The sequence below is a fragment of the Streptomyces sp. NPDC058375 genome (genome assembly GCF_042723425.1).
GTDB lineage: Bacteria > Actinomycetota > Actinomycetes > Streptomycetales > Streptomycetaceae > Streptomyces > Streptomyces durocortorensis.
In genome coordinates, this window is the sequence record NZ_JBHXJG010000024.1 from 1 (window position 1) to 45,942 (window position 45,942).

Sequence of the window (45,942 nt, forward strand, 5' to 3'; positions counted from 1 at the left end):
GGTCCTTGATCTCGCAGATCAGGGCGCCGGAGGAGACCGAGGCGCCGACCTCGGCGGTGAGGCCCTTGACGGTGCCGGAGCGGTGCGCGTTGAGCGGCTGCTCCATCTTCATGGCCTCCAGGACGACGACGAGGTCGCCCTCCTTGACCTCCTGGCCCTCCTCCACCGCGATCTTGACGATGGTGCCCTGCATGGGCGAGGCGAGGGAGTCGCCGGAGGCGGCGGAGCCCGCCTTCTTGGCCGCGCGGCGCTTCGGCTTGGCACCGGCCGCGAGGCCCGTACGGGCCAGGCTCATGCCCAGCGAGGACGGCAGCGAGACCTCCAGGCGCTTGCCGCCGACCTCGACGACGACGGTCTCCCGTCCGGCCTCGTCCTCCGCGTCCGCGTCGGCGGGCGCGGCGAAGGGCTTGATGTCGTTGACGAACTCGGTCTCGATCCACCGGGTGTGCACGGTGAACGGGTCCGCGGTGAAGGCGGGGTCGGCGACGACGGCCCGGTGGAACGGGATCGCGGTGGCCATGCCCTCGACCTGGAACTCCGCCAGCGCGCGGGCGGCCCGCTGGAGCGCCTGCTCGCGGGTCGCGCCGGTGACGATCAGCTTGGCCAGGAGGGAGTCCCAGGCCGGGCCGATGACCGAGCCGGACTCGACGCCCGCGTCCAGGCGGACGCCCGGGCCGGTGGGCGGGGCGAACAGCGTCACCGTGCCGGGGGCGGGCAGGAAGCCGCGGCCCGGGTCCTCGCCGTTGATCCGGAACTCGAACGAGTGACCGCGCACGGCCGGGTCGCCGTAGCCGAGCTCCTCGCCGTCGGCGATGCGGAACATCTCGCGTACGAGGTCGATGCCCGTGACCTCTTCGGTGACGGGGTGCTCGACCTGGAGGCGGGTGTTGACCTCCAGGAAGGAGATCGTGCCGTCGACGCCGACCAGGAACTCGACCGTGCCCGCGCCGACGTAGCCGGCTTCCTTCAGGATCGCCTTGGACGCCGCGTACAGCTCGTCGTTCTGCGCCTGTGTCAGGAAGGGGGCCGGTGCCTCCTCCACCAGCTTCTGGTGGCGGCGCTGGAGCGAGCAGTCACGGGTGGAGACGACGACCACGTTGCCGTGCTGGTCGGCCAGGCACTGCGTCTCCACGTGGCGCGGCTTGTCGAGGTAGCGCTCGACGAAGCACTCGCCCCGGCCGAACGCCGCGACCGCCTCGCGGACCGCGGAGTCGTACAGCTCCGGGATCTCCTCCAGCGTGCGGGCCACCTTCAGACCGCGCCCGCCCCCGCCGAAGGCGGCCTTGATCGCGATCGGGAGGCCGTTCTGCTCGGCGAACGCGACGACCTCGTCGGAGCCGGAGACCGGGTCCGGGGTGCCCGCCACGAGCGGGGCGCCCGCGCGCTGCGCGATGTGCCGGGCGGCGACTTTGTCGCCGAGGTCGCGGATGGCGGCCGGCGGCGGGCCGATCCAGGTCAGCCCGGCGTCCAGGACGGCCTGGGCGAACTCCGCGTTCTCCGACAGGAATCCGTAACCGGGGTGGATCGCGTCCGCCCCGGAGTCCGCGGCGGCCCGCAGCACCTTGGCCATGTCCAGATAGCTGGCGGCCGGGGTGTCACCGCCCAGGGCGAACGCCTCGTCAGCGGCCCGGACATGCAGCGCGTCCCGGTCCGGCTCGGCGTAGACCGCGACGCTCGCGATCCCCGCGTCCCGGCACGCCCGAGCAACGCGGACAGCGATTTCGCCACGGTTGGCGATGAGCACCTTGCGCACGATGACTCCCTCCTCGAAACAAGCTGAGTTTAGGGACTACCGACACGGCCGTACGACCCGTCCCCAATGGTGAGCTTGCCCACACGGAGTGTGATCCGAGGCTTGCCCCAGTAGTGAAATCCCTTGTGGCACCACGGTACGCCGGGATCCTCAACCGCACAGTAACCACCCGGTGTGGTCCAGGTCTCTGTCTCTAGGGTCAACGCCTCACGGCGTTTCTTTGTGGACTCCCTACGAACGGCCGGTGGATTCTTTGCCCGGCGCCCGGGCCCGTCCAACCCCTTGTCCCGAGGAATACCCATGAGTAGGGTCCGCGCTACGCACGTACCAGAGGTAACAGGGGTGGGACGCTGATGCGCAGACCGGTGGCGATGGTGACCGGGCTCGTGCTGTTCGGGGAGGCGGTGGGCATCGTGCTCATCAACGCCGTCCTGGCCACGGTCGCCGAGAACCAGCACATGTCGCTCGCCGGCATGGACCCGGACGCCATGTCCACCGGGACCTGGGTGATGGGCGGTGTCTCCGGGCTGCTGCTGGTCCTGTGCGGGCTGATAGCCCTGACCGCCGGGATACGCGACCGCGCCCCGGGCCGCGTCGGACGGATCGTCCTGATCGGCTGCGCGGTCGTGCACGGCGTCCTCGGCGCGGTCACCGTCGGCCTGGTGGGCTGGGCCGCCTTCGCGTTCATGATGGCCGTGCTGGCCCTGCTGGTGCTCACCCTGCTGTCGTACGGGCCCGAGGTCCGGCCTCAGGCCCAGCGGCCCGAACTCACACCCACAGCTCCGTGACCGACACGTCCAGCTCGCCCAGCAGCCGGCGCAGCAGCGGCAGCGACAGGCCGATGACATTGCCGTGGTCGCCCTCGATCGAGTCGACGAACGGGGCCGACCTGCCGTCCAGCGTGAACGCCCCCGCCACGTGCAGCGGCTCGCCCGAGGCCACATAGGCGGCGACCTCGGCGTCGCTCGGCTCGCCGAACCGTACGACCGTGGACGCCGTCGCCGACGCCGTACGGCCCGTGGCGGTGTCGATGACGCTGTGGCCGGTCTGCAGGATGCCGGACCGGCCGCGCATCGACTTCCAGCGGGCGGTGGCCTCCTCGGCGTCGGCGGGCTTGCCGAGCGCCTCTCCGTCCAGCTCCAGCACCGAGTCGCACCCGATGACCAGGGCGCCCGCCGCCTCGGGGCGCTCCGCGACGGCCGCCGCCTTGGCCCGGGCCAGGACGAGCGCCAGCTCGGCGGGGGTCGGTGCGCTCAGGGCGTCCTCGTCCACCCCGCTGACGATCACCTCGGGGGCGAATCCGGCCTGGCGCAGCAGACCGAGACGGGCGGGGGAGGCGGAGGCGAGCACGAGACGGCGCTGATCAGTCATGCACGCCATCGTAGAAGGGCCGCCGGGCCCCGCGGCAGCGGATGCCGAGTACGCCGCGGACGCCGGGGCCGGGGGTCCTGGGGCGCCCGTTCAGTGGATGCCGAGCACGAACATCGCCACCAGCATCGCCAGCGCCAGCAGGACGCCCGCTCTGCGCATCATCGCCTGGGCGTCGCGCAGTTCCTTCGGCGGCTTGTTCTCGGGGTCGGACCACAGCATGGTTCCGATCCTGCTGCGCCGGGCGCCGCCGCGCCTGAGTACGGGTACTCAACAGGCGGCGGCGCCCGGTTCCGGCTCAGGCCGGCCAGTACGTCCGGGCCCAGGCCCGGGGGCCCGGCTGCGGGCGGCCGGTGCGGGCGATGCGGCCCGGGTCGGACCACTGCTCGGGCGGCAGCGGCGCGCCGGAGGACACGGCGGACGCGGCGGCGGCGCGCGCCTGGACCACCGCCACGGCGGCGGCCAGCTCCTCCGGGGTGGGGTTGCCCCGTACGACCTTGATCATGGGCAGGCCTCTCTGGAAAGTGCCGACGGCTAGAGCGGGATGTTGCCGTGCTTCTTCGGAGGGAGGGATTCCCGCTTCGTGCGGAGCTGACGCAGGCCCTTGACGATGTGGGCCCGGGTGTCGGACGGCATGATCACCGCGTCGACGTAGCCGCGCTCGGCCGCCACGTACGGGTTGAGCAGCGCGTCCTCGTAGTCCGCCATCAGCTCGGCGCGCGTGGCGTCCGGGTCCTCGGCGGCGGCGATGGTCCGGCGGTGCAGGATGTTCACCGCTCCCTGCGCCCCCATGACGGCGATCTGCGCGGTCGGCCAGGCCAGGTTCAGGTCCGCGCCCAGGTGCTTGGAGCCCATCACGTCGTACGCGCCGCCGAAGGCCTTGCGGGTGATGACGGTGATCAGCGGGACCGTCGCCTCCGCATAGGCGTAGATCAGCTTCGCGCCGCGCCGGATGATGCCGCCGTACTCCTGGTCGACGCCCGGCAGGAAGCCCGGCACGTCCACGAAGGTGATGACGGGCACGTTGAACGCGTCGCAGGTGCGGACGAAGCGGGCCGCCTTCTCACTCGCGTCGATGTCCAGGCAACCGGCGAACTGCATCGGCTGGTTGGCGACGATGCCGACCGGGTGGCCCTCGACCCGCCCGAAGCCGGTGATGATGTTCGGCGCGAACAGGGCCTGGGTCTCCAGGAATTCGGCGTCGTCCAGGACGTGCTCGATCGCGGTGTGCATGTCGTACGGCTGGTTCGCCGAGTCCGGGATGAGCGTGTCCAGCTCGCGGTCCTCGTCGGTGGTGGCGAGGTCCGCCTCCTCCGGGAACGCCGGGGCCTCGGAGAGGTTGTTCGAAGGGAGGTAGGACAGCAGCGACTTGACGTACTCGATGGCGTCCTTCTCGTCGCCCGCCATGTGGTGCGCCACCCCGGAGGTGGTGTTGTGCGTACGGGCTCCGCCCAGCTCCTCGAAGCCGACGTCCTCGCCGGTGACCGTCTTGATGACGTCGGGTCCGGTGATGAACATGTGCGAGGTCTGGTCGACCATCACCGTGAAGTCGGTGATCGCGGGGGAGTAGACCGCACCGCCCGCGCACGGGCCGACGATCAGCGAGATCTGCGGGATCACCCCGGAGGCGTGCACGTTGCGGCGGAAGATCTCGGCGAACAGGCCGAGGGCCGCCACGCCTTCCTGGATCCGCGCGCCGCCGCCGTCGTTGATGCCGATGACCGGACAGCCGGTCTTCAGCGCGAAGTCCATGACCTTGACGATCTTCTCGCCGTAGACCTCGCCGAGCGAACCGCCGAAGATGGTGAAGTCCTGCGAGTACACGCAGACCGGGCGGCCGTCGACCGTGCCGTAACCGGTGACGACACCGTCCCCGTACGGGCGGTTCTTCTCGATGCCGAAGTTGGTGGAGCGGTGCCGGGCGAACTCGTCGAGCTCCACGAAGGAGCCCTCGTCCAGGAGCAGCTCGACCCGCTCACGGGCCGTCAGCTTGCCCTTCGCGTGCTGCTTCTCGACCGCGCGGGCCGAACCCGCGTGCGTCGCTTCGTCGATGCGGCGGCTCAGGTCCGCGAGCTTGCCCGCGGTGGTGTGGATGTCGCTCTGCGGCTCGGACATCGGGGGGCGGCTCCCTGCCTGGTCACGGGGACGACGACCGGTGGCGGTCACGGGGGGACGGGCGGTCGTCTGTCCGGCTCTGCGGCTACTGACTCGTAACGCGGTTGTGTGGCTCTGCTTCGTCACGCAGCGACGCTGTGGCTTCCGCAGCGCCGCGGCTACTGACTCGTAGGGTATCGGCGCGCCTCCGGAAAGGCAGTGCGTCCTTTGCCACACCTAGGCTGGGTTGCATGACACCACCGGATGCGTCACACAACCGCTGGTCGGACCTCGGCCGGCCGCCCCTCAACGAGACCGCGCTGCGCCGCGGACTGCTGCGGCCCGACGCGCTGTGGACGTCGCTGGAGGTCGTGGAGTCCACCGGGTCCACCAACACCGACCTCGCCGGACGGGCCCGCAGCGGGGCGGCGGGCGAGGGCACGGTGCTGGTCGCCGAGGAGCAGACCGCGGGGCGCGGACGGCTGGAGCGGAGCTGGACCGCACCGCCCCGCTCCGGGCTGTTCTTCTCGGTCTACCTGGAGCCGGGGGACATCCCGGTGGAGCGGTGGGGATGGGTGCCGCTGCTGGCCGGGGTCGCCGCCGCGACCGGGCTCGCCAAGGCGGCCGGTGTCGACATGTCGCTGAAGTGGCCCAACGACCTGCTCGTCTCCGTGGAGGGCGTGGAGCGCAAGGCGGGCGGCATCCTCGGCGAGTTCGCCGGGGACGGCATCGTCGTCGGCCTCGGCATCAACGTCTCGCTCCGCGCCGACGAACTGCCCGCCCCCACCGCGGGCTCCCTCGCCCTCGCCGGAGCGGTCTCGACCGACCGGGAGACCCTGCTGCGGGCCGTCCTGCGCTCGCTGGAGCACTGGTACGGGGAGTGGAAGGCGGCCGACGGCGACGCGGCCGCGAGCGGGCTCCAGGCCGCCTACGCGGCGGGCTGCGCGACGCTGGACCGGACCGTGCGGGCCGAGCTGCCGGGGGGTGCGTCCCTGGTCGGCGAGGCGGTCGCGATCGACGGGGACGGCCGACTGGTCCTCTCCACCGAGGACGGGCTCCAGCAACCGGTGTCCGCCGGAGACATCGTCCACCTGCGCGGCGCGGCGGGCGGCCTGACCTGAGAGCCTGTCGGGTGACCTGGGATCGGGCGGCCGCGTTCCCGATGGGCGTACGGGCGGATACCGCGTATGCCTGGGATGTCACGCGCGACGCACCGAGGACGGGCGACCAAGGACGTGAGCCAGAGCACACCTGCCGTATTGTTGAGGCGATCCAGCGACAGATCACTGTTGGGGCGATCAGCGACAGATCGGCAGGCAGTGCGCAGGGAACGGGCAGGAGGCGGCTGGTGACCGTCGGCGACACGTCGTCCGGCGCGGGTGAGGAGCCCGGGGCGGACTCCTCGGTCCACGCCACACCCCACCACGAGGTCGACCACACCGTGGAACCGACCGACGACCCCCTCGCCATCCGCCTCGAAGCGCTGATCCTGGGGGCCGACCGGCGCTACACGCCCTTCCAGGCGGCCCGCACCGCCGGGGTCTCGATGGATCTGGCCTCCCGGTTCTGGCGGGCCATGGGCTTCGCCGACATCGGCCAGGCCAAGGCGCTCACCGAGGCCGACGTCCTCGCCCTGCGGCGGCTCGCCGGTCTCGTCGAGGCGGGGCTGCTCAGCGAGCCGATGGCGATCCAGGTCGCCCGCTCCACCGGGCAGACCACCGCCCGGCTGGCCGAGTGGCAGATCGACTCGTTCCTGGAGGGCCTGACCGAGCCGCCCGAGCCCGGCATGACCCGCACCGAGGTCACGTACCCGCTGGTCGAGCTGCTCCTCCCGGAGCTCCAGGAGTTCCTCGTCTATGTGTGGCGGCGCCAGCTGGCCGCCGCCACCGGGCGGGTCGTGCAGGCCGCGGACGACGAGGAGATGGTCGACCGGCGGCTCGCCGTCGGCTTCGCGGACCTGGTCGGCTTCACCCGGCTGACCCGGCGCCTGGAGGAGGAGGAGCTCGGCGAGCTGGTCGAGTCCTTCGAGACGACCGCCGCCGACCTGGTCGCCGCGCATGGCGGCCGGCTCATCAAGACCCTCGGCGACGAGGTCCTCTTCGCCGCCGACGACGCGGGCACGGCCGCGGAGATAGCGCTCCGGCTGATCGAGGCGATGTCCCAGGACGAGACGATGCCCGCCCTGCGCGTCGGCATCGCCTTCGGCACGGTCACCACCCGGATGGGCGATGTCTTCGGCACCACGGTGAACCTCGCCAGCCGGCTCACCTCGATAGCTCCGAAGGACGCCGTCCTGGTCGACGGGGCGTTCGCCAAGGAGCTGGTCCGCCACGGCGACGCCCCGGAGTCCGAGGCGCAGGCCGCCGAGGCCGTCGCGGCCGCCGCCGAACGGGCCCGGCTCGCCGAGAAGGAGGGCCGCCAGCCCGACGACGAGCCGCCGCTGCCGACGTACCGCTTCGGGCTCCAGCCGATGTGGCAGCGCCCGGTGCGCGGGCTCGGCGTGGTGGAGCCGTGGCTGCTGGCCCGCCGGGGGAAGACGGGCTCCTGAGCGGTTACGGCTTCGCCCTGTCGGCGGTCCGGCGGTCCTGTCTAGGATTCCTGCCGGGTAACGCTCGTTAACGGCAACGGGCGTCTTGCCGCAGCTGTCGTCAACCGACAGCGCCGTCAACCGACAGGGGTGCAGCCATGACCGTCACGTCCGAGCAGCGGTTCGGGGAGTTCGTCGTCGTACGGCGGCACGAGGGGCAGGACCACGTCGCCGAGCTGGTCCTCGACCGGCCCAAGGCGATGAACGCCGTCTCCACCGACATGGCGCGCTCGATCGCCGCCGCCTGCGACGCGCTCGGCGCGGACCGGGACGTCCGGGCCACCGTCCTCACCTCCAGCCACGAGCGGGCGTTCTGCGTGGGCGCGGACCTCAAGGAGCGCAACTCCTTCTCCGACGCCGACCTCGTACGTCAGCGGCCCACCGCCCGGGCCGCCTACACCGGGGTCCTGGAGCTGCCGATGCCGGTGATCGCCGCCGTGCACGGCTTCGCCCTCGGCGGCGGCTTCGAACTCGCCCTCGCCTGCGATGTGATCGTCGCCGACGCCACCGCCGTGGTCGGGCTGCCCGAGGTGTCCGTGGGCGTCATCCCGGGCGGCGGCGGTACGCAGCTGCTGCCGCGTCGGGTGGGTGCGGCCCGCGCCGCCGAGCTGGTGTTCAGCGCCCGCCGCGTCGAGGCCGCCGAGGCGCGCGAACTGGGGCTGGTCGACGAGCTGGTCGCGGCGGGCCGGGACCGCGAGGAGGCCCTCGCGCTGGGCGGCCGGATCGCCGCCAACTCGCCGGTCGGGCTGCGCGCGGCCAAGAAGGCGCTCAGGCTGGGGCAGGGGCTCGACCTGCGGGCGGGCCTGGAGGTGGAGGACGCGGCCTGGCGGTCGGTGGCCTTCTCCGGGGACCGGGCGGAGGGCGTGGCCGCGTTCAACGAGAAGCGGCGCCCCGACTGGCCCGGCGAGTGACGACGCGTACGTCACACAGGGTGATCTCCGGCGCGGAAATAGTTGAAATCAGTTGCGCATCAAACTGATCAAAAGGGGACAAATCTACATAGGCTGTAGAAATGGGTGGTGACGATGTGCGGCTGCGGGCCGTGGTTTCGCTGGCGCAGACCATGGCCGCGGCCTACACGCCGCGCGAATCGTGGCGGGCGGCGGCGCTGGGCGCCTGCGAGGCGCTGAGCGGCAGTTTCGCCGCGCTCTCCGTGTGGGAGCGGGATCGGGGCAGGCTGCGGGTGCTGGTGAACGCGGGGCAACGGGCCGAGGGGGAAGAGGAGTTCCCCGAGGAGGAGGCCTACCCGGTCCACGAGTTCCCGGAGATCACCGAGTTCCTGCACGAGCGCTGGGCCGGCGGCGGCGAACCCGACGCCTGGGTGGAGACCGCCGACGGGCGGCCCGGCGCGGGTGCTCCGGCGCGCGGCGCCCGCCCGTACTGCCACCAGCGGGTGGCCGCGCTGCGGCGGCGCGGCCGGGGCTGCTGCGTGGTCGCGCCGATCGTGCTGCACGGCCGGGCGTGGGGCGAGCTGTACGTGGCGCGGCCGGCCGGGCAGCCCGTGTTCGACCGGTCCGACGCCGACTTCGCGACCGTGCTCGCCGCCGTCGTGGCCTCCGGGATCGCCCAGACCGAACGCCTGGAGGAGGTCCGCAAGCTGGCCTTCACCGACCCGCTGACCGGACTGGCCAACCGCCGCGCGGTCGACATCCGCCTCGACGAGGCCGTGGAGCGGCACCGCGTCGACGACACGGTCGTCAGCCTCGTCGTCTGCGACCTGAACGGTCTCAAGGCGGTGAACGACACCCATGGCCACGCCGTCGGCGACCGTCTGCTGGAACGTTTCGGCTCGGTGCTGTCGCTGTGCGGGGCGATGCTGCCGGAGGCGCTGGCGGCCCGGCTGGGCGGCGACGAGTTCTGCCTGCTCGCGGCGGGCCCCCCGGCCGACGCGGTGGTCGGCGTCGCGACCGAGCTGTGCGACCGGGCGGCGGTGATCGAGCTGGGCGAGGGGGTCGCCTGCGGGGTCGCGTCGACGGGCGACCCGATCGGCCCGGTGCGCTCGGCACGGCGGCTGTTCCGGCTCGCGGACGCCGCCCAGTACCGGGCCAAGGCGGCCCGCTCGCAGGGTCCGGTGGTGGCCGGGCGGGACGGCGAGGTCCTCCGGCTCGCGGACTCGCCGCCGAAGTCCGCACACGACCGGCGCAGGCTGCGGGGCAATCGGCCGTGAGGGTGTGCGGCAACCGGCCGTGCGGGGTGTGGCGGCCGACTGCGGGGCGGTGCGGCCGCCCGGCTGTGAGACGGTGGCCGCCGTCTGTGAGGCCGCGCGGGAGCGACCGGGCGTGAGGTCGCGCGGCAACCGGCCGTGCGGGGTGTGGGGCCCCGGCCCCGGACCGCCGTGCGGGGTGTGAGCCTCCGGCCCCGGACCGCCGTGCGGGGTGTGAGCCTCCGGCCCCGGACCGCCGTGCGGGGTGTGAGCCCCCGGCCCCGGACCGCCGTGCGGGGCGGCGTGCCGCCTCAGTGCGGGGGTGGCATCCGGATCAGGGCGTTGCCGATGCCGCAGCCGCCCTCCCCGGGCATCCGCTCCATCCGGGACGGCACCCACACCTCGGTGGCGCCTGGGCTCACCCGGGCGAGCAGGCAGTCCTGCGGGTCGTAGCCGTTGCCCTCGACCGCCAGGAGGACGCCGACCCTGCCGTTGTCGTCCGCCTTCACCTCCACGTCGATCGCCCGGTCCATGTCCAGCGCGGCGACCCTGCGCCGTACCTCGGCCTCGTCCACCCCGCCGCCCTCCGGCACCCGCGGAAGCTTCGCCTCCAGCTCCTCGTACGGCGGCTCGGGCGGAGGCGGCGGCGGGGCGAAGGTCAGCCGGGGGCCGTCCGGGCAGTCCACGGACCGGGGGTTCTCCCGCCACTCGGACCGGGGTGACACCCGCACCGCGAAGCAGCGCGCCACGGTGACCGGTTCGGGGTCGAACGTGTCGTCGTACGCCGAGCCGGTGGTGCGGACGGTCGCCTCGACGCCGTCCCCCTCGTGGGTCGAGGCGCCCTTCAGCCGCAGCGCCTCCACCCCGTCGAGCCCGGCCGCGGTGCGGCCGACGGTGAACAGCAACAGCGGTGCGAGCAGCAGGAGCCGGCGCATGCGCGCAGCCTCCACGCACCGCGGGCAGCGGCAAGTGGCAGGGGAGCGGCAGGCGGGCTGCCGGCGCCCTCGGCCGGTCCCGTAAGGGGCCCTGCGTGGCATCACTAGTGACATGGAGGGTTTCAGTCCGTACGCTGCTGAATATGGATATGCACACTGTCGTGGTGGGGACGTCCGGAACCACCGCCGAGGACGTCGTCGCCGTGGCCCGCCACGGCGCCCGGGTCGAGCTCTCCGCCGCCGCCGTGGAAGCCCTCGCCGCCGCCCGTCTCATCGTGGACGCGCTCGCCGCCAAGCCCGAGCCGGTCTACGGCGTCTCCACCGGCTTCGGCGCGCTCGCCAGCCGTCACATCAGCCCCGAACTGCGGGCGCAGCTCCAGCGCAACATCGTCCGCTCGCACGCGGCCGGCATGGGCCCGCGCGTCGAGCGCGAGGTCGTCCGCGCGCTGATGTTCCTCCGGCTCAAGACCGTCGCCTCCGGGCACACCGGCGTACGCCCCGAGGTCGCGCAGGCCATGGCCGACCTGCTGAACGCGGGCATCACGCCCGTCGTCCACGAGTACGGCTCGCTCGGCTGCTCCGGCGACCTCGCCCCGCTCTCGCACTGCGCGCTCACCCTGATGGGCGAGGGCGACGCGGAGGGCCCCGACGGCACGGTCCGCCCCGCCGGCGAGCTGCTCGCCGCGCACGGCATCGCCCCGGTCGAGCTGCGCGAGAAGGAGGGCCTGGCCCTCCTCAACGGCACCGACGGCATGCTCGGCATGCTGGTCATGGCCCTCGCCGATCTGAAGAACCTCTACACCTCGGCCGACATCACCGCCGCCCTCTCCCTGGAGGCGCTGCTCGGCACGGACAAGGTGCTCGCCCCCGAGCTGCACGCCATCCGCCCGCACCCCGGCCAGGGCGTCAGCGCGGACAACATGCTGCGGGTGCTGGCGGGTTCGGGGCTGACAGGTCATCACCAGGACGACGCGCCCCGGGTGCAGGACGCCTACTCCGTACGCTGCGCCCCCCAGGTCAACGGGGCGGGCCGCGACACCCTCGACTACGCGGCCGTGGTCGCCGGGCGCGAACTGGCCTCCTCCGTCGACAACCCGGTGGTCCTGCCCGATGGGCGCGTCGAGTCCAACGGCAACTTCCACGGCGCGCCCGTCGCGTACGTCCTGGACTTCCTCGCGATCGTCGCCGCCGACCTCGGCTCGATCTGCGAACGCCGCACGGACCGGCTGCTGGACAAGAACCGCTCGCACGGCCTGCCGCCGTTCCTCGCGGACGACGCCGGGGTCGACTCGGGCCTGATGATCGCCCAGTACACCCAGGCCGCCCTGGTCAGCGAGATGAAGCGGCTCGCCGTTCCCGCCTCCGCCGACTCCATCCCGTCCTCCGCGATGCAGGAGGACCACGTCTCCATGGGCTGGTCCGCCGCGCGCAAACTCCGTACCGCCGTGGACAATCTGGCCCGGATCGTCGCCGTCGAGCTGTACGCGGCGACCCGCGCGGTGGAGCTTCGCGCCGCCCGGGGGCTCACCCCCGCCCCCGCCTCGCAGGCTGCCGTGGACGCCCTGCGGGCAGCCGGCGCCGAGGGCCCGGGCCCGGACCGCTTCCTCGCGCCGGACCTGGCCGCAGCCGACACGTTCGTACGGGAAGGGCGCCTGGTCGCGGCCGTGGAGCCGGTCACCGGGCCGCTGGCCTGAACCGGACCCGTACGCGTACGGAACTGGTCTGAGCCGGACCCGTACCCATACACGTACGGAGGAAGGTCCCCGCGCCGGGGGGTGCGGGGACCTCTTCGTACCCGTACCGGGTCAGTAGGCCGAGCGCTCCCCGGAGCGGCGTACCGAGTAGGTGACGAAGCCCGCGCCGATGCCCAACAGGGCGGTGCCGCCGATGAGATACGGCGTGGTGTCCAGGCCCGGCCCGGTGTCGGCGAGGCGCGCCCCGGAGGCGTCGTCGGCCTGCCCGGCGGCCCGGTCGGACGCGGCGGGCGGGGTGCCCTGCGCGGCGTGCTCACCGGTCGCGTTGGCCGACGGGACGAACCAGAGAGCGGCCAGCAGCGTGCCTGCGGCGGTGGCGGTCAGCAGTGTGCGACGAGCGACGGACACAGATTCGATCCCCTTGCGACAACCATGAGTTAGCCCCGTGGGCCGATGCTAAGCAAAGCAGCGGGTCGGTGGAAAGTCGTGGCCCCGCAGGGCCTTACGCTCCGGCCATGAGCACAGATGAGACATCCAGGTTTGTTCGACTTCGCGTGGAGATGGTGCTGGAGGTCACCGACCTCGACGCCCTGACCGGCACCGCGCTCGAATCCATCGCCGCCGAGTACGGGGAGCCCGTCGCGGCCGTCGCCGGGAGCGACACCGCCGAGGAGCGGATGCATGCCGAAGCCACGGTCCGGGCAGACGGTGCAGAGGCCCTCGCCTCGTTGGTCGACCCCTTCGACTTGGTCAGCGAGGTGCCCGGGGTCGAGCTGGCCCAGGCTTCCTGGAGCAGCGAGTCCATTGAGTACGACCCCGACGCGGAGGGCTGGGACGAGGCGGACGACGGCGACGAGGACCTGTTCCTGCCGCGGGACGGGGACGACGAGGAGGGGTACGGCGACACGGTCGCGCACAATGGGGAGAACGACGGCGAGGACGGTGACCCCGCGCAGCGGGTGTGACGTGTGAGAACACCGGCCCCGGCCCCGCTCACCGGCGGACCGGGGCCGCGCCGTGCGGCGACGGAAACCGGGGCCCGAACGCGGGAACCACCGCCGCCGGGGCAGCGTCGATGAGTGGTGTTCCCCACATCTGTCGTGGATGCGGAACGGAGCGCCCTTTCCGGGTGTTCTTGGAACATTGACGGGGAATGCCGCCTGGCGGTCCCGTCCGGGGATTTTGGGGAAATCGGCAACGATGGAGAAGCGTGTGATGACGGACAGCAAGCGGCGCAAGGGCCTCATGGCCGCGTCCGCACTGCTCGGCGGCGTGCTGGTGCTTTCGGCCTGTACCGACGACGGCGACAAGGGCGGCAAGACGAGCGCCGGGAGTTCGGAGTCGTCGCAGCAGGAGGTCGACAAGGCGGCAGCCGCGGACGCCTCCGAGGCGCAGATAGCGATCAAGCCGAAGAACGGTGCGACCAACGCGAGCATCAACAACGCGGCCCAGGTCACCGTCGCCAAGGGCAAGCTGACCGAGGTCGTCATGACCACGGCGGACGGCACCCCGGTCGAGGGCACCCTGGCGGCCGACGGGTCCAGCTGGAAGCCCGCGGGCCAGCTGGAGCGGTCCACCACGTACAAGATCGACGCCACGGCGGCCGACTCGAAGGGCCGCGAGGCCCACGAGAACAGCTCCTTCACCACCGTCTCGCCCGACAACAGCTTCATCGGGAACTTCACCCCCGAGGACGGCTCCACGGTCGGCGTCGGGATGCCCGTCTCGATCAACTTCAACAAGGCGATCACGGACAAGAAGGCCGTCCAGGACGGCATCACCGTGACCTCCAGCAGCGGCCAGGAGGTCGTGGGCCACTGGTTCAACGGCCAGCGCCTGGACTTCCGCCCGGAGGACTACTGGCAGGGCGGCTCCACCGTCACCCTGAAGCTGGCGCTCGACGGCGTCGAAGGTGCGGACGGCGTCTTCGGCGTCCAGCAGAAGACCGTGACCTTCAAGGTCGGCCGCAACCAGGTCTCCACCGTCGACGCGAAGACCAAGCAGATGACGATCACCCGCGACGGCAAGACGATCAAGACGATCCCGATCTCCGCGGGCTCCCCCGACAACCCCACGTACAACGGTCAGATGGTGATCTCCGAGAAGCACAAGGAGACCCGGATGAACGGCGCCACCGTCGGCTTCACCGATGACGACGGCAAGGGTGAGTACGACATCAAGGACGTGCCGCACGCCATGCGGCTGTCCACGTCGGGCACGTTCATCCACGGCAACTACTGGGGCAAGGGCATCTTCGGCACCGCCAACACCAGCCACGGCTGCGTGGGCCTCGCCGACGTGAAGGGCGCGAACGACCCCAACGCCCCCGGCGCCTGGTTCTACGACAACTCGATGGTCGGCGACGTGGTCATCGTCAAGAACTCCCCGGACAAGACGATCACCCCGGACAACGGCCTCAACGGCTGGAACATGAGCTGGGCCGAGTGGACGGCCGGCTCCCAGGGCTGATCCACCCGTCCCGCTCTCCCGCTTCACCCCCGTCCCCGCCCGAAGGCGGCGGCTCCGGAGGACTCCGGTGCCGCCGCCTTCGGCGTGTGTCCGGGCACCTCCGAGGCCGTATACCTCCTCATGCCTCATGCCTCATGCCCTCCGCACACCTCCGCGGCCCGGCCATGACCCCGGAGGTAATCGACGCCCTCCGCCCGGCCCGGCAGCATCGTGGGTGCCCCGGAGAGTCACCCCGGAGCACCACCCCGACCGCACGGAGGACCCGGACCATGACCGCATACGCCATCGCCCGCCTGCGCCCCACCGACGCCCCCGTCGAGGACGAGGTGCTGAGCTACATCGAGCGGATCCAGGCCACCATGGAGCCCTACGGAGGCCGCTTCCTGGTGCACGGCGCCGAGGCGGAGGTGGTGGAGGGAGCCTGGCCGGACGCGTTGGTCATGATCGGCTTTCCCGGGGTGGAGGAGGCCCACGCCTGGTACGCGTCCCCGGCCTACCAGGAGATCCTGCCGCTGCGCACCCGGCATCTGGACGGTGACGTGATCATCGTCCCGGGTGTCGGTCCGGAGTACGACGCGTCGGCCACGGCGGCGGCGATGCGGGCGGCGCGGGAGCGGGCGGCAGGGTAGGCCGAGGAGCAGGCTCAGCCCGTACGGTCCTCCACCGCCGCCCGGTAGTTCCGCAGGTCGCAGCGTCGGACCTGGCGTATCCCCGCGAGGTCCTCGTGCGGCTCGTTGGGGCAGCCCGCGGGGCGCTCCGGGCGGGTGAGTGCGGTGGCAGGGCCCCGGAGCCGGTGCCAGGGCTGGAGCGGGAGCCAGAGGAGCCCGTACAGCCAGCGCAGCACCAGCCTGCGGAAGCCCGGGCGGCCCGCGTCGGGCAGGCGGATCACCCGGACGCCCATGATCAGCTTTCCGGCGCTCGCCCGGACGGCCATCGTCAGCAGCACCTGGTTGGCGAAGGACAGCGCGATCAGCTGGACCACCAGCAGGGCGATCGCGCGCCCCGTCCCGCCGGCGTTCAGGCAGGACCGCACCAGCAGTCCGACGGCCAGCAGGCACAGATAGGCGTCGAGCCCGACCGCGAGATAGCGCCGCATGTCGCCCGTGCCCTTGGGGATGCGCGGCTGCGCCCGGGGGCCGCGGGCGGGATACGCCGAGGGGCGGGCGTACGCCGGACAGGCCGCCCGCGGAAGCGCGTGCCCGTACGGCGGCTGGGGCGCGGGCGGTGCGGGGGGCGGGTCCGGACGGGACCGGGCGGTGTCGCTCCCGGCCCTGCGCACTCCGTACAGCGCCCGTAATGCGTCAGGAGGCTGCCCTCTCCGATGCCCCCGTGGCTTCGTCATGGGGGCATCATGACTGATCGTCAGGCGGGGTGTCCCTGTTCCTGACGGGTAACTCCCGGGCCCCGGCGTTGTTTCACCGGACCCTTACGATTGTCGGCCCCCGGCCCCCGGCCCCCGGCCCCCGGCCCCCGCCCGCATGCACGCACCGTCGCCGGGGGCGGGCTCGGCTGCCGCGCGCACCGCGCGAGAGCCGATCCGGAATGTGACCTTCGCCACTCGGGGTGGCACGTGGGGGTCCGTGACCGGAAGGCGGTTCCGGGCCGTGCGGGCCGCCCGGAACAGCGGATCGGGGGCCGGTGGGGGGCTCGGCGCGACCGTCCGGGCGCCGATCAAAACGGCTGATCATGGCCAATATATGGATGGTCCTCGAAGATCATCGGGTCGCACTGGAGAATCGGCCCCACGACGGTCCTGAGCATCGCCCGGCCGGGCGACGGCCGCGCGGTCCTCCCGCAGAACGGGAGTCGGCGGGGCTCCGGCGGGGGAGGCGGACCGGTGGCGCTCTCCGGGACGGGGGCGCCGACGCGCACGAGCCGACCACGGAAGGTCTTGATCAGATGCCGGTCATCCCCGACTCGCCCGACTCCGCCCGCACGGACGCCGCGGCCCGCCTCATCGAGCCGCTCTACGCCGAGATCCTCCGGCGCAACCAGGGCGAGCAGGAGTTCCACCAGGCGGTCCGCGAGGTCCTGGAGACGCTCGGGCCGGTGCTGACCCGGCGACCCGAGTTCGTCGACGCGCGCATCATCGAGCGCATATGCGAGCCCGAGCGCCAGCTGATCTTCCGGGTTCCGTGGTCGGACGACTCCGGTGACATCCACGTCAACCGCGGTTTCCGGGTGGAGTTCTCCAGCTCGCTCGGCCCCTACAAGGGCGGGCTGCGCTTCCACCCCTCGGTCAACCTCGGCATCGTGAAGTTCCTCGGCTTCGAGCAGATCTTCAAGAACGCCCTCACCGGTATGCCCATCGGCGGCGGCAAGGGCGGCTCGGACTTCGACCCCAAGGGCCGGTCCGACGCCGAGATCATGCGGTTCTGCCAGTCGTTCATGACCGAACTCCACCGCCACCTGGGCGAGTACACCGACGTGCCCGCCGGTGACATCGGCGTCGGCGGCCGCGAGATCGGTTACCTCTTCGGCCAGTACAAGCGGATCACCAACCGTTACGAGTCCGGCGTCCTCACCGGCAAGGGCCTCGGCTGGGGCGGTGCGCAGGCCCGTACGGAGGCCACCGGCTACGGCACGGTCCTGTTCACCGCCGAGATGCTGCGCAGCCGGGGCGAGTCGCTGGAGGGCCAGACCGTCGCGGTCTCCGGCTCCGGCAACGTGGCCATCTACGCCGTCGAGAAGGCCCAGCAGCTCGGCGCGACCGTCATCACCTGCTCGGACTCCGGCGGCTATGTCATCGACGAGAAGGGCATCGACCTCGCCCTCCTCAAGGAGATCAAGGAAGAGGGTCGTGGCCGGGTCTCCGAGTACGCCGAACGACGCGGCGCCCACGCCCGGTTCGTGCCCGGTACGGGCGTGTGGTCGGTCCCCGCCGACGTCGCCCTGCCCTGCGCCACGCAGAACGAACTGCACGAGGCCGACGCGCTGGACCTCGTACGCAACGGGGTCAAGGCGGTCGCGGAGGGCGCCAACATGCCCACCACCCCGGAGGCGGTCCGGGTGTTCCAGGAGGCGGGCGTCGCCTTCGCCCCCGGCAAGGCGGCCAACGCGGGCGGGGTCGCGACGAGCGCGCTGGAGATGCAGCAGAACGCGTCCCGGGACTCGTGGACCTTCGCCCACACCGAGGAGCGGCTCGCCGAGATCATGCGACACATCCACGACTCCTGCTACACGACGGCGGAACGCTACGGCAGCCCCGGCAACTACGTGGTGGGCGCGAACATCGCGGGCTTCGAGCTGGTGGCGGACGCGATGCTGGCGCAGGGTCTGATCTGACCGTACGCCGGGGAGGCGCCGGTGCGGCTGTGGTCGGGCCGCCGGAACCGCTGCCCCGCGCGGGTGAGGCTGCCGGGTGCGGTCTCCCCCGGGCGGGGGAGCGGGTTGGCTCGCGCGGGTGATTCCTCGTCGTGCCTGCTCCGCGAGGGTGGAGCCATGACGCCGAAGATCCTTCACCGGCCCCCGTCGGTCAGTGACACCGAGCGGCCCGTTCCGCGCTGGGCGATGCGCCTGGCCTACGCGCTTCCGCTGCTTCTGCTGCCGTCATGCCTGTGGCGGCTGCCCTTCGCGCTGCACTTCGAGATGGGGCAGGTCCAGGAGGCCGGTATGCCCGCCTACTGGCTGAGCATTCCGTACGTCCTCGGACTCAGCGCGGTGACGGAAGCGACCGCGCTCCTGACCGTCGGGCTGGTCCGGGGCTGGGGTGAGGTGGTGCCGGCCTGGATACCGGTCATCGGGGGCAGACGCGTCCGGCCGATGGCGGCTGTCGTCCCCGCCGTGCTCGGCGGCCTGATCCTCACCTTCCTGTTCACCGCCGTACCGCTGGGCGACGATCGCAGCCTCACCCTGTACGGCGTCACCGACACCATCGGGTACACCAACGGCGCCTGGAACGTGCTGGCGACGGTGTGCGTCACCCCGGTCGCCGCTTGGGGGCCCATCACCATCGCTCTCGGGATCGCCTACTACCGGCGTCGAACCCGTCGACCCCGTCGAGCCCCTGCCGTCGCCGGGTGAGGACCCGTTCAGGTCCGTTCGGGTGGGCGGGTGGGCGGGTGGCGGCGGTTGTACTGCGCGCAGCCCTTTGCAGGCTCAGCGCGACGGCGAACACTCCGGCGACGATCGGACCGGCCGTCTGTCACGCGACTTCGCCAGCAGCAGATTCGCCCGGAGCGCAACGCCCGACCCGTGCCGGAGCCGTGCCGCGCTCCTAGGCTGGGGCCGTGAGCATCCGAGCGACGAACCAGGCCGACGTGATCCCTCTGCGCCCGCTCCCGGCGGCGGTCCCGGCTCGACCCCGGGAACCGCTCTGGCGTGACCTCGTCGGGGAGGTGCTGCGCCGAGAACGGCAGGCCCAGGGGCGGACGTTGAAGGATGTCGCCGAAGCGGCCCGGATCTCCATGCCGTATCTCTCCGAGGTGGAGAGAGGCCTCAAGGAGGCCTCCTCGGAGGTGCTGGCCGCCGCGGCCCAGGCGCTCGGCCTGAGCCTTGCCGACGTGCTGGCACTGGCGGGGGAGCGGCTGATCAGTCTCACGGCGGCGCGGTCCCGGCCCGGGTCGATGGGGGCGGCGGGCGGCCGGCGGTCCGTGAACTCGTCGGGCCCGATGGGTGGCGTGCTGCTGGCCGCCTGACCCGGGGGGAGGGCGGGTGACGTGCGGGACGTGCCTGGCCCGGAGAGGGGCGCTGCGCGCGGCGGCCTTGCGGGCGCCTTGCCCCCGGCCGGGCCCGACGACCGGGACGCCCTCTTCGTACGGCTGCTGCGGCGGATGCTTCCGGCGATGCTGACCGGCTGAAGCAGGGCCCGAGCCGGACGGGAGATCCGCAGACCTCCGCGTGCGGCTCAGCCCTCGGCCGGGGCCACGCCGATCGGGCAGGAGACTCCCGTACCGCCGATGCCGCAGTAGCCGCCCGGGTTCTTGTCCAGGTACTGCTGGTGGTACGCCTCCGCCGGCCAGAACGGGCGGCCCTCGGCCGGGAGGATCTCCGTGGTGATCTCCTTGTGGCCCGACGCCGTCAGGACCTTCTGGTACGCCTCACGGGAGGCGTCGGCGGCCGCTGCCTGGGCGGGGGAGTGGGTGTAGACCGCGGAGCGGTACTGGGTTCCCACGTCGTTGCCCTGGCGGAAGCCCTGGGTCGGGTTGTGCGACTCCCAGAACAGCTTCAGCAGCTCCTCGTACGTGACGACGGCCGGGTCGAAGACGACGCGCACCGCCTCCGTGTGGCCGGTCAGGCCCGAGCAGGCCTCGTCGTACGTGGGGTTCTCCGTGTAGCCGCCCTGGTAGCCGACGAGCGTCGTCCAGACGCCCTCGGTCTGCCAGAACTTCCGCTCCGCGCCCCAGAAACAGCCGAGCGCGAAGTCCGCCACCTCCAGGCCCTCCGGGTACGGGCCCACCAGGGGGTTGCCGAGGACCGTGTGGCGGGAGGGGACGGTGAATTCGGGGACGGGGCGGCCGCGCAGGGCCTGCTCCGGGGTGGGGAGCTCGGGGGTGCGGCGGTTCAGGAACATGCGGGGGCTCCTCCGGGGGTCGGTGTTCGGTACGTACAACACGGGAGCGGTCGCCGGGATTCCGGGAGGCCTGCCCATCGGCCCGCGCTCACCCGGCCGCCCCGGCGACGGCCGCCAGGGCCCGGGCGAAGCCCCGCGTCCGGGCCGTCTCGTGGTTCCGGTGCCACACCAGCGTGAGGGAGGACTCCGGCAGGCCGGTCACCGGGACGAAGGTCACCGCGTGGCTGCCGTAGTAGTCGGCCGTCGGGTCGCAGAGCAGCATCGCGCCCCGGCCCGCCCGCACCAGGGCCAGGCCCTCCTGGAGGCTGCTCACCGCCGGGCCCGCCGGAATCGGGCGACCGGCGGGGGTGACCGCCGGGGCCTGGGCGAGGCGCCAGTAGTCCGGGGCCGCCCCCGCGACGCCGATGAGCGGGCTGCCCGCCAGGTCCTCGGCGTCGATGCCGGGGCGGCTCGCGTACGGGTGCCGGTCGGAGACCGCGAGCGTCAGCGGCCGCGCGGAGAAGACCGGGCCGATCACCAGCGCGTCGTCCCGGACCGGCATCAGCACCACCGCCGCGTCCACCTCGCCCCGGTGCACCGCGCCGAACGGATCGGAGAGCGGGATCTCCACGATCTCGGCGGCGCAGTCGGGATGCCCGTCCCGGAAGTCCGTGACCGCCCGCATGAACGGGTCGTTCGCCGTCCCCTGGAAGCCGACGCGGAATACCCCGCCGACGCCGCGCGCCGCCTCCCGGACCTCGTCGATCGCCTCCACGATCGCGTCGAAGGCCGGCCGCAGCCCCGCGTGGAGCTGCTCGCCGAGCGGAGTGAGCCGGACCCGGCGGCTCGTGCGGTCGACCAGCCGTCCGCCGATCCTGCTCTCCAACGCCCGCAGCAGCTGGCTGATCCGGCTCTGCGAGAGGTACAGGCGCTCCCCGGCCCGGCCGAAGTGCAGCTCCTCGGCCAGCGCGAGGAACGCCTCCAGCTCCCGGATCTCCGGGTTGCTCACGTGTCCCCTCCGCCTTCCCCCCGTTCCCATCCATGAGTTCAGCTCATAGAAGGATGAGAGATCGGCCGTTGTTCCCGGCCTCCGGCCCCCGTTGGCTGAGGACATGACGCAGGTTCAGGAATCCTCAGGCGCCCCGGCCGCCCGCCCGGCCCCCGCGCGCAACGGCTGGTGGGGCGTGGCGGTCCTCGCGCTCGGCACCTTCACCGTGGTCACCTCCGAGATGCTGCCCGTCGGGCTGCTCACACCGATGGGCAGCTCCCTCGGCATCCCGGAGGGCGTCGCCGGCCTGACGCTGACCATCACCGGTCTCGTCGCGGCGCTCTCGGCCCCCACCCTCGTCCCGCTGCTCGGCCGCGCCGACCGGCGTACGGCCCTGTGCGTACTGGTCACCGTGCTGGTCGTCGGCAACCTCGGTGCGGCCTGGGCGGCCGACTTCGCGACCATGGTCGTCGCCCGCGTCCTGGTCGGCGTCGGCATGGGCGGTGTCTGGGCCGTCGCGGCCGGGCTCGCGGTCCGCCTGGTTCCGGCGAAGTCCGCGGGCACGGCCACGTCCCTCGTCTTCAGCGGTATCGCCGTGGCGTCCGTGCTCGGCGTCCCGGCCGGAACGTACCTCGGGGAGCTTGCCGGCTGGCGCGCCGCGTTCCTGGCGGCCGCCGGGCTCGGGGCCGTGGTGCTGGTCGCCGCGGCGCTCCTGCTGCCCCGGCTGCCCGCGGAGCGCACCGTTCCGTTCGGCGGTGCGCTGCGGCTGGCCCGTGACCCCCGGCTGCGTACGGGGCTACTCGTCATCGCCTTCCTCGTCACCGGGCACTTCGCGGCGTACACGTACATCAGGCCGGTCCTGGAGGACGTCTCCGGCGTCGGTGCGGGCACGATCGGCGTCCTGCTCCTGGTGTACGGGATCGCCGGCGTGGCCGGGAACTTCCTCGCCGGGGCCGGGGCGGCCCGCTCCCCGCGCGCCACGCTGCTGGTGATCGGCACGGTCCTGGTGCTCACCGTCGCCGCGCTGCCGTGGCTGGGCGGTTCCCCCGCCCTCGCGGCCGTCCTGATGGTGCTCTGGGGCCTCGGCTACGGCGGTGTCTCGGTGAGCACGCAGACCTGGGTGCTGCTCGCCGCCCCCGACGCCCGCGAGGCCGCCTCCTCGCTGTTCGTCGGGGTGTTCAACGCGGCCATCGCGCTCGGGGCGCTGGCCGGCGGGCTGGTGGCGGACGGCATCGGGATCACGGCCGTCACGGTGACGGGCGCGGCGCTCGTGGCGGGCGCGCTGGTGACGACGGCGGCGGGCCGGGCCCCTGTGCCCGGCGCACCCGCCGTACCCGGGAAGAGCTGATCCCGCCGCGACGCCCCGGCCCTCGTACCCGCCGGGCCGTGGAACCGTACGGAGCCGGAACCCGGCCCCGTACGGCATTCCGGCCGGAGTCAGGACCCGGCCCTGTAGGGCGTTCCGTACGGAGCCAGGACCGGCCTCGTACGAAGGTCAGTGCGGCAGCGTCGCCGGGCTGCCGCCGTTCGCCTCGTAGCCCGCGACCGCCAGCGCCCGGTAGACCGTGTACTGCGCGGCCGGGTCCGGGTCCGCCGTCCACGGCAGCGCACCCACGTGGCCGTCGACCCGGACCAGCTGGTGCATCGCCTCCGACCAGCGCTCCATGTGGACCAGGAACAGCACCAGCAGGTGCCGGACATGGGCCAGCATCGGGTCGTCGGGGCGGGCCGCGTGCACCGCGAACATCGCGCCCTCGACCGCCTTGGTCACCACCTGGCTGCGGTAGAAGCTCTGCACCATGTTGACCTCGGGCAGATGCTCGTACACCGCGAACAGCGGCAGCGCGGCCAGCAGCGAGCCCTGCGGGGCGCGGGCGGCGGCGGCCGTGGCGAAGGCGTCGGCGTCCTTGCGCGAGCCGTGCCACCTCTCCGAGTGGAAGTGCAGCGCCGCGATGTGCGCGCCCATGTGCGCCGGGGCCCGGTCGATGATCTTCGCCCAGAGCTGGTCGAACTGCTCGGGGGTGTAGCCCAGGCCCCGGGCCACCGCCAGTTCCACGATGTACGGGACGGGGTCGCCCGGGGCGAGCAGGGCCGCCTCGCCGCAGACCGTACGGGCCTCCTCCAGGATGATCCGGAAGTCGTCGCTCCCCGCCGCCGAGGACCGCCACGCCTGCTGCACCAGGAACTCCGCGTGCACCGCCGCACCGCCCGCGTCCTTCGGGGACTCCGCACGCCAGGCCCGCAGCCACGAGCCGCCCCTGCCCGGCTGCTGCGCCAGCTCCAGCGAGGCCGCGCCCGCGAAGGCCTGGACCCGCTGCCAGCGCACCTCGCCCTCCTTCGGCGTCCCGGCCAGCAGCTGCGAGGCCGCCTGCCACTGCTGGGTGCCCTGGACGACGTCGAGCACGTCCAGGAGGTCCTGGTCGGGGCCCGGCATCCGGACGTCCAGCTCCTCCTGGCGGGCGAAGCCGTACGTGTCCGGGTCGGCGGCGTCCGGCGAACCGGGCGCGACCTGGCGGATACCGCCCCGGCGGCGCATCACCCAGGGGCCGATCACGGCGGCGAGCATGCCCATCGCGAGCAGGAACAACAGAATCTCCATGGACCCATTGTCCCCGGAGCGGCGAGTGGCCGGTAAGGGCCCTTGAGACGAACTACGCTCGGGCCTCATGAGCGACCAGCACAGCTTCGAAACCCTCGCCATCCACGCGGGGAACACCGCCGACCCCCTCACCGGCGCGGTGGTTCCGCCGATCTACCAGGTCTCCACGTACAAGCAGGACGGCGTGGGCGGACTGCGCGGCGGTTACGAGTACAGCCGCAGCGCCAACCCGACCCGCACCGCCCTGGAGGAGAACCTCGCGGCCCTCGAAGGCGGCCGCCGCGGTCTCGCCTTCGCCTCCGGCCTCGCCGCCGAGGACTGCCTCCTGCGTACGCTGCTGACCCCCGGCGACCACGTGGTCATCCCGAACGACGCCTACGGCGGCACGTTCCGCCTGTTCGCGAAGGTCGCCGCGCGGTGGGGCGTGGAGTTCTCGGTGGCCGACACCTCGGACGTGGCCGCCGTACGGGCCGCGATCACCCCGCGCACCAAGGCGGTCTGGGTGGAGACCCCGTCCAACCCGCTGCTCGGCATCACCGACATCGCCGCCGTCGCCCAGGTCGCGCACCAGGCCGGGGCCCGCCTCGTCGTCGACAACACCTTCGCCTCGCCCTACCTCCAGCAGCCCCTGGCCCTCGGCGCGGACGTCGTCGTGCACTCCACCACCAAGTACATGGGCGGGCACTCCGACGTCGTCGGCGGCGCGCTCGTGGTCAGTGACCCGGAGCTGGCCGAGGAACTGGCGTTCCACCAGAACGCCATGGGCGCGGTCTCCGGCCCCTTCGACGCCTGGCTCGTGCTGCGCGGCATCAAGACGCTCGCCGTCCGCATGGACCGGCACACCGAGAACGCCACCAAGGTCGCCGACCTGCTGACCCGGCACCCCAAGGTCTCCCAGGTCCTCTACCCGGGCCTGCCCGAGCACCCCGGCCACGAGGTTGCCGCCAAGCAGATGAAGGCCTTCGGCGGCATGGTCTCCTTCCGCGTCGCGGCCGGCGAGGAGGCGGCGGTCGAGGTCTGCAACCGCGCGAAGCTCTTCACGCTCGGCGAGTCCCTCGGCGGCGTGGAGTCGCTGATCGAGCACCCGGGCCGGATGACGCACGCCTCCGTCGCGGGCTCCCTGCTGGAGGTCCCGGCCGACCTGGTCCGGATCTCCGTCGGCATCGAGAACGGCGACGACCTGCTCGCCGACCTCACGCAGGCGCTGGGCTGATGGCCCGGGCCGGGGCCCCTCCCGGGCGGCCCCGGCTCACCAGCCCTCCAACGGCGGAGTGACCTGGGCGGGCTCGGTCGCCCACGGCTGCTCGATCCCGACCCAGACGAGGAGCGCCGCCAGCACCACGGCCAGCAGCCAGCCCGCCGTCCGGTGCGCCGCCCGGCGCAGCCGCATACGGCGTCCGCCGCGCCGCACCGCCCCCGCGGCCAGGTCCGGCGGCAGGGCCGGGTGCGGGCCGTCCAGCATCCGCCGGACCTGCTCCTCGCGCGGGTCCGGGCCCCGGCGGCCGGCGCTCACGGCGTCACCCGGGAACCTGGCGCAGAGGCCTGCCCGGGCCCGCCCGCGCCGCGGCTCGCCGGGGCCCTGGCCGCCCCGCGCCCCGCCCCGCTCGTCCCACGCCCAGCCTCGCCCGCCCGGCCCCCAGCCTCGCCCGCCCGGCGCCCAGCCTCGCCCGCCCGGCGCCCCGCCCCGCTCGCCCCAAGCCCTGCCCCCGCCGTCCCGGGCCGCCGCCCGCCCGCCCGCAGCGTCGCCACCGCCCGCGCGCACACCGCCCGCACCCGGTCGGCCGGCAGCCCGAGCAGCGCCGCCGTCTGCTCCTCGCCGACCTCCTCGTACATCCGCAGGACCAGCACCAGCCGTTCGATCGGGGTCAGCCGGTCCAGCAGACCGCCGCGCGGCCGCTGATGGCGGCGGGCCTCCCTGGCGAAGCGGAGGGCCAGCTCCCGGCGGGCCCGGTCGTAGGGGTCGCCGCCGTGCAGCCGGTCCCAGTCGGCGTACGTACGGGCGAGCGCCGCGCGCAGCAGCGCCTCGGCCCGTACGTACGCGCCCGGCGGCTGCGGCGGTTCGCCGGTGAGCAGCGTCGCCGTGTGCAGCAGGCGGCCGCCCGCGCCCGCCACGAAGGCCTCGAACTCCAGGGCGCGGAGCCGGTCCCGGTGGGTCGCCCGCTCTGCCATGGACCACATACGAGCCCCGCCACCCGGGTGCGGTCAAGGGGGGCGGCACGACGGGATCGCGGAGGTCTCCTCTACGCCGAGGTCCAGCCCTCGCCCAGGTGCAGGGCGAGGAGAGCGATGTCGTCCTCCTTGTCCTCACCGAACGAGCGCAGGAGGAAATCGCAGAGGGCCTCCAGTTCCCGGGGGCCGGACACCGCGGCGTCGAGGAACTCGGCCAGGCTGTCGTCCAGGTCCTGGTTGCGCACCTCGACCAGCCCGTCGGTGATCAGCACGAGCCGGGCGCCCGGTGCGGTGGGGTGGACGTGGGTCGGGGGGTGGGGCAGTCGCAGGCCCAGCAGCGGGCCGTGCTCGGGGAGGTAGGCGGCGCTGCCGTCGGGGCCCAGAAGCAGCGGGGGGATGTGACCGGCGTTGGCGATGTGGAGCCGGCTGCCGTCCGGCTCCACCAGGACGAGGCAGAGCGTCACGGTGAGGCCGGGCCTGGTGTGGGCGAGGAGGGCGTCGAGCCGCTCCAGCACGTGGTGCGGCGGGTGGCCCTCCAGCGCGTAGGCGCGCAGGGCATGGCGGATCTCGCCCATGACCGTCGCCGCGACCAGTGAGTGCCCGGCGACGTCGCCGATGGCCAGCAGCAGTCCGGCCGGGGTCTGGAGCGCCTCGTAGAAGTCGCCGCCGATCTCGGCGTGGTCGGAGGCCGGGAGGTAGCGCACGGCGAGGGCCGTGCCGGGGGCGTCGGGGAGCCGGTCCGGCAGGAAGGTGCGCTGGAGGGCGAGCGCCAGGGCGTGCTCCTCGTTGTAGGTGCGCAGGGCCTCCAGGGCCAGGGCGCTGGCGCTCACCAGTTGCTGGAGCAGTTCGCGCTCGTCGGTGGTGCGGGCCGCGGCGGCCGGAACGGCGACGCAGACGGGCGGCCGGTTGCGTTTGGTGCGGGCCACCACCAGGACCACGTCCCCCTCGATCGGGTCGAGCGGCAGCAGCGCCTTCCACCGGCCCGCCGGCATCGGTACGACGTCGACGCCGGTGCCGCCTCCCAGGGCCGGGGACACCAGCTGGTCGAGCAGTTCGGCGCGCGCGGGCATGGAGACCGGCGCGGCGTCCGGGCCCGCGGCGTGGCTGTGCACGGGCAGGCCCTGCGGGCTGAGGAAGACCGCGGTGGCCGGGCCGGACATCAGGGAGGCCGCGCCACCGGTCGCCGCCGCGCTGAAGGAGTGGAAGCCGACGGCCCGGTAGACGTCCAGAGTGGCCCGGTTCAGTGTGGTCAGCCGCAGTGTCAGGTGCTCCGCCCGCCGCCGTGCCCGTGCGTAGCGCAGGGCGGCCGTCACGGTGGCCAGGAACTCGTTCGGATCGATGGGCTGGTCGAGATAGGCGTCCGCGCCCCGGCTGAGCCCCTCCGTGTGGTCCTCGGTGTGGACGGCGACGGCCGACACGTGGACGACCGGCAGATAGGCGGTGCGCGGGTCGGCCTTGATCCGCTCGCAGACCTCGAAGCCGGTCATGTCCGGGAGTTGCACGTCGATGACGGCCACCTCGGGCAGCGTGCGGCCCGCCGATTCCAGCAGGTCCAGGCCCTCGGCGCCGTCGGCCGCGCCGAGCACCGTGTGCCCGGCGCGGGTGAGCCAGCTGGTGAGGATGTAGCGGTTGGTCTCGTCGTCGTCTATCACCAGGATGGTTCCTGGCGCGGCGTCGCGCTGCGCGGTCTCGGTCACGGGGTGTTCTCCGGGGCGGGGGCGGGGGCGGACGTCGGGGGTGCGGGCGTGAAGGGCAGTTCGACCTCCACCCGGGTGCCCGCTCCGGGCCTGCTCGACAACCGGAGCGTTCCACCGAGGAGTTCGGTGAGGGTCCGGGCGTACGGGAGCCCGAGGCCGGTGCCCCGGTGGGCCCGCTGGTGAGGGCCGCGCACCTGGTAGAACTCCTCGAACACCCGGGACAGCTCGGCTTCCGGGATGCCCACCCCGGTGTCCGTGACGGTGAAGGCCATCCGCGGCGGATCCACCCGGACCTCCAGGCGGACCTCGCCCTTCTCGGTGAACTTCAGGGCGTTGGACAGCAGGTTGCGCAGGATGCGTGTCAGCAGGGCCTCGTCGGTCACCGCCATGGGCAGCGCCGAGGACTGCGGCATCAGCAGCGTCACGTCGGATGTGCCCGTGTTCCGCATCACCGCACCCAACTGGGCCAGCAGCGCCCGCAGATCGGTCGGCGCGGCGTTGATCTCCAGCTGGCCCGCCTCCGCCTTGGCCACGTCCAGCAGGTCGCCCACCAGCGCGAGCAGGGACTGACCCGAGGCGTCGATCAGGGAGAGCTGCCGACGCTGCTCGTCGGTCAGCGGGGAGGAGTCCGGGGTGAGCAGCAGCCGGGTCAGCGCCACCACCGCGTTCACCGGGGTGCGGAGTTCATGGCTGATGTTGCGCCAGAACCGCGTCTTGGCCTCGCTGGTCTCGCGCAACCGGGCGGACTTCTCCTCCAGCTCGGCATGGAGGGCCACGACACCGCTGTTCGTCTCCTCCAGTTCCTGCGACAGCTCGGTGTAGAGGGCCAGCACACCCCGGTTGGTCTCCTCCAGCTCCTCGTTGAGCCGCCGCAACTCCTCGCGCTGGGCCCGGGTCTCCTCCAGAGCGGTGATCAGGTCGCGGGTCTGCGCCCGCAGGTCCTCCGCGAGGGTCGGGGACGTGTGGCGGCGCAGTGCCTCGACGATCCCGCGCCGGGCGTCCGGGCCGTCGGTCCAGTCCGCCGGAAGCGGGTGCTCCGCGACGATCCGCTCCCGGGCCGCGCCGGACTCGTGGCGGACCCGGTGCAGCAGCCGGGCGGCCGGTTCGAGATCGGGGCCCGCCTTCGTACCGCCCGCCCAGGCGAAGACGACGGCGAGCACGCGTTCCGGACCCGCAGGGAGGGCGAAGGTCACGGTCAGCCCCTCGCAGCCCAGCCGGTCGCGGCCGAGCTCGCTCAGCGCGGTGGCGATGCGCACCTGGTCCTGGCGATCCATGCCGAGGGCCTCCGCCGCGCTCTGCCCGCTGCGCCGCAGGGCGAAGACGTCCTGCGCTGTGGCGAGGTCGTACGTCGCGAGGGTGGCCGCGTCGGGCGCGCCGCCGCTCACCAGGGTACCTTGACGACCACGATCCCGGCGTCGTCGTGGCGGACTCCGGCCTCGCGCAGCAACTGCCCGGCCATCACGGCCGGGGTGTGCCGGAGCAGTCCGGGCAGGTCGTCGGCCTTCCACCGTTCGGTCAGCCCGTCGGAGTGCATGACGAGGGCGCCGCCCGGCGGCAGCGGCAGCTCGAACGTCCGCGGGCTGCGCATCTGCTGCCCGACGATGCCCGGAGCCGAGAGCAGGCCCTTGCGGGAGTCGGGGCCCAGCAGCACCCCGCTCACGTTGCCGATGCCGCAGTAGAGCATGCGTCCCCGGGCCGGCTCGATCCTGGCCACCGCGACCGCGCCGCCCCGCGTGCCCCGCAGCGCGGCGTGGATGCGCCGCAGCAGGTCCTCGGGGTGGCGGTCCGTGCTCCGGCGGAACTCCGTCACCGCGGCGTCGGCGGCGAGCGCGGCGAGCGGCCCGTGGCCCAGCCCGTCGCACAGCATGACCAGGATCGCCGGCTCCGGGGGAAGGGCGGAACGGCCGGTGGCGGAACGCGGCCCTTCCTCGCCGCCCGTCACCCCGCCCTCGTCCAGGCGTACGGCCCAGGCGTCGCCGCAGCTCGTCTCCCCGCTGATGGGCCGGGTCAGCCCCGATGCGACGGACGGCACCCCGCCGGTGGGCCCGCTCCCGGCCCCGCGCGCCCAGAACTGCGCGGCCATGACGGTGCCCCGGCCCGGCAGGGAGTGGACGTCGAAGGCGTCGGCGAGCCGGGCCACCGCCCCGAGACCGATACCGAGGGTGCCACCGGAGGACGTTCCGTCCGCCAGGGCCGCCTCGACATCGGCCATGCCGGGGCCCGTGTCCACGGTGAGGAACTCCACCCCCGCCCGGTCCGCGGTGCGCAGGACCCGCAGCAGCAGTGCGCCGTCGCTCGCGTGCCGCTGGAGGTTGGTCGCGGCCTCGGTGACCGCCAGGGCGACCTCGGAGGCCCGGTAGCCGTCCAGCCCGATGCGCCGGGCCAGGGTGGCGGCCGCGCCCCGGGCCGCCGAGGGCATCTCGGCGGCGTCGCGGAACCACTCCACGTCCTCGCAGTCGACCACGGCAGGCCCCGTCATCGCGCCCACTTGACGATGGTGACGGTGGTGCCGCGGTCCACCTCGGTGTCCAGGAAGAACTCGTCGACCAGGCGTCGGGCCCCGCTCAGGCCGAGGCCCAGCCCGCCGCCGGACGTCCAGCCGTCGGTCAGGGCCAGCTCGGTGTCGGGGATGCCGGGGCCGGAGTCCTCGAAGACCGCCGCGATTCCGCGCCGGCCGTGCCGCTCCACCAGGCCGGCCCGCATCTCGCCGCCTCCGCCGTAGACCAGGGTGTTGCGGGCGAGCTCGCTGGCGGCCGTGACGAACTTCGTCTGGTCCACCAGGGACAGCCTGCACTGCTGCGCGAACGCGCGGACCTGCTGGCGGGAGCGTACGACGTCGTCGTTCTGGGTGATCGGCTGTGCCTGCGGCGGGGCTTCCGGAGCCCAGGGGACGGTCACGGCAGTTCTGCGCCGGCCGCAGACCGGCGCAGCAGCGCGAGCCCCTTCTCCAGGTCGAGCGCCGTGCGCACGCCGCCCAGGGAGAGGCCCAGCTCGACGAGGGTGATGGCCACGGCCGGGCGCATGCCCACCACGACGGTCTCGGCGTCGAGCAGCCGGGATATGGAGGCGATCGTGGCCAGCATCCGGCCGACGAAGGAGTCGACGATCTCGACCGCCGTGATGTCGATGACGACCCCGCGGGCCGCCCGGGCGACGATCTGGTCGGCCAGGTCCTCCTGGAGGTCCAGAACCGTCTGGTCCTCCAGATCCACCTGGATCGAGACCAGGAGGATGTCACCGATCCGCAGGACCGGAACGCGTTCGCTCATCGTCGGGCGTCCTGGTGAGCGACGAGATCGACGCCGGACTTGCGCAACGCGTGCTGGAGGGCGTCGGCGAGGGTCGCCTTGGTGACGATGTCGCCGAACTCGATGCCCAGGGCCACGATGGTCTGCGCGATCTGCGGGCGGATCCCGGAGACCGTGCACTCCGCGCCCATCAGCCGGGCCGCCACGACCGTCTTGAGCAGGTGCTGGGCGACCTGCGTGTCGACGGCGGGAACTCCGGTGATGTCGATGATGGCCTGCTCGGAGCCGGTGTCCACCAGGGCCTGGAGCAGTTTCTCCATCACGACCTGGGTGCGCGCCGAGTCCAGGGTGCCCACGAGGGGCACGGCGATGACCCCGTTCCAGAGCTTGACCACGGGGGTCGACAGCTCCATGAGCTGGGTCGTCTGCGAGCTGATGATCTCCTCGCGGGTGCGGGTGTACGCCTCGACGGTGAACAGGGCCAGATCATCCAGGGCGCGGCCCAGCCGCAGGTACGCGGTGGTCTCCTCGGCGGAGTCGTTGCGCAGCGCCGGCTCCAGGGCCTGCTTGAGGGCCAGCACGCTGATCGCGGTTTCGCTGGGGGTGAACCCCTGCCGGGCCCGGTTGCGCGAGAGCTCGGTCAGCAGCGCCCGCACCTCGGAGAAGCCCTCACCCCGAGTGTCCTCGCCTCCCGCCCGCAGTCCTTCCACGAGCGCCTCGTAGAGTTCACGCAGCTCGCGGTCGACCTCGGCCTTGCTGATACGGCCCTGGAGCGAGCCGGTCACCTTGTCGATCCACTCGGCGGTGACCTTCTCAGGGTCGGTGGACAGCAGCCCCACCGGACCTCTCGGACTACCCTGCTTTGCCACGTTCCGCCCCTTTACTTCTAAAAAGTATCCCTCGGGCAATTCTTCGTGAAGCGTACGGCAAGGCCCCTGCCGCGTTGCGCGGGCAGGGGGCTTTCACGGGTGGGGCGGGGGGTGCCGACGGTGGCTGCGAGAGAGGTTCAGTCGGTCTGCGGCGGCTGGTACGCGGCCTGCCGGGCGGCCAGCGAACCGTTGAAACGGGTCAGCAGGGCGCAGAACGTGTCCCGCTCCTCCTGCGTCCAGCCGTCCGTCACCTGCGACATCAGCTCGCGCCGCGAGGCGCGGACCTCTTCCAGGCGGGCCTGACCGCGCGGGGAGAGCTGGAGCACCACGGCCCGGCCGTCCTCCGGGTGCGAGGTGCGCTTGACCAGACCGGTGTCCACCAGCGGGGCGACCTGCCGTGTCACCGTCGAGGAGTCGATCCCCATCCCGGCCGCCAGCGCCTTGACGCCCATCGGCCCTTCCTTGTCCAGCCGGTTCAACAGCAGGTACGCCGCCCGGTCCATCGAGTTGCGGACCTGGCCGACACCGCCGAGGCGGGTCTGCTCGGCACGGCGGGCGAAGACCGCCACCTGGTGCTGGAGCGAGTCCAGCAGGCGGTCGGGGCCCGGGTGTTCGGGGGCGGCGCCCCCGGAAGGAGACGCAGCAGTCGTCATGTCCTGAGGGGGCATGGCCGGGAGCTCTCTTCGTGCGGTGTCGGATGGGTGGGGGACAGAGTACGCGGCCCCGGGGCAACGTGTACCAGTGCCGCACAAACCTGCGGACACCACCGCAGGCCGCCATGAGACAAGTCTGCCGCGCGCCCTGCGAGCTGCAAGACTTGCGGACATGAGCTTCCGCGCGACCGCCCACCATCCGGCCCTGATCCTCGACGACGTCCGGGGGGCACGGAAAATGCTGGACGGAGTGGCCCGGATGACCGCCCTGGAGGGCAGCCGCCATCTGACCGAGCTGGTCGGCGCCCCGGTCCACCTCAAGTGCGAGAACCTCCAGCGCACCGGCTCCTTCAAACTGCGCGGCGCCTATGTCCGGATCTCCGGCCTCACCCCGGTGGAGCGGGCGGCCGGGGTCGTCGCCGCCAGCGCCGGGAACCACGCCCAGGGCGTCGCGCTCGCCTCCTCCCTCCTCGGCGTGCGCTCCACGGTCTTCATGCCCGTCGGGGCGCCCCTGCCCAAGGTCGCCGCGACCCGGGAATACGGGGCCGAGGTGCGGCTGCACGGCCAGGTCGTCGACGAGACGCTCGCCGCCGCCGAGCGGTACGCGGAGGAGACCGGCGCGGTCTTCATCCACCCCTTCGACCACCCCGACATCATCGCGGGCCAGGGCACCGTCGGCCTGGAGATCCTGGAGCAGTGCCCGGAGGTCCGCACGATCGTCCTCGGCATCGGCGGCGGCGGGTTCGCCGCGGGCGTCGCCGTCGCGGTCAAGGCCCTGCGCCCCGACGTCCGGATCGTCGGCGTCCAGGCCGAGGGCGCCGCCTGCTACCCGCCCTCCCTCGCCGCCGGGTACCCCGTCTCGCTGGACTCCCCGGTCAGCACGATGGCCGACGGCATCAAGGTGGGCCGCCCCGGCGACGTACCGTTCGCCCTGGTCGAGGAGCTGGTCGACGAGGTCCGCACGGTCACCGAGGACGAGCTGTCCAGCGCCCTGCTGCTCTGCCTGGAGCGGGCCAAGCTGGTCGTCGAGCCCGCCGGGGCCAGCCCGGTGGCCGCGCTGCTCAGCGACCCGAAGGCGTTCCGCGGGCCGGTCGTCGCCGTGCTCTCCGGCGGCAACGTCGACCCGCTCCTGATGCAGCGCATCCTGCGGCACGGGATGTCCGCGGCCGGCCGCTATCTCAGCCTGCGGCTGCGGCTCACCGACCGGCCGGGCGCGCTGGCCGCCCTGCTGGGTGCGCTGACCGTGGCCGACGCCAACGTCCTCGACATCAGCCATGTGCGCACCGACCCCCGCCTCGGACTGACCGAGGCGGAGGTCGACCTGCACCTGGAGACGAAGGGCCCGCAGCACTGCGCGGAGGTCGAGGAGGCGCTCCGCGCGGCGGGCTACCGGGTGATCGGCTGACCGTCCGCTTCGCGCCGATTGGCCGGATCGCGTTATTCGCCGCGCGGTGAGGCCCCGCGAATCCTAGGATCGCTCACGGAACGACGTACCGAGCACGTATCCGCGAGCGACGGGGGAGTCCTCTATGCCAGGTGCCATCCACGCCGAAGGTCTGGTGAAGACCTTCGGTGACGTACGAGCCCTGGACGGAGTCGACCTCGACGTCCCCGAGGGCACCGTCCTCGGACTGCTCGGGCCCAACGGCGCGGGCAAGACCACCGCCGTACGGGTGCTGACCACGCTGCTGCGCCCGGACAGCGGCACGGCGACCGTGGCCGGGATCGACGTACTGAAGAAGCCCAACGACGTACGCCGCTCGATCGGGCTCTCCGGGCAGTTCGCCGCGGTCGACGAGTATCTGACCGGCCGGGAGAACCTCCAGATGGTCGGGCAGCTCTACCAGCTGAGCGCCCGGGACGCGAAGGCCCGCGCGGGCGTCCTGCTGGACCGGTTCAACCTCGGCGACGCCGCCGACCGCACCGCCAAGACGTACTCCGGCGGGATGCGCCGCCGCCTCGACCTCGCGGCGGCACTGGTCGTCTCGCCGCCCGTGATGTTCATGGACGAGCCGACGACCGGCCTCGACCCGCGCAACCGGCAGCAGCTGTGGGACGTCATCGAGGACCTGGTGGCGGGCGGTACGACCCTGCTGCTGACCACGCAGTATCTGGAGGAGGCCGACCGCCTCGCCAACGACATCTGCGTCATCGACCACGGCAAGGTCATCGCCCGCGGCACCTCCGACGAGCTGAAGGCCCGCACCGGCGGTGAGCGCGTCGAGGTCGTCGTGCACCGCCCCGAGGAGATCGAGCGCGCCCGTGCCGTGCTGACCTCCCTCGGCAAGGGCGAGGTCACCGTCGTCCAGCTCTCCCGCAAGCTGACCGCCCCGGTCAACGGCGGGGCCAAGCTGCTCGCCGAGATCATCCGCGACCTGGACGCCCAGGGCGTGGAGATCGACGACATCGCCCTGCGCAGGCCCACCCTCGACGACGTCTTCCTCTCCCTCACCGGCCACGCGGCCGAAGCGGACGCCAACGAGGAGAAGGAGGAGACCCGGTGAGCACCACCACCAAGGACGCTCCCGTCCTGGCACCACGGCCCTCCGGCGGCGTGGTCCAGTCGGTCAAGGACTCGCTCGTCGTCGCCAAGCGGAACCTGATCCGCATGGCCCGGATCCCCGAGATGGTGATCTTCGGACTGATCCAGCCGGTCATGTTCGTGGTGCTGTTCACCTACGTCTTCGGCGGTTCGATCAGCATCGGCGGCTCCACCGACCCGCAGCTGTACAAGGAGTTCCTGATGGCGGGCATCTTCGCCCAGACCGTCACCTTCGCCACCGCGGGCGCCGGCGCGGGCATCGCCGACGACATGCACAAGGGGCTCATCGACCGCTTCCGGTCGCTGCCCATGGCCCGGGGCGCGGTCCTCACCGGACGGACGCTCGCCGACCTCGTCCAGACCACCCTCACCCTCGTCGTCCTCGCGGGGGTTGCCCTGCTCGTCGGCTGGCGGACCCACGAGAACCTCGGCAAGGTGATCTGCGGCTTCCTGCTGCTGCTCCTGCTCGGCTACGCGTTCTCCTGGATCGGCGCGCTGATCGGCCTGTCCGTCCGCACCCCGGAGGCGGCCACCTCCGGCGGGCTGATCTGGCTGTTTCCGCTGACGTTCATCTCGAACGCCTTCGTGCCGGTCACCAACATGCCGACGTTCCTCCAGCACGTCGCCGAGTGGAATCCGTTCAGCGCCACGGTGGCGGGCGCCCGTGAGCTCTTCGGCAACACGATGCCGGGCCTGCCGAGGTCGGTCACCGGCGCCTGGCCGATGGAGCACCCGGTCCTCGCCTCGGTCCTCTGGTCGATCCTGATCATCGTGGTCTTCCGGACGCTCGCGGTCCGCAAGTACCGCTCGGCGACCGCCTGAGGCGCTCCTGACGACCTGGGACACGACACGCGGGAGCCCCGGCCTTCATCGATGAAGGCCGGGGCTCCCGCGTGTCGTTCCGTCGTCGTGGGCCGGACGTCAGCCGGTGTAGGGCTTCGCCGCCAGGATCTTCACCGAGGCGGTCTTCCCGTTCGGCAGCTCGTAGTCCGCGTCTTCGCCGGTCCGCTTGCCGTTCACACCGAGGCCGAGCGGGGACTGCGGGGAGTACGTCTCGATCTCCGTGCTGGCGTACTCACGGGAGGCGAGCAGGAAGGTCAGCGTGTCGTCCTCGTCGCCGTCGAAGGCGATCGTGACGACCATGCCGGGCTCGACCACGCCGTCGTCGGCCGGCGCCTCGCCGACCTTCGCGTGCTCCAGGAGCTGGGTCAGCTGGCGCACCCGCAGCTCCATCTTGCCCTGCTCCTCCTTGGCCGCGTGGTACCCGCCGTTCTCCCGGAGGTCACCCTCCTCACGGGCCGCCGCGATCTTGACGGCGATCTCCGTGCGCGCGGGACCAGACAGGTGCTCCAGCTCGGCCTTGAGCTGGTTGTACGCCTCCTGCGTGAGCCAGGTGACGTTTTCGCTGGTCTGGGTCACAGGTGCTCCTCGTCGGTACTGGGAAGTGCTGGGAATGCTGGGAAGTGTCGGGAATACAAAGCATCGCCCTACCCAGAAGCATGTGCCTCTGCGGGTGGGCGAAACCACGAGCCTAACAATTCCGCAGGAAAAGGGGGAGAAGGTAAACCGTCACACGCCCGGACCGGCCACGGTGACCCGTATCGTCCCAGGTCAGAGCCGGTGTGCCCGGATCAGCCCCGCGGGCCGTCGTCGGCCGTGCAGCCCATCGGCTCGACCGCGGTCGCCCGGGACCGGGTCACCACGGTCACGACCTCGTCGATCCGGTCCTCGGCCCGGTCGAACCGGACCTCCTTGCGGCCCACCTCGGAACCGTCCTCACTGAGCGCCCGCACCACGCAGTAGCCGTGGCCCTCGCGGTCCTTGCGGACCTCCAGATGGACGTCGGCCCGGGTGTCGGAGACGACCTTGAACTTGATCATCTCGCCGCTGATGCCCTGGCCGCCCACGTAGTCGTAGCCGATCCACCCGATCACGCCGAGCAGGGCGACGCCCAGGACCGATCCGACGATCTTCAGCTTGCGGTCCGCACGCTGATCCTCGGTCCGGCCGTACCGCCCCTCGGGCGCAGCCTCGCGAACCGTCGTCATGATCGTTCCCTCCGGACCGGGCATCGAGGAATTTTCCGGCCCCTCGTTCAGTCACTATAGAAGCCGCCCGCCCGTCACCCGACCGCGCCCCACACCGGTGTCACGCGGGCCGGCGCCTCCCCGGCGGGGAGCCGGAGCGACCCATGATCGACCAGAGCGACCAATGACTGAGGATCGAGCTTTGACTGAGCAGCTGCGACTGATGGCCGTTCACGCCCACCCCGACGACGAGTCGAGCAAGGGCGCGGCCACCATGGCCAAGTACGTGTCCGAGGGGGTGGACGTGCTGGTCGTGACCTGCACGGGAGGCGAGCGCGGCTCCATTCTCAACCCGAAGCTCCAGGGTGACGCGTACATCGAGAAGAACATCCACGAGGTGCGCAAGAAGGAGATGGACGAGGCCCGGGAGATCCTGGGCGTCCAGCAGGAGTGGCTCGGCTTCGTCGACTCGGGGCTGCCCGAGGGCGACCCGCTGCCGCCGCTGCCCGAGGGCTGCTTCGCCCTGGAGGACCCCGAGCTCGCCGCGGGGCGCCTGGTGGCGAAGATCCGCGCGTTCCGGCCGCAGGTCATCACCACGTACGACGAGAACGGCGGCTACCCGCACCCCGACCACATCATGACGCACACGATCTCGATGATCGCGTTCGACGGTGCGGCCGACGCGGAGCGCTTCCCCGAGGACGAGTTCGGCCCGGTCTGGGCGCCGCGGAAGCTCTACTACAACCAGGGCTTCAACCGGCCGCGCACCGTCGCCCTGCACGAGGCGCTCCTCGCCCGCGGTCTGGAGTCCCCGTACGGCGAGTGGCTGGAGCGCTGGAAGGAGTTCGAGCGGGTGGAGCGCACCCTGACCACGCACATCCCCTGCGACGACTTCTTCGAGATCCGCGACAAGGCGCTCATCGCGCACGCCACGCAGATCGACCCCGAGGGCGGCTGGTTCCGCGTCCCGATGGACATCCAGCGCGAGGTCTGGCCGACCGAGGAGTACGAGCTGGCGAAGTCTCTGGTCGATACCTCCCTCCCCGAGAGCGACCTCTTCGCGGGCATCCGCGACAATGCCTGATATGTACGCGACCCAGGCACTGACGCACCTCGTCCCGTTCGCCGCCGAAGAGCTCGACAAGAACAAGGTCACCCCCGGCGTTCTCGGCTTCCTCGTCTTCGCGGCGCTCGCCGTCGGCGTGTGGGCCCTGATGAAGTCGATGAACCGCCACATGGGCCGGGTGAACTTCGAGGAGGCCCCCGACCCGGACGCCAAGCCGGTGGAGCCCGCTGCCGACGCGGCGGCCTCGCCCCGGAAGTAGGCGACGCGGCGGGCCGTACGCGTACGGGAGGGCGTCCGGTTCGGTGCCGGACGCCCCTGCCGTACGGGAACGGGAACGGGCGCCCCTGCCGTACGGGAACGGGCGCCCCTGCCGTACGGGAACGGGCGCCGGGCTCCGACGCGCTCCCCGGTCCCCGCCGTCTCATCACGGCCGGGCCGGCTCCACCGCCACGCCCATGATCTGGCCGGCGCCACGGGTCGGGGTCAGCCCGAGCCGCCACGCCTGCCAGCCGTCCTCCAGGTCGACGCCCCGCTCCAGCGCCACCGCGAACGCCGCCGCCGACTGCTCCAGCTTGGCGTCCCGCGCCGGATGCCGGGCCTCGATCAGCTCGGCCAGCTCCTGCTGGGCCACCACCGAGCCCACCTCGCTGCCCCCGGGCGAGGCGTACGGCAGCAGCGTGCAGCGCAGGAACCGGGCCCAGTCGCCGCCCCGCTCGTCCCCGTACGAGGCGAACAGCTCCGCCGCCTGGCCGCACAGCTCCAGCGCCTGCGGGGCCCGGCCGTTGCCCGCGTCGATCAACGCCAGCTCCACGCACGCCCACGCCTCCCCGTACGGCACCTTGATCCGCCGGAAATCGGCCCTCGCGTCCATCAGCAACTGCCGGGCGAACCCCGAATTGCGCAGGTTGCCCGTCTGCGCGGCCCGCTGGTCCCGGGTCACCCGGCCCGAATGGTGCCGGGCGCACGCCAGCCCGTACACGTCCCGCATCCGGGAGAACATCGTCCGGGCCCGCTCCAGCTCGCGCACCGCCTGATCGGTGTCCCCGTCCTCCTCCAGCGCCTGACCCAGGTAGTACAGGGTCCACGCCTCACCGCGCGCGTCCTCGTTGTCCCGGTGCCGGGCCAGCGCCTCGCGCAACTGCTCCAGGGCGGACGCCGGATCACCGTCCAGCAGCCGGGCCCGGGCCAGCTGGGTGATCGCCCACGCCTCACCGCGCCCGTCGCGGGTGCGCCCGTACAGCTCCAGGGCCGTGCTCAGCGCCTCCTCGGCCGGGACGACCTCTCCCGTACGCAGCCGCACCTGGCCCAACTGGAACTGCGTCCAGGCCTCGCCGTGCAGCGACTCGCCCTCCCGGTGCAGCCGCAACGCATCGTCCAGCAGCGCCAGCGCCCTCGGCAGATCGCCCCGGTCCCGCTCCACGGCCGCCAGCGCGTGCAGTGACCAGGCCCGGTCCTCGGCCTGCGCCTCGGAGGACTGGAGGGCCAGCGCCTCCTCCAGCCGGGCCGCCGCCTCGGACAGATTGCCCTGGTGGTGCAGGGTGATGCCGAGCGAGCACAGCGCCAGTGCCTCGCCCGCGTCGTTCTGCGCCTCGTGGTAGAGCCCGACGACGGAGGACAGCGTGGTGCGGGCCTTGTCCAGCTCACCGAGCTGCCGGGCCGCGATGCCCGTACGCCACTGCACCGAACGCTCCAGCAGCCCCTGGTCCACGGCCTGCGTCAGCTCGCTGATCTCGCCGAGGCGGTACAGATCGCCGCGCAGCAGGCAGTAGTCGCACAGCGCGCCCAGCAGATGCAGCACCGTGGCCTGGTCGACGCCCTCCGCGTGCCGCAGCGCGGAGGTGATGAAGCTCGACTCGTCGTCCAGCCAGCGCAGCGCCGAGTCCAGCGACCCGAAGCCGTGCGAGCCGAACTGCCCGGCCCGGGTCGACATCTTCCCGTCGACCATCCGGATCACCGCGTCGGCCAGCTCCGCGTAGTTCGTCAGCAGCCGCTCCTGGGCGGCCGTCCGCTCAGCCGGCTCCTCCTCGTCCAGCAGCCGGGCCAGCGCGAACGCCCGCACCAGATCGTGCAGCCGGTAGCGCGACCCCCGTACGCGGGTGAGCAGCCCGGCCCGCGCCAGCACGGTCAGCAGCCGCTCCGCCTCCTGCTCGTCGGCGGAGAGCAGCGAGGCCGCCGCTGCCGCCCCCAGGCTCGCCCGGCCCGCCAGCGCGAGCCGCCGCAGCAGCCGCCGGGCCTGATCGCCCTGGTCGGTGTAGCGCAGCCACAGCGCCCGCTCGACCGGGTCCACAGGACCGTACGCCCCCAGGTCCTCCGCCAGCGTGTGCCGGCTACGGGCCCCGAGTGCGGAACCGGCCACCCGCAGCGCCAGCGGCAGCCCGCCGCACAGCTCCACGACGGCGTCCGTGGACGGGTAGTCGTACGGCCCGGTCTCCTCCTCCTCGGCCACCTCGCGCAGCAGCTCCTCCGCGCCCGCCGCGTCCAGCGGCCCGACCGGCAGCTGGTGCACCCAGGCCGGCAGGCCATCCGGCAGCTCCAGCGGCTCCCGGGCGGTGACGATCACCAGGCTGTCCGAGCGCTCCGGCACCAGGGCGCGCACCTGCGAGGCGTCCGTCGCGTCGTCCAGCACGATCGTGACCGGCGTCCCCGTGAGGTGCTGGTGGTACAGCTCGCCGAGCCGTCGCACCTGCTGCTCGGCCGACGCGCCTTCCCGGAACAGCAGTTGCTCGCGCGGCGCGCCCAGCCGGTTCAGCAGGTGCAGCAGCGCGTCCCGGGTCGGCAGCGGGCTCTCGCCTGCCACCTGGCCGCGCAGATCGACCACGCACGCGCCCCGGAACTGGTCCTTGAGCGCATGGGCCGCCCGCACCGCGAGCGCGGTCCGCCCCGACCCCGGCTCACCGTGCAGCACGACCACGGTGGGCCGGGTCTGCGTGGAGGCGCGGGCCGCGTGCACCCACTGGGCGATCTGCCCCAGCTCGGCCCGGCGCCCGGTGAACGGCCCCTCCGCCTGCGGGAGATGGCCGAACGACTGCTCCAACACCACCCGGGTGCGGGCGGCCGCGCTGCGGTCGCCGCCGCGCAACTGCCGAACCACCGGGGCGGTCTGCTTCTTCGGGGCGCGCTTGGCGGGCGTCAGCATGCGCTGCTGGTCCAGATACGGGCGGATGCCCCGTACCTCCAGGGCGGTCAGCCACTGGAGCCGCAACTGCTCGGCCCCGCCCGGCTGCCCGGCCGCCGCCGCCCGGCGGTGGGCGGCGGGCCAGTGCGAGACGGTCACCTTCGCCACGGTCGTCGCCGTGCCGGCCACCGCGACGGCCGCGCCCGCGCCGAACGCCAGGCCGGTGTTCACGCCGAGCGCCAGGTCCGCGCCGAACGCGGCGGCCGCCGCGACTCCCGTCACCAGCAGGGGCGTTCCGAGGTTCGCTCTGCTGAAGCGCTCCGCCAGCGGACGGTCTCCGGCCGCCGCCGAGTCCAGCGCCTGCGTGTACGCGGCGTACTCCTCGCTCGCGCCGGCGGCCATGGTGTCGAGCGCGGCCCGCGCCCGCGACAACAGCGCACCGGCATCCGTCCGCCCGCCGGTGCGCCGCGCCTCCTCCTCCACGGCGCGCACCAACAGCCTCTCGGCTTCCGCCCGATGGCTGTCCCGCATAAGTTCCCCCTCCGAGTGCCGCGCTCCGGTCCTCGGGTTCCGGAGCGTCAGATACCAAGCGTCGGATATCAAGCGTCGGGGTCAAGTGTCCTGCGTGGCGCGCTCCGGCGCGAGGGGCGCCGGGCAAGGGGAGGGTCAAGGCGCGGGCGGGCGGCTGTCGTCGACGAGGAACGAGGTGCCCAGCCGGCCCCCCTTCCCGGAGCTGATCACCCCGCTGTCGAGGTCGGCCGTGCCGCGCAAGTACGCCCCGCCGTAACCCCGGCCCGCCAGGAAGACGCCCCAGGTGAGCACCACCGGCTCGGTGGCGCCCCCGCCCGGAACGGGGAACTCCTCCGTCACGGGCCGGACCCGGCGCTGGAGGACGTACGGGCCGTCCACCGCCGCGTGGACGGCGGCTGCCCACGCGTCGGCCGAGGCCTCCCACCCGGCCAGCACGTCCAGACCGCTGTGCGAGCTGCTCGCCTTGAGCACCAGCTCGTCGCGGTGCGCCGCGGCGTACCGGAGCAGCTCCACCCGCTCCCCGGCGACCTCGGTCCGCTCGTCCCGGACCAGCCGGGTCCACGGGAGCAGCGCGTCGATCGCCTCCCGCTCGGCCCGGTCGAACAGCCACCGGTCGCGGGTGTCGCTGAGGAGCGCCAGCGCGGCCTTGCTGCCGTACACCTCGTTCTCCAGCGGGGTGAACAGGTGGACCAGACCGCGGTCCGCGGCGCGGGAGAGCGGCGCGAGCAGCGTGGCGTCCTCGGCGGTGACGACGTCGTTGATGACGAACCAGCGGTGGACGAGGTCGATCCGGCGCCCGGAGACGTGGACGCCGTCCGCGCGGTACTCCACCTGCCCGAGGTGACAGGGCACGGCCTCGACGCCGTGCTCCGCGAGCAGCGCGGCCATCCGGCTCAGGTGCCGCTCCATCACCGGGTAGCTGCCGGGCCACTCCAGCAGGGCCACCACGGGGTTCGCGGCCGGGTCGAAGCCGGGGAACGACTGCCGCCACAGGTCCAGCAGGACCTCGATCCCGTCGGTGAAACCGAGACCGTGCTCCTGCGCGAAGGAGGCGACGTACGGCTCCTGGAGCAGGGTCCGGTTGAGCAGGGCGATGTCCCAACCACCCAGAGGACTGCCGCCGTTGAGTTCGAGGAGCCGGAAGCCGTCCGCCTCGCGGTAGAGGTCGGCGCGGGCACAGCGGGGGAGTTCGCGCGGTCTGCCGTCGGCCCGCAGCGTGGCGGCGATCTGCTCCGGCGGCCAGCCGAGGGCGGCGGTGAACGCCCGCAGATCACCCCCGTACAGACGCTCGGGCAGCGTCAGCAGGAGGTCGTACAGGCGGCTGATCCGCTCGCCCACCTCCCGGCTCTCGCCGTGGCCGAGGAGGACCGGGCGGGTCAGGAACGCGTCCCCGTAGATGTCTCCGGCCAGCGGGGAGGCGGCGCAGGCGCGTTCCGGCGTGCACCCGGCGGGCAGGTTCCGCAGATATTCCCGGGTCAGCCGGGCGGCGGCGCCCATCAGCCGACGTCGACCGTGACGTCCGCGAGCACCTTCGCCGCGGCCGCGTTCACCTTGGCGGCGGTGCCGGCGTGCAGGATCACGTATCCGACGCGTGAGTCGTTGTCCCCCGGCGCGCGCACCGGGCCGCCCGGCTCGACGGTGAGCCTGCTCAGGGCCACCGCGCCCGCCTCGCCGATCCCGCTGACCGAGCGGAGGGTGCCGCCGCGCGGCGGCACCAGGAAGCGGATGCCCGCCGCCGTGTCCGCGGTGGGGGTGAGCGAGGGCTCCCGACCGAGGGCGATCTGTACGTAGATCCTGGCCTCGTCGATGCCCCGCGCCTGCCGCATCAGGGCGACGATGTGGTCACCGGGCAGCCGGGCGCCGAGCTCGATGACCCGGGTGGTGCCGTCCGGGAGCAGCTTGAGCTCGATGTGCGCGACGCCGTTCGTGACGCCGAGGGCCCGCGCTGCCGCCACCGCGGCCTGCTGCACGGTGTGCACCGACGCCTCGTCCAGCTCGGCGGGGACGGTGTGCCCCAGCTCGGCCCGCCTGTCGCCTCCGGTGGTGAACTTGTCGTACGGGTACAGCGGGGTCACCGCTCCGCGCACGGACACCGTCTCGATGCTGAACTCGGTTCCGCCGACGTACTCCTGGACGATCACATGCGGATCCAGCGGGATGCCGTGCGGCAACTGGAAAAGGTGCGACTGGGCCGCCGCGAAGGCCGTCGCCAGCTCCTCGTCGCTGCGGACCACCGCCACGCCCCAGGAACCGGACTGCTCGGAGGGCTTCACCACGAGGGGGTACGCCAGGCCCGCCGCCTCCACCGAGCGGCACGCCTCCTCGACGGTCCGCGGGGCGAGCGTCCTGGGGGCCGGTACGCCGTGCTCGGCGAAGGCGCGCGCCATGATGCGCTTGTTACGGCAACTGAGCGCCCGAGAGGCGTCGTTGCCGGGCAGCCCGAGGTCGGCGGCGAGCCGGGCGACCAGCGGGGTCAGGAACTCCCAGCAGGCGACCACACCGGTGACGCCCTCGGCGCGGGCCAGTTCGGTGAGCTGCCGCAGGGCGCCCTCGCTGTCGGAGAAGTCGGTCAGGACGAGCTTCCCGTTCTCCCTGATCTTGCGTTTGACCGCCGGCGAGTACCAGTCGTCGTGGACGTCCTGGTGGGTGACGACGATGACTTCGACGTCCAGGTCCCGGGCGGCGTCGAGGACGTACTCGGCGGTGTTCCCCATGGCTTCGAGCAGGAGCAGTTTGGGCATGGTGTGGTGGCCGTTCCTAGGAGTGGCGGGGAGGGGCGGGGGTCACAGGGCGAACAGCGGTGCCGCGTACCGGTGCGGGCGGTCCCGTACGAGGTGGGTGCGCAGGGACCGTGCCGCGGCGCCGGTGAGGCCGAGCCCTTCGGCCACGCAGCGGAAGGTGGCGTACCGGGCGCCGGGGTGGGCGGCCCGCAGCCGTCCCAGCCAGGCGTCGAGCCCGTGCAGGGCCTCGGTCAGCGAGACCTCGGGGGAGGCCGTGTCGCGGAGGCGGAGCGACCGGTCGCGCTCGCGTTGCAGTTCGGAGAAGCCGCACACCTCCCAGCTGGTCTTCTCGGCGTCGTCGAGGGTGCCGGTGCCACGCTCGTACAGGGCGCGGGCCAGCCGGTTGCGCTCCAGCACCCGGTCCAGGCCGATCCGGTGCACCCGGGCACTGGCGTCGCTCAGGACCACCGGCCGGCCGGTGTCCCGTACGACGCAGCCGCCGCGTTCCCCGCGGGCGGCGGCGACCAGCAGCGCACTGGCCTCCGAGGGATGCCAGTCGAAGAGGTGCTCGACACCGCGGGTATCGGCCCCGGTAAGGGTGAGGAAGTCGTCGCCCAGGACGGGCAGCAGCTCGCTCTCGGGGATCTCGCAGTCGAGCCCCGGGCCCGCGAGACGCAGCCGCGTGGGTACGCCGGCGGTGGCGCAGGCGGCGATGACCAGGGCGTCCGGCAGCGGGCTGAGGAGCGTCGGCTCGTCACCCCGGGCGAAGACATCGCCGCCGACATCGACCACCTCGACCTCGTCGACGGCGTACTTCTCGACCACCTCCGTGATCTGCCGGGCCAGATGTGGGACGCCTCCGTAGGGACTGAGCAGGCCCAGGGTGACGGGGAGTTCGGCGGCCAGGCGCGGCAGCGTGGAGCCCGCGGGCGGGACGGTGGACGTGGCGGCGGTGATCCCAAAGACCCGCGGGGTGAGCGGCCGCAGCCCCGTGAAGTCCCGCTCGGACCGCGGGCCGGGGAGGGGGTCGACGGTCAGCCGCTCCCACGAGTAGCTGAGCACCACCGCCGGTTCGTCGCCGTGGAGTGCGTGGTGCACCAAGGTCGTGCCGATCACATCGCCGCCGCCGCCCGCGGCGACGAGAAGCTGGGTCATGGAACTCTCCCGGGTCGCGCCCCGGTGCC

45 protein-coding genes and 1 pseudogene are annotated in these 45,942 nt (G+C 72.9%); 20 read left to right on the forward strand and 26 right to left on the reverse strand.

Annotation, left to right across the window (positions count from 1 at the left end):
• Positions 1–1,753 (reverse strand): acetyl/propionyl/methylcrotonyl-CoA carboxylase subunit alpha (locus ACFWM7_RS06590; RefSeq protein ID WP_383255859.1); only part of this gene is annotated, 1,753 nt, incomplete at its 3' end.
• A 353-nt stretch (positions 1,754–2,106) separates the two neighbouring features.
• On the opposite strand from ACFWM7_RS06590, the gene ACFWM7_RS06595 reads away from it, so the two are divergent.
• Positions 2,107–2,541 carry a hypothetical protein gene (locus ACFWM7_RS06595; RefSeq protein WP_383255863.1) on the forward strand — a complete coding sequence of 145 codons (435 nt, stop codon included), beginning with the start codon at positions 2,107–2,109 and terminating at the stop codon, positions 2,539–2,541.
• Here the strand turns inward: ACFWM7_RS06595 and ACFWM7_RS06600 are convergent.
• From ACFWM7_RS06600 to ACFWM7_RS06615, 4 genes are all read right to left on the reverse strand, one after another.
• Positions 2,522–3,133 (reverse strand): nucleoside triphosphate pyrophosphatase, encoded by a 612-nt coding sequence (locus tag ACFWM7_RS06600; protein WP_383255866.1) that lies wholly within the window; start codon positions 3,131–3,133, stop codon positions 2,522–2,524. The genes ACFWM7_RS06595 and ACFWM7_RS06600 overlap by 20 nt on opposite strands.
• 81 nt (positions 3,134–3,214) lie before the next feature.
• A complete protein-coding gene (mmpB, locus tag ACFWM7_RS06605; RefSeq protein WP_010058523.1) occupies positions 3,215–3,343 on the reverse strand; it encodes a morphogenic membrane protein MmpB in 129 nt (42 codons plus the stop codon).
• A gap of 76 nt (positions 3,344–3,419) precedes the next feature.
• On the reverse strand, positions 3,420–3,626 hold the full coding sequence (locus ACFWM7_RS06610; protein WP_010058521.1) for an acyl-CoA carboxylase epsilon subunit: 207 nt from the start codon (positions 3,624–3,626) through the stop codon (positions 3,420–3,422).
• Positions 3,627–3,655: 29 nt separating this feature from the next.
• Positions 3,656–5,236, reverse strand: coding sequence for an acyl-CoA carboxylase subunit beta (locus ACFWM7_RS06615; protein ID WP_383255872.1), 1,581 nt, complete (start codon positions 5,234–5,236; stop codon positions 3,656–3,658).
• Between the two features lie 230 nt (positions 5,237–5,466).
• On the opposite strand from ACFWM7_RS06615, the gene ACFWM7_RS06620 reads away from it, so the two are divergent.
• The 4 genes from ACFWM7_RS06620 (at position 5,467) to ACFWM7_RS06635 (ending at position 9,969) form a co-directional block, all read left to right on the forward strand.
• Positions 5,467–6,336 (forward strand): biotin--[acetyl-CoA-carboxylase] ligase, encoded by an 870-nt coding sequence (locus tag ACFWM7_RS06620; RefSeq protein ID WP_383255875.1) that lies wholly within the window; start codon positions 5,467–5,469, stop codon positions 6,334–6,336.
• A 227-nt stretch (positions 6,337–6,563) separates the two neighbouring features.
• Positions 6,564–7,763: an adenylate/guanylate cyclase domain-containing protein gene (locus ACFWM7_RS06625; protein WP_383255879.1), complete on the forward strand. Its 1,200-nt coding sequence runs from the start codon at positions 6,564–6,566 to the stop codon at positions 7,761–7,763.
• Positions 7,764–7,900: 137 nt separating this feature from the next.
• Positions 7,901–8,713, forward strand: a complete 813-nt coding sequence (locus ACFWM7_RS06630) for an enoyl-CoA hydratase/isomerase family protein (RefSeq protein ID WP_383255882.1) — start codon at positions 7,901–7,903, stop codon at positions 8,711–8,713.
• A gap of 101 nt (positions 8,714–8,814) precedes the next feature.
• Positions 8,815–9,969: a diguanylate cyclase domain-containing protein gene (locus tag ACFWM7_RS06635; protein ID WP_383255885.1), complete on the forward strand. Its 1,155-nt coding sequence runs from the start codon at positions 8,815–8,817 to the stop codon at positions 9,967–9,969.
• A 287-nt stretch (positions 9,970–10,256) separates the two neighbouring features.
• Here ACFWM7_RS06635 and ACFWM7_RS06640 read toward each other — a convergent pair whose 3' ends face one another.
• Complete coding sequence (locus ACFWM7_RS06640) at positions 10,257–10,880, reverse strand: translation initiation factor IF-2 (RefSeq protein ID WP_383255888.1); 624 nt, start codon at positions 10,878–10,880, stop codon at positions 10,257–10,259.
• A gap of 143 nt (positions 10,881–11,023) precedes the next feature.
• Here ACFWM7_RS06640 and hutH point away from each other — a divergent pair, with 143 nt between their 5' ends.
• Positions 11,024–12,574 carry a histidine ammonia-lyase gene (hutH, locus tag ACFWM7_RS06645; RefSeq protein WP_383255892.1) on the forward strand — a complete coding sequence of 517 codons (1,551 nt, stop codon included), beginning with the start codon at positions 11,024–11,026 and terminating at the stop codon, positions 12,572–12,574.
• Between the two features lie 111 nt (positions 12,575–12,685).
• Here hutH and ACFWM7_RS06650 read toward each other — a convergent pair whose 3' ends face one another.
• On the reverse strand, positions 12,686–12,982 hold the full coding sequence (locus ACFWM7_RS06650) for a hypothetical protein (protein WP_383255896.1): 297 nt from the start codon (positions 12,980–12,982) through the stop codon (positions 12,686–12,688).
• Positions 12,983–13,089: 107 nt separating this feature from the next.
• Here ACFWM7_RS06650 and ACFWM7_RS06655 point away from each other — a divergent pair, with 107 nt between their 5' ends.
• The 3 genes from ACFWM7_RS06655 (at position 13,090) to ACFWM7_RS06665 (ending at position 15,672) form a co-directional block, all read left to right on the forward strand.
• Positions 13,090–13,539 (forward strand): hypothetical protein, encoded by a 450-nt coding sequence (locus tag ACFWM7_RS06655; RefSeq protein ID WP_383255898.1) that lies wholly within the window; start codon positions 13,090–13,092, stop codon positions 13,537–13,539.
• Between the two features lie 235 nt (positions 13,540–13,774).
• Entirely contained in the window at positions 13,775–15,043 is a 1,269-nt protein-coding gene (locus tag ACFWM7_RS06660; RefSeq protein ID WP_383255900.1) for an Ig-like domain-containing protein, read from the forward strand.
• Positions 15,044–15,312: 269 nt separating this feature from the next.
• On the forward strand, positions 15,313–15,672 hold the full coding sequence (locus ACFWM7_RS06665; RefSeq protein WP_383255903.1) for a DUF1330 domain-containing protein: 360 nt from the start codon (positions 15,313–15,315) through the stop codon (positions 15,670–15,672).
• A 14-nt stretch (positions 15,673–15,686) separates the two neighbouring features.
• Here the strand turns inward: ACFWM7_RS06665 and ACFWM7_RS06670 are convergent, their stop codons facing one another.
• On the reverse strand, positions 15,687–16,139 hold the full coding sequence (locus ACFWM7_RS06670) for an RDD family protein (RefSeq protein ID WP_383255905.1): 453 nt from the start codon (positions 16,137–16,139) through the stop codon (positions 15,687–15,689).
• Positions 16,140–16,942: 803 nt separating this feature from the next.
• On the opposite strand from ACFWM7_RS06670, the gene gdhA reads away from it, so the two are divergent.
• From gdhA to ACFWM7_RS06690, 4 genes are all read left to right on the forward strand, one after another.
• Entirely contained in the window at positions 16,943–18,328 is a 1,386-nt protein-coding gene (gdhA, locus tag ACFWM7_RS06675) for an NADP-specific glutamate dehydrogenase (RefSeq protein ID WP_383255907.1), read from the forward strand.
• A 156-nt stretch (positions 18,329–18,484) separates the two neighbouring features.
• Positions 18,485–19,066, forward strand: a complete 582-nt coding sequence (locus ACFWM7_RS06680; RefSeq protein ID WP_383255910.1) for a hypothetical protein — start codon at positions 18,485–18,487, stop codon at positions 19,064–19,066.
• A 206-nt stretch (positions 19,067–19,272) separates the two neighbouring features.
• A complete protein-coding gene (locus ACFWM7_RS06685; RefSeq protein ID WP_383255912.1) occupies positions 19,273–19,680 on the forward strand; it encodes a helix-turn-helix domain-containing protein in 408 nt (135 codons plus the stop codon).
• Positions 19,681–19,701: 21 nt separating this feature from the next.
• Complete coding sequence (locus ACFWM7_RS06690) at positions 19,702–19,842, forward strand: hypothetical protein (protein WP_383255915.1); 141 nt, start codon at positions 19,702–19,704, stop codon at positions 19,840–19,842.
• Positions 19,843–19,889: 47 nt separating this feature from the next.
• Here ACFWM7_RS06690 and msrA read toward each other — a convergent pair whose 3' ends face one another.
• The gene (msrA, locus tag ACFWM7_RS06695) at positions 19,890–20,555 is read right to left on the reverse strand and encodes a peptide-methionine (S)-S-oxide reductase MsrA (protein WP_383255917.1); all 666 of its coding nucleotides are present in this window, start codon (positions 20,553–20,555) and stop codon (positions 19,890–19,892) included.
• A gap of 88 nt (positions 20,556–20,643) precedes the next feature.
• Positions 20,644–21,543, reverse strand: a complete 900-nt coding sequence (locus ACFWM7_RS06700; RefSeq protein ID WP_383255919.1) for a LysR family transcriptional regulator — start codon at positions 21,541–21,543, stop codon at positions 20,644–20,646.
• Positions 21,544–21,646: 103 nt separating this feature from the next.
• Between ACFWM7_RS06700 and ACFWM7_RS06705 the strand changes: the two genes are divergently transcribed.
• Entirely contained in the window at positions 21,647–22,870 is a 1,224-nt protein-coding gene (locus tag ACFWM7_RS06705) for an MFS transporter (protein WP_383255922.1), read from the forward strand.
• Between the two features lie 147 nt (positions 22,871–23,017).
• Here ACFWM7_RS06705 and ACFWM7_RS06710 read toward each other — a convergent pair whose 3' ends face one another.
• Entirely contained in the window at positions 23,018–24,121 is a 1,104-nt protein-coding gene (locus ACFWM7_RS06710) for a hypothetical protein (RefSeq protein ID WP_383255926.1), read from the reverse strand.
• A 67-nt stretch (positions 24,122–24,188) separates the two neighbouring features.
• On the opposite strand from ACFWM7_RS06710, the gene ACFWM7_RS06715 reads away from it, so the two are divergent.
• Positions 24,189–25,334, forward strand: coding sequence for a cystathionine gamma-synthase (locus ACFWM7_RS06715; RefSeq protein ID WP_383255929.1), 1,146 nt, complete (start codon positions 24,189–24,191; stop codon positions 25,332–25,334).
• A gap of 36 nt (positions 25,335–25,370) precedes the next feature.
• Here ACFWM7_RS06715 and ACFWM7_RS06720 read toward each other — a convergent pair whose 3' ends face one another.
• From ACFWM7_RS06720 to ACFWM7_RS06760, 9 genes and pseudogenes are all read right to left on the reverse strand, one after another.
• A complete protein-coding gene (locus ACFWM7_RS06720; protein WP_383255933.1) occupies positions 25,371–25,634 on the reverse strand; it encodes a hypothetical protein in 264 nt (87 codons plus the stop codon).
• A 158-nt stretch (positions 25,635–25,792) separates the two neighbouring features.
• Positions 25,793–26,290: pseudogene (locus ACFWM7_RS06725) on the reverse strand (sigma factor-like helix-turn-helix DNA-binding protein); the annotation flags it as partial.
• A 71-nt stretch (positions 26,291–26,361) separates the two neighbouring features.
• Positions 26,362–27,987 carry a SpoIIE family protein phosphatase gene (locus ACFWM7_RS06730; protein WP_383255938.1) on the reverse strand — a complete coding sequence of 542 codons (1,626 nt, stop codon included), beginning with the start codon at positions 27,985–27,987 and terminating at the stop codon, positions 26,362–26,364.
• The gene (locus tag ACFWM7_RS06735) at positions 27,984–29,372 is read right to left on the reverse strand and encodes an ATP-binding protein (protein WP_383255941.1); all 1,389 of its coding nucleotides are present in this window, start codon (positions 29,370–29,372) and stop codon (positions 27,984–27,986) included. The genes ACFWM7_RS06730 and ACFWM7_RS06735 overlap by 4 nt, the downstream gene beginning before the upstream one ends.
• A complete protein-coding gene (locus ACFWM7_RS06740; RefSeq protein WP_383255944.1) occupies positions 29,369–30,466 on the reverse strand; it encodes an ATP-binding SpoIIE family protein phosphatase in 1,098 nt (365 codons plus the stop codon). The genes ACFWM7_RS06735 and ACFWM7_RS06740 overlap by 4 nt, the downstream gene beginning before the upstream one ends.
• A complete protein-coding gene (locus ACFWM7_RS06745; RefSeq protein WP_383255946.1) occupies positions 30,463–30,885 on the reverse strand; it encodes an ATP-binding protein in 423 nt (140 codons plus the stop codon). The genes ACFWM7_RS06740 and ACFWM7_RS06745 overlap by 4 nt, the downstream gene beginning before the upstream one ends.
• A complete protein-coding gene (locus ACFWM7_RS06750; protein ID WP_383255948.1) occupies positions 30,882–31,256 on the reverse strand; it encodes an STAS domain-containing protein in 375 nt (124 codons plus the stop codon). The genes ACFWM7_RS06745 and ACFWM7_RS06750 overlap by 4 nt, the downstream gene beginning before the upstream one ends.
• The gene (locus ACFWM7_RS06755) at positions 31,253–32,104 is read right to left on the reverse strand and encodes an STAS domain-containing protein (RefSeq protein WP_383255950.1); all 852 of its coding nucleotides are present in this window, start codon (positions 32,102–32,104) and stop codon (positions 31,253–31,255) included. The genes ACFWM7_RS06750 and ACFWM7_RS06755 overlap by 4 nt, the downstream gene beginning before the upstream one ends.
• 137 nt (positions 32,105–32,241) lie before the next feature.
• The gene (locus tag ACFWM7_RS06760; protein ID WP_200718845.1) at positions 32,242–32,772 is read right to left on the reverse strand and encodes a MarR family winged helix-turn-helix transcriptional regulator; all 531 of its coding nucleotides are present in this window, start codon (positions 32,770–32,772) and stop codon (positions 32,242–32,244) included.
• Between the two features lie 157 nt (positions 32,773–32,929).
• On the opposite strand from ACFWM7_RS06760, the gene ilvA reads away from it, so the two are divergent.
• From ilvA to ACFWM7_RS06775, 3 genes are all read left to right on the forward strand, one after another.
• Complete coding sequence (gene ilvA / locus ACFWM7_RS06765) at positions 32,930–34,162, forward strand: threonine ammonia-lyase (protein ID WP_383255952.1); 1,233 nt, start codon at positions 32,930–32,932, stop codon at positions 34,160–34,162.
• A gap of 124 nt (positions 34,163–34,286) precedes the next feature.
• Positions 34,287–35,261 (forward strand): ATP-binding cassette domain-containing protein, encoded by a 975-nt coding sequence (locus ACFWM7_RS06770; protein ID WP_383255954.1) that lies wholly within the window; start codon positions 34,287–34,289, stop codon positions 35,259–35,261.
• The gene (locus ACFWM7_RS06775; protein ID WP_383255956.1) at positions 35,258–36,121 is read left to right on the forward strand and encodes an ABC transporter permease; all 864 of its coding nucleotides are present in this window, start codon (positions 35,258–35,260) and stop codon (positions 36,119–36,121) included. Before ACFWM7_RS06770 ends, ACFWM7_RS06775 begins: the two co-directional genes overlap by 4 nt.
• A 99-nt stretch (positions 36,122–36,220) precedes the next feature.
• Here the strand turns inward: ACFWM7_RS06775 and greA are convergent, their stop codons facing one another.
• Positions 36,221–36,718, reverse strand: coding sequence for a transcription elongation factor GreA (gene greA / locus ACFWM7_RS06780; RefSeq protein WP_205086284.1), 498 nt, complete (start codon positions 36,716–36,718; stop codon positions 36,221–36,223).
• A gap of 212 nt (positions 36,719–36,930) precedes the next feature.
• Positions 36,931–37,347 carry a DUF4307 domain-containing protein gene (locus ACFWM7_RS06785; RefSeq protein ID WP_383255959.1) on the reverse strand — a complete coding sequence of 139 codons (417 nt, stop codon included), beginning with the start codon at positions 37,345–37,347 and terminating at the stop codon, positions 36,931–36,933.
• A 181-nt stretch (positions 37,348–37,528) separates the two neighbouring features.
• On the opposite strand from ACFWM7_RS06785, the gene mca reads away from it, so the two are divergent.
• Together mca and ACFWM7_RS06795 are read left to right on the forward strand one after the other, a co-directional pair.
• On the forward strand, positions 37,529–38,410 hold the full coding sequence (gene mca / locus ACFWM7_RS06790; protein ID WP_383255962.1) for a mycothiol conjugate amidase Mca: 882 nt from the start codon (positions 37,529–37,531) through the stop codon (positions 38,408–38,410).
• Positions 38,403–38,651, forward strand: coding sequence for a hypothetical protein (locus ACFWM7_RS06795; protein WP_383255966.1), 249 nt, complete (start codon positions 38,403–38,405; stop codon positions 38,649–38,651). Before mca ends, ACFWM7_RS06795 begins: the two co-directional genes overlap by 8 nt.
• 165 nt (positions 38,652–38,816) lie before the next feature.
• Here the strand turns inward: ACFWM7_RS06795 and ACFWM7_RS06800 are convergent, their stop codons facing one another.
• From ACFWM7_RS06800 to ACFWM7_RS06815, 4 genes are all read right to left on the reverse strand, one after another.
• On the reverse strand, positions 38,817–42,038 hold the full coding sequence (locus ACFWM7_RS06800; RefSeq protein WP_383255970.1) for a tetratricopeptide repeat protein: 3,222 nt from the start codon (positions 42,036–42,038) through the stop codon (positions 38,817–38,819).
• A gap of 135 nt (positions 42,039–42,173) precedes the next feature.
• Positions 42,174–43,535: a hypothetical protein gene (locus ACFWM7_RS06805; protein WP_383255973.1), complete on the reverse strand. Its 1,362-nt coding sequence runs from the start codon at positions 43,533–43,535 to the stop codon at positions 42,174–42,176.
• The gene (locus tag ACFWM7_RS06810) at positions 43,535–44,779 is read right to left on the reverse strand and encodes an ATP-grasp domain-containing protein (RefSeq protein WP_383255976.1); all 1,245 of its coding nucleotides are present in this window, start codon (positions 44,777–44,779) and stop codon (positions 43,535–43,537) included. Before ACFWM7_RS06810 ends, ACFWM7_RS06805 begins: the two co-directional genes overlap by 1 nt.
• A 42-nt stretch (positions 44,780–44,821) precedes the next feature.
• Positions 44,822–45,913 carry a DUF1152 domain-containing protein gene (locus ACFWM7_RS06815; RefSeq protein ID WP_383255979.1) on the reverse strand — a complete coding sequence of 364 codons (1,092 nt, stop codon included), beginning with the start codon at positions 45,911–45,913 and terminating at the stop codon, positions 44,822–44,824.
• Between the last annotated feature and the right edge of the window lie 29 nt (positions 45,914–45,942).

Bases quoted from the DNA above. Each gene is read 5' to 3' on its own strand.
- ACFWM7_RS06595 (WP_383255863.1), top strand. From the start codon at position 2,107: ATGCGCAGACCGGTGGCGATGGTGACCGGGCTCGTGCTGTTCGGGGAG.
- ACFWM7_RS06600 (WP_383255866.1), bottom strand. From the start codon at position 3,133: ATGGCGTGCATGACTGATCAGCGCCGTCTCGTGCTCGCCTCCGCCTCC.
- mmpB (WP_010058523.1), bottom strand. From the start codon at position 3,343: ATGCTGTGGTCCGACCCCGAGAACAAGCCGCCGAAGGAACTGCGCGAC.
- ACFWM7_RS06610 (WP_010058521.1), bottom strand. From the start codon at position 3,626: ATGATCAAGGTCGTACGGGGCAACCCCACCCCGGAGGAGCTGGCCGCC.
- ACFWM7_RS06615 (WP_383255872.1), bottom strand. From the start codon at position 5,236: ATGTCCGAGCCGCAGAGCGACATCCACACCACCGCGGGCAAGCTCGCG.
- ACFWM7_RS06620 (WP_383255875.1), top strand. From the start codon at position 5,467: ATGACACCACCGGATGCGTCACACAACCGCTGGTCGGACCTCGGCCGG.
- ACFWM7_RS06630 (WP_383255882.1), top strand. From the start codon at position 7,901: ATGACCGTCACGTCCGAGCAGCGGTTCGGGGAGTTCGTCGTCGTACGG.
- ACFWM7_RS06635 (WP_383255885.1), top strand. From the start codon at position 8,815: ATGGGTGGTGACGATGTGCGGCTGCGGGCCGTGGTTTCGCTGGCGCAG.
- ACFWM7_RS06640 (WP_383255888.1), bottom strand. From the start codon at position 10,880: ATGCGCCGGCTCCTGCTGCTCGCACCGCTGTTGCTGTTCACCGTCGGC.
- hutH (WP_383255892.1), top strand. From the start codon at position 11,024: ATGGATATGCACACTGTCGTGGTGGGGACGTCCGGAACCACCGCCGAG.
- ACFWM7_RS06655 (WP_383255898.1), top strand. From the start codon at position 13,090: ATGAGCACAGATGAGACATCCAGGTTTGTTCGACTTCGCGTGGAGATG.
- ACFWM7_RS06660 (WP_383255900.1), top strand. From the start codon at position 13,775: ATGGAGAAGCGTGTGATGACGGACAGCAAGCGGCGCAAGGGCCTCATG.
- ACFWM7_RS06665 (WP_383255903.1), top strand. From the start codon at position 15,313: ATGACCGCATACGCCATCGCCCGCCTGCGCCCCACCGACGCCCCCGTC.
- ACFWM7_RS06670 (WP_383255905.1), bottom strand. From the start codon at position 16,139: ATGCGGCGCTATCTCGCGGTCGGGCTCGACGCCTATCTGTGCCTGCTG.
- gdhA (WP_383255907.1), top strand. From the start codon at position 16,943: ATGCCGGTCATCCCCGACTCGCCCGACTCCGCCCGCACGGACGCCGCG.
- ACFWM7_RS06680 (WP_383255910.1), top strand. From the start codon at position 18,485: ATGACGCCGAAGATCCTTCACCGGCCCCCGTCGGTCAGTGACACCGAG.
- msrA (WP_383255917.1), bottom strand. From the start codon at position 20,555: ATGTTCCTGAACCGCCGCACCCCCGAGCTCCCCACCCCGGAGCAGGCC.
- ACFWM7_RS06705 (WP_383255922.1), top strand. From the start codon at position 21,647: ATGACGCAGGTTCAGGAATCCTCAGGCGCCCCGGCCGCCCGCCCGGCC.
- ACFWM7_RS06710 (WP_383255926.1), bottom strand. From the start codon at position 24,121: ATGGAGATTCTGTTGTTCCTGCTCGCGATGGGCATGCTCGCCGCCGTG.
- ACFWM7_RS06715 (WP_383255929.1), top strand. From the start codon at position 24,189: ATGAGCGACCAGCACAGCTTCGAAACCCTCGCCATCCACGCGGGGAAC.
- ACFWM7_RS06740 (WP_383255944.1), bottom strand. From the start codon at position 30,466: ATGACGGGGCCTGCCGTGGTCGACTGCGAGGACGTGGAGTGGTTCCGC.
- ACFWM7_RS06750 (WP_383255948.1), bottom strand. From the start codon at position 31,256: ATGAGCGAACGCGTTCCGGTCCTGCGGATCGGTGACATCCTCCTGGTC.
- ACFWM7_RS06760 (WP_200718845.1), bottom strand. From the start codon at position 32,772: ATGCCCCCTCAGGACATGACGACTGCTGCGTCTCCTTCCGGGGGCGCC.
- ilvA (WP_383255952.1), top strand. From the start codon at position 32,930: ATGAGCTTCCGCGCGACCGCCCACCATCCGGCCCTGATCCTCGACGAC.
- ACFWM7_RS06770 (WP_383255954.1), top strand. From the start codon at position 34,287: ATGCCAGGTGCCATCCACGCCGAAGGTCTGGTGAAGACCTTCGGTGAC.
- ACFWM7_RS06785 (WP_383255959.1), bottom strand. From the start codon at position 37,347: ATGACGACGGTTCGCGAGGCTGCGCCCGAGGGGCGGTACGGCCGGACC.
- ACFWM7_RS06795 (WP_383255966.1), top strand. From the start codon at position 38,403: ATGCCTGATATGTACGCGACCCAGGCACTGACGCACCTCGTCCCGTTC.
- ACFWM7_RS06800 (WP_383255970.1), bottom strand. From the start codon at position 42,038: ATGCGGGACAGCCATCGGGCGGAAGCCGAGAGGCTGTTGGTGCGCGCC.
- ACFWM7_RS06805 (WP_383255973.1), bottom strand. From the start codon at position 43,535: ATGGGCGCCGCCGCCCGGCTGACCCGGGAATATCTGCGGAACCTGCCC.
- ACFWM7_RS06810 (WP_383255976.1), bottom strand. From the start codon at position 44,779: ATGCCCAAACTGCTCCTGCTCGAAGCCATGGGGAACACCGCCGAGTAC.
- ACFWM7_RS06815 (WP_383255979.1), bottom strand. From the start codon at position 45,913: ATGACCCAGCTTCTCGTCGCCGCGGGCGGCGGCGGCGATGTGATCGGC.